Genomic DNA, 56492 nt, shown 5'->3' on the forward strand with positions numbered 1-56492 from the left:
CGCGCTGGCGGGCATCGTCGGCACGCTTTGCTTTCCGTGGCTGATCCTCGACAACCTGTTTGCCTTCCTTGGCTATTACGGCGCCTTCCTCTCGGCGATCGGCGGCATCATGGTGGCGGATTACTATGTGATCCGGCGTCGCCGCGTGAACGTGCCGGCTTTGTTCGACCCCGAGGGGCAGTATCGCTATGCCGGAGGCTTCAACCCCGCAGGTCTGCTCGCTTGGCTCGCGGCCGGAGGGATCGCGGCTTGGTGGTCGGCCTATGCCTTTGTGATCGGCTTCCCGCTGGGGCTCGTCCTCTACCTCGCGCTGACGCGGATGCTGGTCCTGTCGCGATACCCGCAGGCCGAGCTGGCTGGGCGGAATGACGAGCACTATCTGGCGGCCTCGGTCGGCTTGGACTGGGTGTATGTCGGGCAGGGCCGTTTCGCCCGCGTCCCCGTCGAGACCCCGATTGCGGGCGGGCCGCGCGAAGACCTCTAGCAGGCCGCTGAATTAGTCGGGGCGTGAGAACGTCCTTCCTGGCTCGGTGGGGATGCTGGCTGCGTGGTCGCTTTTCCCGTCGCCACATACCTGCCCAGAGCAGCTCCTCCTTTATGCCGCCAGCAAACGAGGCAATCGGGCGAGATTTCCAGCAGCCAAGGTCAGAATGAAGCGGGATCTCACGCGCTCGACGCCTCGATAGACAGTCTGGGCCATGCCACCAACGGTCTTGGCCCAGCCGAAAGGCTCCTCGATCCGCTTCCGAAGCTTGATCGACAGCGCGTAGCCCTTGTGTCGCGTGGTGCGTCCGTCGATCGCCGAATGCCGAGATTTTTGGGCGACGTGAGGCGTAACGCAGGCCTGACGTAGATCGGCCACGAAGCCCGCGACATCATAGGCCTTGTCGGTGCCCAGCGTCAGCTTCCGGGTCGAACCGGGAGAGTGACGATGCAGCATGTCGAGCGCGGCCTTGCGTTCGGCATGGCCATCGGCCTGGGTCAGGTCGCCCTGAACGATCAGCCCGTTCCGGTTCTCCATCAAGGCATGACCCATGAAGCAAAGCACGGCGCCAGGGCCGGCGGATTTCTTGTAGAGCCGTGCCTCCGCGTCGCTTGTCGAGGCGTGGGTCTTGTTCGAGCGCTTCTCGCCCTTGAAGTCGACCTCCGCATTACGGTTTCTGTGGTTGGGTTGGGGCATCGGGGTCGTCTCGGGCTTGGTCTCGGCGGTTTGCATATCGGGGGCGTTATCCTGGGCGGGGGGACCCCCGGGACCCTCATCCTCGGGCGGCGTGCTTTCCGCCTTCGGCTTGAAGCTCTTCATCGACGCCCAGGCCTTGATCAGCGTACCATCGACCGAAAAATGATCATCCGACAAGAGCGGCGCGACCTCGCGATGGGCCAGGATCGCCGACATCACCTTGCGCGACATCTCGGTCGTCAGCAGCCGGTCGCGGTTCTTGGTGAAAACCGTCGGCACCCAAACGGGATCATCGATGCCAAGGCCGACAAACCAGCGGAATAGCAGGTTATACTGCATCTGTTCCATCAACTGCCGCTTGGATCGGACCGAGAACAGGATCTGGAGCAGGCTGGCCCGGATCAACCGCTCCGGCGCGATCGAAGGGCGACCGAAATCGACATAGAGATGATCGAAATCCCCATCAAGGCTGGCCAGCGCGTCGGTCACGACCTGCCGGATCTTCCGCAGAGGATGCCGCGCGGGGATGCACTCCTCAAGGTCGACATAACTGAACAGCGACCCGCTCTTCTCGTCCGTTCCCCGCATGATCACCCCCGACAAAGTCCTGTCGGCGATGAATCACGTTCTGCAATCCGCGTCGAGGGCCGACTATTTCTAGGCTGCTAGGAGTGCAAACGGCCCCCGCCGGGAAAGGAGGGGGCCTGGACCTTGCTAGACGATGGCTTATTCGCCCCAGACCTCGGCCAGCAGATTGACCCAGTTCTCGCCCATGATCTTCTCGATGCGGCTTTCCGACCAGCCGCGCCGCAACATGGTCGCCGTCAGCGCCGAACTATGTCCGATCGTGTCGATACCGGCAGGATTCTGGATGGTGCCGAAATCGGTCAGGCGACGCGCATAACCCTTGTCGTGCGTGATCCAGTCGAAGAACGGCTTCTCATGGCCTTGGGTGAAATCGGTCCCATATCCGACCCGATCCTCGCCGCAGAGGTTGATGACATATTCCATCGCCTCGACATAATCGTCGACCGTCGCTTCGGTCCCACGGGCAAGGAAAGGGGTGAACATGGTGACGCCGACGAAACCGCCGTGATTAATGATGAAACGCAGTTCCTCATCGGTCTTGTTGCGCGGATGCGCCTTGAGGCCCGCAGGCAGGCAATGCGAGTAGGCCACCGGCTGGCGAGAGGCGAGGATGACATCGCGGCTGCTGTTGCCCCCGACATGGGACAGATCGCAAAGGATGCCCAGCCGGTTCATCTCGGCCACCACCTCGCGGCCGAAGTCCGAAAGGCCACCGTCGCGCCCCTCATAGCAGCCGGTCGCGACGAGGTTCTGGGTATTGTAGGCCATCTGGATAATGCCGACGCCGAGTTCCTTGAACAGCGACAGATAGCCGATCTGATCCTCCATCCCCGAGACGTTCTGCCAGCCAAGGATGATGCCGGTTTTTCCCTCGGCCTTGGCGCGGCCGATGTCGGCGGTGGTCTTGACCTGCATGATCAGGTCGGGATGATCGCGGAACCATGCTTTCCACTGCATGATGTTCTGCATGGTGGCGGTGAAACCTTCCCAGATGCAGCAGGTGCAATTGGCGGCGGTGATGCCACCCTTCTGCATGTCGCGAAAGATATCGGGGCCGAAATCGGACACGATCAGCCCGTCAATCACGGTCAGTCGGGCATGCAGGGACTGGGCCTCGGAAAGAGGCGCTTTCTGGTTCATCATGTTCTCCGTAGGTTTGGATCAGTTCTCGCTGACGATCGCGCCTGCCGAAGGCGCCCAGTGCAGCCAGACCCGCGCGCCGACCGGCAGCACATTGGGACCGCCTAGTCCGGGTGCCGTTGCGCGGGCGGTCAGCATCGGGCCTGCCTCGGTCTGGACCTGATATTCGACCGCCGCGCCGTGATAGGTCATGACCTCGACCCGACCGGGCAGGATGTTGGCCACCCCCTCTGGTGCCTCAGCAGCGATGCCCACGACCTCGGGACGCAACGCAAGGAAGGACTTGCCCATCTGCGCCTCTTGCCTGCCGAGGCGAAGGACCGGCCCCGCTTCCATCCGAAAGCCGTCCTGCGTCGCGGTCATACGTCCGGGCAGCAGGTTAGGGATGCCGAGGAAGCCTGCGGCAAAGGCCGAGCGCGGACGACCATAAACCTCGTCCGGCGGGCCGACCTGCTCGACCTTGCCGTTATACATCAGAACCATCCGGTCGGCGGTGCTCATCGCCTCGTCCTGATCGTGGGTGACGAAAACCGTGGTCAGGCCGAGGGATTGCTGAAGCTGGCGGATCTCGATCTTCATCTCGTGGCGCAGCGCGGCGTCAAGGTTCGAGAGCGGCTCGTCAAGCAGCAGCACATCAGGTTCGATCACCAGCGCACGGGCCAGCGCCACACGCTGTTGCTGGCCGCCCGACATCTGGCGCGGCAGGCGATCGGCCAGATGACCCAGCCGCACCCGCGCCAGCGCCTCGCGCACCTTGCGTTCAGTGTCGGCCTTGTTGAGACCGCGCATCTCAAGACCGAAGGCCACGTTCTGCGCTGCCGTCATATGTGGAAACAGGGCATAATTCTGGAACACGAAGCCCATATTGCGACGGTTCGGCGGCAGATGGGTCACGTCGCGCCCGCCGACCGTGATCTGGCCGCTGGTCGCGTCGACAAATCCGCCGATCATGCGCAGGGTCGTGGTCTTGCCACAGCCCGAGGGCCCCAGCAACGCGACCAGTTCGCCGTCGCCGATGCGCAGGCTCATGTTCTCGACCGCGACCGAATTGCCGTAATGCTTGGCGACATCCTGAAGAACGACTTCGGGCATGGTTTATCCTTTCAGAAAGCGCGACTGAGTTTGGCGTAACGGTCGGAGATCAGCAGAAGCAGGGTGATCAGGCCGATCTGGACCGTCGCCACCGCGCCGATGGTCGAGTCGAAGTTCCATTCGAGATAGTTGATCAGCGCGATCTGCAGTGTCGTGCTGTCGGGCCCGACCAGAAAGATCGACTTCTCAAGGTCGATGAACGAATTGACGAAGGCGAAAAGCGATCCCGCAATCACGCCCGAGCGGATCACCGGCAGCGTCACGCGGAAGAACACGGTCAGCGGGCCAGCGCCAAGGCTACGCGCGGCTTCCTCGACAGAGGGAGGCACACTGATCAGTGACGTCGTGACCAGCCGGATCATCCAAGGCAGCGCGATCAGGCTATGGGCGATGATCAACCCGATACTGGACCCGGCGATGCGCCAGCCAGTCAGGAACTCGACCTCGAGAAAAAAGACGAACAGCGCGCTGCCGCCGACGATTCCGGGCACGATCATCGGGGACATCAGAATGGTGTTGATCGTCTCCCGGCCCTTGAACCGTCCGCGGACCAACGCAAAACTGGCCGGCAGACCAAGACCCAATGCCACGCAGGTCGCGATCAAGCTGGTGCGCAGGCTGAGGAAGAAGCCGTTCCGGAAATCGGACATCTCCCATGCGCGGCGATACCAGTCGAGCGTATAGCCCTCAGGGGGAAAAGACAGGATCTTGTTCGAGAAGAAACTCATCCAGACGATAAAGACCAACGGCAATACGATGAAGCCGATGACGAGGATGCTGGTCCCGGTATAGGCCAAGCGAACGGATTTTTCCTGATTACTCATCATTCGCTCCATTTCCGGTATTTGCGCTGGACCAGCACCGATACGCCGACGGTCAGGATCAGGGTCACGGCCATCAGGATGAAGGCCAGCGCCGCACCGAAGGGCCAGTTCATCACCTTGGCGATCTGCTGGTAGACGGTCGGTGCCATCATGTGAAATGTCGGGCCGCCAATCAGTACCGGCGTCGCATAGGCGTTCATCGACAGGATGAAGCACAGGACCGAGCCGGAGAGGATGCCGGGCAATGCCAGCGGCAGCACGATCCGGCGCATGATGGTCAGGTGACTGGCTCCAAGGCTCTCGCCCGCGTCCTCAAGATTGCGGTCGATCGATTCAAAGACGCTGTTGAGTGTGATGATCATGAAGGGCAACAGGACCGAGATCAGCCCGATCACCACCCCTGCCGAGGAATACATCAGCCCCAGCTGCCCCTTGTGGCCGAACAGGCCCAGAAACGCGGCCAGAACCCCCTTGTCGTTCAGGATCAGCATCCAGGCCGAGGTGCGCACGGCATTGCCGATCAGCAGCGGGACAAGGATCACGATCATCAGCATTCGCTTGGCCAGATCGCCGACATGACGGGCAAGGAAATAGGCGACGGGCACGCCCGCCGCGAGGCAGATTGCCGTCGACAGGCCCGAGATCCAGACCGTGCGCCACAGCACGCCCTGATAGAAGCTATCGCTGAAGAATTTGAGGTAGTTCTCAGCCGTGACCGCGCTCATCATCAGCTCGGTCGGGTCGTAATGGTTCAGGCTGTTGCGCAGCATTAGCGCCAGCGGGGCAAGAAGCCCGATTGCCACGAAGATGATTGCGGGCGTGGCCAGCATTGGTGTTCCCGGCCGTCGCGGTGCTCCTTTCGGGGCTCCATTTGGCGGTCGGGAGACTGAGAAGGTTTCGGTCGTGCTCATGCGCCTGCTCCGCCTGCGGTCCGGGGATCAGCCAGCAAAGGACTTGTTCCACCATTCGAGCCATGTGGCAGTGTTCTCGGCCACATAGGCATAATCGAGAAAGCGCATCTTGCTGCGCTGCTCCGGGGTGAAATCGACCAATGCCCGGGTTTCGTCCGAGATTGAGGCCTTGGGATTTGCCGGGGCATAAAGGCTTGCTTCCGCCAGTCCCGCCATTGCGGTCGGGTCCAACATCGCATCCAGATAGCTATAGCCCGCATCGCGATTTGGACCGAACTCGGTCAGGCATGCGCCGAAGGTGACAGCGATTGCCCCTTCATCGGGATACTGGATGCCCAGAGACAAGCCGTCCTTGGCCCATTGCAGGCCGCGCGCCTTGTAGTTGATGGCAATGTCGACCTCGCCATTCGCCAGTCCCGCCTGCAATTGCTGGTGGGCTGCGTAGAGTTTGGGCTGGCTGTCACTGACAAGCTTTTCGAGCAAAGGCTTACCGTCTTCGACGCTGGTCATGTCACCCTTGGCGACAAGTCCCGCCATCATCATGTAATTGAAATACAGCTGGTTGGTCAGCCCGATGCGTCCGGCCCATTTCGGGTCCCACAACTCGGCATAGGATTTGGGCGGTTCGCTGACCTTATCCTTGTTATAGATGATGACCACGCCGCTATAGAGCCATGGCACGAAATAGGGTGCCTTCAGTTCTTCAACCACATCGGCGTAATTCGGGATCTTCGTCAGGTCGAGATCCGCGATGACCCCTTGCTGCTTCAACTCGAAGGCGTCCGAGCTGTTGACATGGATCAGGTCGGAGGATGCGCGACGGATGCGCTTCTCGCTCAGCAGCTTGGCCTTGCGCTCGGGCTCCATTCCCAGATCGCGGACGACGTTGAAGCCTTTGTCCTCAAGCAGCGGCTTCTCGACGAAGCGGACGGTTCGATCGTTCCAATCGCCGCCCCAGTTCGAGACGACGACAGTGTTCTGTGACGCATGAGACAGACGCGGCATCAGGGTCGGAAGCGCCGTTCCCGCCAGTGCCAGGGCGAGCATCCGGCGGCGCGTCGGGCCCGAGGATAGCGGAGATCCATTATTCATGGTGAAATCTTCCCTGTTTTCTTTGATTTCCTGTGGCTCCGGTGGCCCGAAACCATTCGAAGGCCCCAAAACGATGAGACCGTATTCATCGTTTGTACAATATTAATTTTTACTATATTAATTCCAAACAGCTATTAATCTTGGGCGGAAAAATGGGCTTGGAATTACGCCATCTGCGCGTTTTCGCAGCACTGGGAAAAGAGTTGCATTTCGGTCGAGCGGCCGACGCGCTACATCTCGCCCAACCCGCGCTTTCGAAAATTGTGCAACAGCTGGAAGCCGAAATCGGTACGCCGCTTCTGCTAAGGACCACTCGTCGGGTCGAACTGACCGAGGCCGGAAAGGCGTTTCTAGACGAGACCTCGACCATAGAGGCGCAAATTGAACAAGCGGTGGCTAGTGCGCGGAATGCCGCTCGCGGCATCCGAGGCGAGTTGAGAATCGCCTATACCGATTTCGCCATTAATGGTCGTCTCCCGCATTTCTTGCGTGACTTCGCCGCTGCCCACCCCCAGATTCGTTTGAATTTGATCTTCATGCCAACGACCAGCCAGCACATGGCGCTATTACAGCAGACGATCGATGTGGGGTTCATGATCGGAGAGTTCCGCCACAAGACCACAAGTTGTATTACATTTGACGAGGACGAATATGTTGCACTGCTTCCTGCCTCCCATCCGCTATGCAGGGAGACATCTCTGACGCTGGAGCAACTGGCGGATGAAAATTTTGTGCTGGGTACCGGCGAAAACTGGGCAGCATTTCGCACGAGATTGTTCGCCGAATGTCGCAGTCGTGGCTTTTTTCCCAACATCGTCCTTGAGGCATCCAACAGCGAAGGTATTTTTGGACTTGTTGTTGCCGGGGTCGGCGTAACGATCTATTCGAGCTGTGTTGGAAACCTTCCACGTCAGGGAGTCGAGGTCCGTCCCTTGCGAAATGTCAGCAGTAAGCTACCTGTTACTGCAGTCTGGGGGCGTAACCACAAATCACAGGTTCTAGATCGCTTCATAAACCTCCTTCGGCGATCTGCTTTGAATGAAACTAAGCAAAATACAGCCAACGGATAGCCTCGCGCACTAGCCGAGGGACTCGTCCAGCTCCACTCCTGCCTCGCGCTGCCTGTCGATCGAACAGGCAGAGACGAGTGCCGTGATGCAGAGTCTCCAAGGTTAACTCAGACTGAGCCATGCGCTGAAGCGCTCCGCCAGTTCTGCCTCGTGATCGACCCAGAACTCGTAGGATGATCCAAGCGCATTTGTCATGTTGTCGGGGTTCGTGGGCATATGCGAGGCCATCTCGGTCTTGCCGTCCTGATAGAGGCCGACGAGCCCGGCCGAGGATTTGCGAGCGGGTCCGTAGCTGATCCATTTCGCCTGATCCGCCAGCCGTTGCGTGTCGGTGGCGAATTTGATGAATTCCAGTGCATGTTCCTGCTTCCCGGCACCCTTCGGGATGACGAACAGGTTGTATTCATAGACCTGTCCATCCCAGACGATCTCGAAGGGCTTGCCCTCTGCGACGGCAGCGCCGAAGATCCGACCATTATAGGCCATGGTCATCGCGACCTCGCCATCGGCCAGAAGCTGCGGCGGCTGCGCGCCTGCTTCCCACCAGACGATGTCTTTCTTGATGCTGTCGAGTTTGGCAAAGGCGCGGTCGATGCCTTCCGGAGTTTCGAGCACGGTGTAGACTTGATCCGCCGGTACCCCGTCGCCCATCAAGGCCATTTCCAGAACAGCTTTGGGGACCTTCTTGATCCCGCGCCTGCCGGGGAATTTCTGGGTGTCGAAGAAATCGGCAATGGTGTGTGGCTTAGCGTCAAGGAACTTCGTCTTGTCATAGGCAAAGATCGTCGAGAACACGATCGAACCGACCGCGCAATCGCTGAGACCCTGAGGCAGGAAATCCTCGCTCGCCGGGGTCCCGTCGGGTGCATGCGGTAGGATCGCGGGATTGATCGGCTCCAGCAGGCCTTCGTCGCACAAGCGGATCGCGTCGGCATATTCGACATCGGCGACATTGGTGGTGACATTGCCCGCCTCGACCTGCGCCTTGATGGGGATCGCCGGGTTGTCACTGTCGAGCGCGACCACCTTGATACCTGTTCGGACAGTAAAGGGCTTGTGATAGGCCTCGACTTGGCTTTGCCCGTAGGTGCCGCCCCAAGACATGACCGTGATTTCGTCTGCGGCGGCGGTCGCGGCAAGCAGCGTCATTGCGGTGGTAATGGCGATCTCCTTCATCATTGCTCTCCTGTTGGATATTGTTTTCCAAGTCTCCAGCACCTGCTGTGATCTGAGCTTGGGGTTTGGCAGCCTGCTCTTGCGTCGAGACATCAGGTGGCGCGATGGGCGGCCGTCAAAGCGGCCGCGCATGGATGCGGATTCAGGCGGCCTTGGCCGCGCCCTTCACGATCAAATGCTCGGGACCATAGGGGAAGCCGGTGATATTGCGGTTTCCGGCCTCCTCGATCACGAGAATATCGTGCTCGCGATAGCCACCGGCGCCGGGCTGGCCTTCGGGGATGGTGATCATCGGCTCCATCGAGACGACCATGCCGGGCTCCAGTACGGTGTCGCAGTCCTCGCGCAGCTCCAGCCCGGCTTCACGGCCGTAATAGTGCGACAACACGCCGAAACTGTGGCCATAGCCGAAGCTGCGATATTGCAGCAGGTTCTGTGCCGCATACATCTCGTTCAGTTCGGCCGCGATCTCCGAGCATTTCGCACCCGGTACCAGCAATTCCTTGCCGCGGTCATGCACCCTGCAGTTAAATTCCCAAAGGCGGAGATGTTCGTCGCTAGCGTGCTCGGCAAAGAGCGTACGCTCCAACGCGACGTAATAGCCTGCGACCATCGGGAAACAGTTCAGCGACAGGATATCACCCGCCTCGATCCGCCGCGAGGTGACAGGGTTATGCGCGCCATCGGTGTTGATCCCTGACTGGAACCAGGTCCAGGTGTCCAGCAACTCGGCATCCGGCCAAGTTCCAGCGATCTCGCGAACCATGGTCGCGGTCGAATGCAGCGCAACTTCATGCTCGGGTACGCCGACGGCCAATGCCGCGACGCAAGCGGCACCGCCGACATCGGCGATCCGGGCCATTTCGTTGATATGGGCGATCTCCTCGGCCGACTTGATCATGCGCAGGCGCATGGCCGCAGCAGCGATATCCACGAACTCGACGCCCGGAAACTCGGATTTCAGCAGTGCCAGCAGGTCGATGTTGACGTGGTCGAATTCGATGCCGATCCGGCTTGCGCTGCCGATGATCTGGCGGATGGCGTGAAAGTAATTATCCTTCTGCCAGTCGGTATAGGTCAGGTTGTTGCCAAAGGTACGCCGCCAGGGCTGGCCACCATCAATCCCGGCGCTGATCGAGGTCGCATGGTCCTGATCGACAAGAAAACCGTAACGCCGCCCGAACTGGCAGAACATGAAATCGGCGTAATAGTTGATGTTGTGGTAGGACGTGAACAGCGCGGCATCGATATCGCTGGCGGCCATGTGCTTGCGGATCTCAACCAGCCTGCGCTGCATCTCGGAGGCCGAGAATGTGCCTTTGGCCTTCTCTCCGTTCCCGACAAAGCTCTGAAGTCTCTCACGTTCGGCCATCCGACCCTCCTTACGTTACATTTCGTTCAGGTTGAGGGTCGTGAGTTGCGAGCGTCAAAAGAGGTTTTATAATCGGTTGATAAGTTTTTCTCATGAGTGGGACGCATGATCCAACCGCCGCTGAACGCACTTCGCGCCTTTGAGGCCGTCGCCCGGACCGGTAGCTTTCGGACCGCCGCCGAAAGCCTGTTCGTCACCCAGCCGGCGGTCAGTCATCAGATAAAGCATCTCGAACAATGGCTTGGAGCACCTTTGTTCGAGCGTGGCGGAAGGGTGCCGACGCTGTTGCCGCGCGGCGCTGCCTTGGCCCGAGATTTGACAATGGCACTCGACGCCATCGATGCTGCATGCCGGAGGGCACGCCCTGCCAGCTCGGACGGAGCATTGGTGGTGGCGGCTATTCCATCCGTGGCGATCTGCTGGCTGATCCCGCGATTGCCGCGTTTTCGGGCACGGCACCCAGAAATTCAGCTGCGCGTGATCTATGCTCATCATGGGCACGACATCGACCTCATGACGACCGACCTCGCCTTCACCTTCTCCGGTTCGCGCCCCGTGAGCGACGGCATCGTGGCTGAGCCGTTCCTGTCGGGGCGTAGCGTTCCAGTGGCTAGTCCTGCGTTGGTCGGTTCTGCGCCCGCGCAACTGACATCACGATGGTTGCTCCAAGTCGGGCTTTTGCACGACAGTGACCTAGCAGGTTGGCAAACCTGGCTGAAACGGGCCGGTCAGACGGTGCCGGACCGGTTGCCTGGTGCGGTATTCGAGGATTTCAACCTGCTGCGCGCCGCCGCCCTGGCTGGACAGGGCGTCGCTCTATGCTCTTTGGCGATGATCCAGCCCGATCTGGCCGAGGGGCGATTAGTCCAGCTTTCCGAGATCTCGGTCCTCGAGGATTTCGGTTACTATCTGACGCAGTCCAGCCTGATCCCGATCGATGGCGCGCGGCGCAGGGCGCGCCAGGCCTTCCTGTCATGGATACGATCTGAACAGGGCGAGGGGTAGTTACGTCTAGAGGGCAAAATAAACTTCTTGCGGCATCTGGCTGGGCGAAGGGCAACCATGCTGTAGAATTGGTAGCCGATCCGTTTCCGCTTCGAGCTCGAAGCACCATGCAACAACGCGGCCTTCACATTCGGCTCGGTTGCACAATTTTTTCGCCTTGGCGAGTGCGGCTTAAACCGCCGCCTTGTATTCCGGTCTAGCCGGCAGAGATGTACCTAGCGCATCGAGTGTCGAGGCGGTGAGATGAAGGGGTAATAGCTGTCGCTGAACGACGGCTCCCGCGCTGGGACGCGCACGAATAGCTGCTATCTCAGATTGCTACGGATGAAGTGCCGCACGGCCGAAAGTCGGCTTAACCCCCGATCTGGGATGTGAGACCCAGCTTCCCGCTGCGCGCCGTCTGAGCGGTTGCTTCCACAATCATGCTGCGGCTGCTGTGCCGCAGCGCGGTGGGCAGCAAACCGCCCTTTCTGTTGATAGCGAGCCAAGATGCATTTCGAGAGGTGAAGGGGCGACAACTCGAAAATTCGCTTTGGGGCTGAGAAACGGCCGTCAGCCGAAAGCTACCGCCCGGAATGACTTTTGATTACATAAATCCGATTATCTGCGTACGACCTGTAGAACAAAAGTAGAATAGTCGCGAACTGGCAAAGTTGATTTGTCGCCTCCGCGCTGAGTGCTGACGCTGGTGTTGACCACGTGGCATGAGGGCTTCGACATGGGACTTGTTCTGATGAGCGAACGCGAGCTGCAACGGATCGAGGTGCTGGCGCAGGTTCTGGATGGCAGCCTGCGCACGGCGACGGCGGCGCGGCTTCTGGAGTTGAGCCAACGCCAGATCCAGCGTCTGATCGGCAAGGTTCGCGATGAAGGCGCCATGGCCGTGCGCCATAAGCTGCGCGGTCGGCCGTCGAACAACCGCACCAGCGATTTGAAGCGCGACTACATCCTGTCGCTGATCCGCAGTGACTATCCCGATTTCGGCCCGACGCTGGCGGCCGAGAAGTTGGCGGAGCGGCATGGCATCCGGATCTCCTCCGAGAGCCTGCGGCAATGGATGCTGGCGGCCGGTCTGTGGCAGAGTCGGGCGCAGCGGCGCCATCTGCACCAGCCGCGGCTGCGGCGCGAGGCATTGGGCGAGTTGATCCAGATCGACGGCTCGGAACATCGCTGGTTCGAAGATCGCGGTCCGGCCTGCACGCTGCTGGTGTTCATCGATGACGCCACCGGCCGGCTGATGCAGATGCGTTTCGTGGCCTCGGAAACGACCGAGGCTTATTTTGCGGCGCTGCGGGATTATCTGCAGAGGCATGGTCGGCCGGTCGCCTTCTACAGCGACAAGCATTCTGTCTTCCGGGTGAACCGGGCCGAAGCCAGATCCGGCCACGGCATGACGCAATTCGGCCGCGCGCTGTGCGAGTTGAACATCGAGATCATCTGCGCCAACAGCAGCCAGGCCACGGATGAGATTGAAAAGATCCTTTCTGCGGCTACATGCTATTTTCTCCCATGCAGGCGACCACGGGGCAAAGGGCGGGGTGTGAGGTTCAAGCCCCGTCGCGCGGCCAAATCATCGACGTTCCTCGTTTGTGGCGCCTGCACCGCGTTCCGGCCCCCGTTTTCGCCAGCCTTGGGTCATCCGCCGATAGCTGCTCTCGGCCTGGTCTGCGACAGCCCTATCTGCGCGTCTATGCTCTGGCAGGTTGTACGCGTAAGTGGCACCGCGCTGGCCTCGCCGTGCGGGAAGACCGGCTGCGAGTTCCAATGACCGCATTTTTCGAGTCATCAGCGCTGGCCGCACCCAAATGTAGTCCTCGCCTTTCGTCAGCATGTGCCAGATCAGGACGGTCAATTTCCGGGCCACAGCCACGGCCGCAATGTGGTTGCCACGGCGGGCGCAGATACGTTCATAGAATGCCCGCAAGGGACCCGGCACGCGAATGGCTTGCCATGCCGCTTCGACCAGAAGGTGACGGGCCCCTGATCTCCCGCGCTTGGTTATCCGGCCGTGATATGCCGGCCCGTCGCCAGACTGCCGAACACTCGGGTTCAGTCCAAAATAGGAGATCAGCTTGTCGGGATTGTCAAAGCGGTCGATCCGGCCAATGGCTGCCATTACGCCAACCGCCACAACCATATCGACGCCGGGTGCAGTCATCATCCTTTTGACCTGCGCATCCTCTAGGGCAGCGCGCGCAATGTCCCTCTCGACGCCTTTCAGCGCCTCGGTCAATCGGTCATATTCGTCGATGTGACGCGCGATGGCGTCGCGTTCGTCGTCCGGCAGATACTGCGCCTTGAGCCAGGCTCGACCCTTGATGCCGAAAATATCCACATGTGGGCAGCGCGGGACGAGATGCGCGTGCAGGACTGATTGCACGATCCCTTTCAGACGGACCCGGTGCTTGACGATCTGGGTCCGACGGGTGACCTGGCGTCGACGCGCCAGGGTCGCCTCATCCGGAACCCATACCTCCGGCAGGAAACCAGCGGCATAGAGCTGTGCCAATACGCGGGCATCGATTTTGTCGGTCTTTGTTTTCGCCTTGGCTATCAGATGGACCTGCAGCGGATTGGCAACGGCCACGCGCGCGACATGTGGCGTCAGGATTTCGACCACCGCCGTGGCATTCCCTGTCGCCTCGACAATCACGTGATCGGTCTTCTTCAACGTCGCCGCAAAAGCAGCCAGATGCTCACGTGTCATCCCGATCCGCCCCAGGTTCGTGACCGTCGCACCCTCCAGTGCAACAGCTTCTGCAACGACGCGATGGATGTCTAAGCCAATGATTCTCATGCATGCTCCTCCTTCCCGAAACACAACTGTCTCAGTCAACGGGAGCGGCGGGCACGCGGCACCTACAGATCCGCGCTCGCAGCGCATCCGGGCGGGCCGCAGGGGCGACCATTTAAAGGCTCGGGCTCGCAGCCCATGCTTGTTCGTCGGTCTGCCCGCACTCACGTGCTCCCGGCGCCCCAGAATCCGGATGGTCTCACCATAACGCCGATCCTGAAGAACCGGCAGAGGCTCGAAGCGCCGCTCCTATCATGCCGGATAAGGGCCGGGTTGAGCGCGCCAATCGAACGCTGCAAGACCGTCTGGTCAAGGAGTTGCGCCTCGCCGGCATCCGCGACATCGCCACAGCCAACCTATTCCTGCCGGGCTTCACCGCGGGCCACAACCTGCGCTTTGCCCGGGTCCCTGCCCGGCTTGATGACCTGCACCGGCCGTTGAACCTGGCGGCGTCACGACTGCAGGACATCCTGTGTATCCGCGACCAGCGCCAGGTCGGCACCAGCCTCCCCGTGCATTACGAGCGCCGGAAATACATTCTGGACGACAGCGCGTTGGCGCGCAGCGCGATCGGCAAATATGTCGAGACCTATGCCCATGCCGACCGGCGGCTGGAGATCCGCTGGAAAGGCGTCGCACTGCCCTACCGGGTCTTCGATCCCAGCCAGCAGCGCGTCACCCATGCCACCATCATCGAGAACAAACGGCTCAGCGAGACACTGGCCTGGATCATGGCCCAACAGCAGAATGATGCCCCGCCCGAGATCGGGCCGGGGCCGGCTCCTCGCCTGTCGCGACCGCCCTGCCCCGATGCGACATTTCTAAATGGCTGACAACACGACATTTTAACTTGGTGACAACACGACCTAAGGTTGATTTTCATTGACCAGATTCAGATCTTCGCGTTCAAGTTATGCAACATCTGGCGAATTACTCTCAGAGACGTGTCGGAATCCTGCGGCGTGACCTCATCGACCGTCACGGACACCCTGCGCACCGAGACGCGTGATCAATTTTTCCAGAAAGCGCTTTACCGCCTTTGCGTTTCGGCGCAGTTGAAAAAAAGATTGTCCCGCACGTCGCCGTTGGCATCAGTCGCACGCCCGAGCCAGTGCTTTTCAGCGTTGATCGTAACCACGACCTCATCAACGCGCCATTTGCCGTTCGGCCTTGACCGGTCGCGGCGGATGCAGGTGGCAAAATGCGCGCCCAAGCGATTGACCCAGAGCCGGAAGGCCTCTCGGCTGACAATGATACCGCGCTCGGCCGATAGATCCTCACCATTCCCCACACTCAGCGCGAGCCGAAGGTACTGCCAGAGAACGCAGGAGATGATCACATGCGGATGGCGAAAGCCTTTCGGGGGCGGCATTGAGCATGAAATCTTCATCCAGAAGCGCTATCCGAATGAGGCCCGTCCATCAATTTGGCCATGCCCGCCGGAAACAACGAGCTGGGTCGGGTCTCATCTCGCGGCGCGCGGCCTCCCCCTACCAGGACGTGAACCCACCATCCAGCACGAGGTTCGCTCCGGTCATGTAGCTCGATGCGTCCGAGCCGAGGAACTGCACGATCGGACCAAACTCGTCGATTTCGGCCTGCCGTCCCATCGGCACGCGCTCGAGGAAGGCTTCGATGAATTCCTTGTCGAAACTGCCAGTCTTGACCCCGCCGAAGGTGACGAGATTGACGCGCACGCCCTTCTTCGCCCAATAGGTCGCAAGGTAACGGGTCATGTTCAGAAGCCCCGACTTGGATGCCGCATAGGAGATCGCCTTGATGAACGGCTTGCCGTCGCGTTCCTCGCGATAGGCGTAAAGCGCCTGGTTCGGCGAAACCATGCCATACATCGAGCCGACCATGATGATCGAGCCCCTGCCCGCCTCGGCCATGCGCGAGCCGACGACCTGCGTGGTCAGCATGACCCCGGTCAGGTTCGTGTCGATGACCTCGTCCCAGTATTTCTGCGGGTAGACCTCGAAGGGGGCATTCTGGTCGGCGTCGCCATCCGGCTTGCTGTCGATGCCCGCATTGTTGACCAGGATATGCGGCACGCCCCAATCCGCGATCAACTGATCGGTCGCGGCCTCGAGCGCCTCCTTGTCGGTGACGCTGGCGACATAGACGCGGATGCGATCGGAAAGGCCGGGGAATTTCTCGGCGATCTGCTCGGCGCTGAAAGGGCGACGGCTGAAGATTGCGACACGGGCCCCGCCCTCGGCCAAGGTCTTGCAGAATTGCGTGCCGAGCTGGCCCAGACCGCCGGTCACGACGGCAATGCGGTCCTCGATCGAAAATGCCTTGGTCATCAGTTTGATCCTTTTTGAATGGTCGGAGTACCGGCGGGCATGGCCGGCTTGCGCCGGAGCGCACGGACAAGGGTGAATGCGATCATGAAACAGACCAGCGCGCCCAGACCCGCAGCCACCGGGCGCTGGAAGAAGCCCAGCAGGTTGCCGTGCGAGATCTGCATCGACATGATGAAGTTGCGTTCGAGCACGGGCCCCAGCACGAGCCCCAGGATGACGGGGGCGATGGGGAACTGGTTGCGCTCCATGACATAGCCGACAAGCCCGGCGACGATCATCGTCCCGACGCCGAACAGGCTGTTGTTGACCGCATAAGAGCCGACGAAGCAGCAGATCAGGATCATCGGAACGATCACCGATCGGGGCACGGACAAGACGCGCCTTGACGCCTTGATCGCGAGATATCCAAGCGGAAACAGCAGAAGGTTCGCCACGAAGAAGCTGAGGATGATCGAGGTCGGCATGACCGGGTTCTCGACGAAAAGACGCGGCCCGGGCGCGACGCCCTTCATGAACAGGACGCCGACCGCGATGGCGGTGACCGCGTCGCCGGGGATGCCGAAGACCAAAGCCGGGATCCAGGCGCTGGACAGGCCCGCATTGTTCGAGGATGTGGCCTCGATCAGCCCTTCGGGGTGGCCGGTGCCGAATTTCTCGGGCGTGCGGGAAAAGCGCCGGCTCATGCCATAGGCGATCCAGGCCGCCAGATCGCCACCCACCCCCGGCAGGGCCCCGATGGCCGAGCCAAGCGCGGTGCCGCGCAGGAGGCTCATGGGATAACGCCCGACCAGCGAGAAGATGCCGCGATACGGCCGGTAGACCTCGCCCTTGGGCGGGGCGGGCAGATCGAAGGCGCTGGCGGAAAAACCGCGCAGGATCTCGGACATGGCGAACATGCCGATCATCACCGGGATGAAGCTGACGCCTCCGGACAGTTCGACGCTGCCGAAGGTAAAGCGCGGCTGGCCGGTCGTCACGTCAAGCCCCACGGTCGAGACGAGCAGCCCGAGCAAAAGCGAGACGCCGCCCTTTGCGGGCTGCGGGCTGCTGACCAGCGCGCAGGTCAGAAGGCCGAGGCAGGCCAGCCAGAAGAATTCGAAGCTGGAAAAATTCAGCGCGACCCGGGCCAGAAGCGGCCCCGAGACCAGCAGCACGAGCGCACCGATCAACCCGCCCATCGCCGAGAAGAAGAAGCCCAGCGAGAGGGCTTCGCTGGCGCGACCCTGCCGCGTCATCGCATAGGCCTCGTCGGTATAGGCGGCCGAGGCGGGTGTGCCCGGAATACGCAGCAGAATGCCCGGAATATCGCCCGCCGTGATCGCCATCGCCGTCGAGGACACGATCAGCGCAATGGCCGGCAGCGGGTCCATGTAGAAGGTCAGCGGCACCAGGAGCGCCGTGGCCATGGTCGCGGTCAGCCCCGGCAAGGCGCCGATAAACAGCCCGTAAACGGCGCCGATCAGGATCGAGGCAAGAACCTTGAACTGCAGCACATTGGCGAGCGCCTGCGACAGAATGTCGAGATTCGTCACAGGATGCCCTCCAGCGGTCCGGCCGGCAGATCAACGAACATGATACGGGAGAAGACCAGGTAAAGCGCCAGCACGAAAGACGGCGCGATGACGGCCACCGTCAGCGGTCGCGCGCCCATCAGAACCATCAACCCCGCCATGAAAATGATGCCAAACAGCGCAAAGCCCATCGGTTCGAACAAAACGATTCCCGCGCAAAGCCCGCCCACGACCCAGATCGCCGAAAGCAGCTTGCGCGGCGCGACCCGCCAGTCGTCGAATTCGGCAAGCGGCTCGCTGTCGCGCAACCCCGATCGCGTCAGGACCGCCCCGAACAGCACGAAACCGCAGCCGCAGATCACCGGCATCAGGTCCGCGCCGAAGCGCACCCCGGGCACGTCGGGGATGCGCATGGCGGCAAGGATCACCGCCGCCCCGAGCAGGATAAGCCCGGGGCCGACAATTCTGTCGCTGAGTTTCATCGTCCCGCCTTACTTGGCCAGTCCGGCGGCGCTCATCGCCTCGCCCAGCCCGGTTGCGGCGGTCTCGACCGTGGCCTGGAAGGTGGGTCCGTCCTGATAGGCGACCGAGAAACCGCGCGAAGCCATGAGCGCCTGGAACTCCGCATCCTCGGTGATGTCCTTGAGCGCCGCGCTGACCTTCTCGACCACTTCCGGGGGCAGGTCCTTGGGACCGGCAAGCCCACGGAATGGCAGGGGCGACCAGCTTATGTTCAGCGCCTCGTCAGCGGTGGGCAGGTCGGGATAGAGGTTGCTGCGCTCGCCCGAGATCAGCGCAAGCGTCTTGGCTTCGCCGGCTTCGACCAGCGCGCGTGCCTCGGCAGGAGAGGTCGAAACCACCTGGATTGCGCCCGCGGCAAGCTGCTGCAGCGCCGGGGCCGAGCCGTCCGAGGCGACCCAATTGGCCTTGATCGGGTCGACGCCAACCTTGCCCAGCATGCCGACCCAGGCGAGGTGCGACAGGCCGCCACGATTCGCCCCGGATGCCGCGAGGCTTCCCGGATCGGCCTTGACTGCCTCGACGAGGCTGCCCAGGTCCGCATAGGGCGCATCGGCCCGCACGTTGACAGCGATCGGATCCGCATTGAACCGGCCAAGATAGGTGAAGCTTTCGGGCGTGACGCCCGGCAGACCCTGCGACTTGTACATCGCGCTTTCGATGGTGATGACGCCCAGCGTGTACCCGTCCGGCTTGGCCTCGACGATGGCGCTATGGCCCACCAATCCGCCCCCGCCCGTCCGGTTCACGACATTGAACGGCTGTCCGAGACGTTTTTCCAGTCCCTCGGCCACCGCCCGCGCGGTCGCATCCGTACCACCGCCCGCCGACCACGGCACGATGAGTGTCACGGCCTTTTCCGGCCAATCCGCCAATGCGGTGGTCGCCGTTAGTGCAAGCATCAATCCCGCCGCACCCAGCACGCGTCCGGCAAATGAAGCTGTCGTGAAAGCCATGGGTCTCTCCTCCCCCTCGCTGGTCCCGTGCCGCGCCAGCCTCCTCGCCGCGCGACACTTGACATATGACTTATGTCATAAGTAACCTAACCTTGCCGCGCGCCTTGCGTCAACAGCGCAGTTCGCGGGCGGCGACAGGGTTTTGGACAAGGAAATCACCGCAAATGAAGGCCTCGCCGCAGAGCGTACAACGGGATAGGCTCCATGCGACCGTTTCGGCGGCGCTCGAGTCGCGCATCCTTGGCGGAGAGCTGAAGATCGGGGACAAGCTGGATTCCGAAAGCGCCATTGCAAAGGAGTTCGGCGTCTCGACGCGGGCCGTGCGCGAGGCGATCCAGACGCTCGAAACCAAGGGGCTGGTCCAGCGCCGCCACGGCGACCGCACGACCGTCGTCCGCGAGGATGTTGGCGAATTTCTCGGCACGCTTGCCGTGAGCATTCGCCAGCAGTTGTTCAGCGACCCTGCCTATCTCGAAGAGCTGATGGCGGCGCGCCGGATGATCGAGACCGAGGTTCTGGAAATCCTCTGCGCGACTCCCGGGCCGGTGGCCGCTGCCGTGACGGACGCGCTGGACCGGATGCGTCTCGCGCGTGATGCCGGAGACTTTTCCGCGTTCGTGGATGCCGACGCCGCCTTCCACCTGGCGCTGGTCCATTCGGCAAGGAATCGCATCCTTTCCATCGTCTACGACAATTTTGCCAATCTGATCGGCGAAGTCATCCAGCTGACCAGCCGGGTGCCCACGAAATCGCTCGAGGCGGCCTATGACGAGCACGCCGAGATCTATGAATGTCTGCGCAGCGGCGACGAAATCGGGGCCAAGTCCCTGATGCGCGCGCAGATCGACAACAGCGCCCGCTATTTGCGGATCGCCATCGACAAGGCCCACGAGGAGGAGACGGGGAATGCCTGATTTCGACTATTCGGATACTGATTGGAACGCGATCGGGCGTCTGTCCAAATGGTATTCCGGCGATATCCACGACAGCATGGAGGCGCTTGGCCTTTGGGGTCATCTCGACGGCATTCGCTTGCTGGGCGCGCTGTCTGACGGCGAAGTCGTATGCGGGCCGGCCGTAACCGTGCTTTTTGGTCCCTCGGATCGCAAGGGCGAACCGCAGGATGTCTATCACAATGCCATCGACAATGCCCCGAAGGGCGGCATCCTCGTATGTGACGCATCCTGCGCGCCGGGTTCCTGCTCGGGCGAACTCATGAGCACCGGGGCCAAGACCCGCGGAGCAGCCGCGACGATCGTCAACGGGACCGTCCGCGATCTCGCGCAGGTGCGGCGACTGGACTATCCGCTCTTCGGCCTCGAACCCAGTCCCGTGGGCGTGACCGGCAAGAAGGAACCGATTGAGGCCCAGGTCCCGGTTACCATCGGCCGCGTCACGATCCGGCCTGGCGACGTGATCTTCGGCGATATCGACGGCGTGGTGTGCATCCCGAAGGAGCATCTTGCAGCGGTCGCCGACCAGGCGGACATGCTTGGCGAGCATGAGGCGGCGGCGCGCGACCGGATCCTTGCGGGCGAGAAGTTGCAATCTGTCTGGCCCGCCTGACGCGTTCAGGTCGAAGGCTCAAAGTGGTCTGCTACTGGCGCAAGTCTTGTCGTGCCTTTCATATTGCATGATCACATCATCGACCGTCCGCTCGGACGGTCAACCTGTGCCCGCAACCAAAACAGGTGGACGCGGGCATTTTTATAGGCAAGGACTGCCGCGCCAAATGCCGTGTTCCAAGCGCGAACATGCGGCCGCAAGCGGCCTGTTCGGCACCAGACCCAGTCGGATGCTTTCAGCCTTTGCGCCGAGAAGACGAACACGCGATCCTTCCGATCCGTCGTAACCGTCGCATCTGGAAGGAAGACTGTCCGGCTGCCCTCACGCGAAACGAGATCCTTCGGACCACCCGGCATATGGGCCGAGCGCTCTGGAAAAAATGGGGGGATTCCATGTTCGATCACACTACACGACACAAAGCTGGTTGAGGGCGGCGAGATCGATTCTACTGGGCGACTCCGCCCAAGGATACGCCCGATGCTTCACCGCACTATCGCCACCCTCGCTGAGATTTTGCGTCCGGAACTGGCCCTGAGCAAGAGCCGCGTCGAGACGCTCTGCATGATCGTTATCGGAATGATCAGCGCGCGCACCGCGTATCTCAGCCACCTCGCCTGAGAACGTCCTGGAGCGGCGCAGCCTGCCTCGACCTATCGGCGGTTGCAGCGGTTTTTCCAGCATGTCCGACTCGAGCAGGACTGGGCGCTGCCGTTGCTGGTCCGTCTTCTTGGCTCCAACGGCTCGTGGCATCTGGCACTTGACCGAACCCAATGGCAGGTCGGGCGGGTCGAGGTGAACTATCTCGTGCTTGCCGTCGTCACCCGCCGCTTTCGGGTGCCCCTGATCTGGGCCCTGCTCGAAGGACGCGTCTGCTCCGAGACAAACGCGCGCATCGCCCTGATCAAGCGCTATCTCGACCATTTCCCGGCCACAACCATCCGCATGCTGCCGGCCGACCGCGAGTTCACCGGAGCTGCATGGCTGAAATTTCTCAATGATCACAATATCCCCTTTGCCATTCGCCTGAAGGAGAGCCTGCGCGTCACCACCGAGGACGGGCACGACCTGACCCTGCGCGCACGCCTCCATCACGCCCGGCGCAGCCGCACCTTCCGCGCACGGATCGGTGCCAGCGAGAACGCCGCAGCAAGTGATGCGCCGCTCCTGCATTTCGCCGCAAAGCGGCTTGGTGACGAATGGCTCATCATCGCGACCAATGTTGCCCCGCGGGCCGCTCTGGAAGCCTACCGCAAGAGGTGGGCGATCGAATGCCTGTTCGGAGATACCAAGACCCGTGGCCTCAACCTCGAGGACACCCGCCTGCGAGAGCCTCGCAAGCTCGGCCTCCTGATGCCCTTGTTGCTCTCGCAATCGCATGGGCCGGGCGAACGGCTGCAGATCGCCTCGGGCGCGGGAGCCCGCCGCGGAAGGCCCATGGATATTACGCCAAAGCGTGGTTCCGCGTCGGTTTCGATCACATCCGACATCGTCTCCGGGCAGACCCGCTCGAGGCCATCCGGCCTTGGCTCAGGATTGCCTCAAATACAGAGAAAATGGCCGGAGTCGTGTAGTGTGATGTTCGATGTCGGGTTGAGGCAAAAATGACCTGCCTCAAGCTCTTCGGCAAACGGATCATGTCACGGGAACCCGCACGTCAGACCGCCGAAATCCAAATCTGCATCATGAACCGTTCCTCGGCCTTGGGAAGAGCCGTGGTCGAGGCTGTCGCCTGACCGCAGATCGGAAAGATCTCACTCAACCTTGCGACGGTTTGTGCAACATCGCCCTCGCGCCCGCCAAATTGCTGGAGTTGCGACCGCGCGGTGGCCTCATCACCGCCCGCTGGCGAGCCGGTAGCGTGATTCAGGACGAAGCGCATAGACCACGGCCACGCCATTCTCGCCGTTCCAGGTCCGCGCGTAAGCAGAAGACAGGGCCCTGCGGCGCGATCCGAAGAAAACGGCATTCGTTCTCGTCTGGCAGGACGGCATCGACACTGATATCGGCGCGGGAGATAGGGAGGCATCCGGCAGCAGTTCGTCGCATTGGCAGGCCTGTGGCGGCTCAGCCTGCTGATCGGGCTAACCCTCTGGGTCATGCTGGCCTAACTTGGGGGGCTGCGCGACCGCCGGCGGTCGTCGACGACAGTGGCCGATCCTGACGGCCCGGTGCGAGAACTTTGCGACGGAACCTTCGTATGTGGCCCCCTTGGTCGAACGGAAGATTCGGTGTCGATCTTAACGCTGAAAACAGCCGCGTGTCCCCGTGCCATCATTGGCCGGTTGATCGGTGAAATGGCGTCCGTGCCAGCTGAGGCTCAATGCTCGATCACCTTCACCGAGGCCTCGAATTCGTCGCTAGCCGCGATTCGGAGAGGGGCATGGTCACCAAGGCCTGGTTTTGTGACTCGCCAGGCGCCGTGGCAGAAGGACCAGGCCCATGCCGTCAACTCCCGTGCCCGACCGGTACTTGCCTTTACCCTTCCTCAAGGCGCCATTCAGTCAATTGCTTTCCTGTGTCAGGCCAGATTAGATCCGCCGCCTTTGCCGCCGACCGTCCAACCTCAAGCGATCTGGCCAAGGAAATTCTGCAAGCGCTCGTTCCTGGGGTTGTCAAAAAATGCGGCGGGTGCGTTTTCCTCGACGATGACGCCCTTGTCCATGAAGATGACGCGATCAGCGACCGCACGGGCGAAGTCCATTTCATGGGTGACGCACAGCATCGTCATCCCCTCGCGCGCGAGGTCGATCATGGTGTCGAGGACCTCCTTGACCATCTCGGGGTCCAGCGCCGAGGTCGGCTCGTCGAAAAGCATGATCCGAGGCTTCATGCAGAGTGCCCTTGCGATGGCCACGCGCTGCTGCTGACCGCCCGAGAGCTGGGCCGGGTATTTCTCGGCCTGTTCGGGAATCCGCACCCGCTCGAGGAACTTCCGGGCGGTCGCCTCGGCCTCGGCCCGCGGCGTCTTGCGGGTCTTCATTGGCGCGAGGATGCAATTCTCCAGCACCGTCATGTGCGGGAACAGGTTGAAATTCTGGAAGACCATGCCGACATCCTGCCGGACTTTCGCGACATTCTCGCCGCCTGCGGTCAGCTCGACCCCGTCCACCGTGATCGTGCCGGCCTGGATCGTCTCGAGCTGGTTGATGGTGCGGATCAGCGTCGATTTTCCGGAACCCGAGGGACCACAGATGACGATGCGCTCGCCACGTTCGACGGTCAGGTCGATATCGACCAGGGCGTGAAACGCGCCGTAATACTTGTTGACGCCGCGCATGATGATGGCGTGTTCAGACATGGTCCGGCTCCGGAAAAGGTGCCCGACCTCTTCGGGTCGGGCGGCAAAGGTCACTCGGCGGTCTTCACGAATTCGGGCAGAGGGCCGCCCAGCCATTTCTCATGCACCTTGTCGAGCATGCCGTCCGACTTGGCCTGAGCGACAAAGGCATTGATCTTTTCCAGAAGCGCATCGGAACCGGGGGCGACGGCGATGCCCTGCACCTGGCTCGACAGGTCGAACTTCTTGTCGAAGCGGTCGCCCGCGGCGGCATTGACCTGCGACATCACGACGTTCGACGCGCCGATCAGCTTGACCTGCCCCGACATCAGCGCCTGGACCGCGCTGGCATCATCGTCAAAGCGACGGATATCCGCATCCGCGGGCGCGACATTGGTCACACCGGTGTCCTGGGTGGAAGCCCGGGTCACCGCGATGCCCTGACCCGAAAGCGCCGCCGCGTCCGCAAGCGGGGTGGCCTTGTCGCCATAGACCGCGATGCTGATCCCGGCATAGGGCTTGGAGAAATTGACCTTTTCGGCGCGTTCCTTGGTGATGCCCAGCGAGGCGACGAGGACGTCGACCTGCCCCGACAGCAGATAGGGGATGCGGTTCGGACCCGTCACCGGAACGATCTCGGCCTTGACGCCCAGATATTCGCCAAGCGCTTTGGCCACATCCGCGTCGTAACCATCCGGCTTGCCTGCGGTGTCCAGGATGCCGAAGGGCGGGAAATCGACCAGCATCCCGATCTTGACCGTGTCCGCGGATTCGATCGCGGCAAGGTCGGTTGCCAGCACAGGGCCAGCCAGTCCGGCGGCAAGCGCGCTGGCGGCAAGGGTGGCAAACAGGCGGCGGTTCAGCTTCATTGGGTTTCCTCCTCTGTGGTCAGCGCGTAATTGCCCGGCGCATGCGGGTTTCCATCCGCCTGGCCAGCAGCGAGAGCGGCCAGCACAGCGCGAAATACAGGATTGCGACCGTGCCAAAGACGAGAAACGGCTTGAAGGTCGCGTTATTGACGATCTGTCCGGCCCGCGTCAGCTCGGTGAAGCCGATGATCGAGGCAAGCGACGTGCCCTTGATCAGCTGCACCAGAAACCCGACCGTCGGCGCCGTAGCCACCCGCATCGCCTGCGGCAGGATCACGTGCCGCATCCGGTCGGCATAGCCAAGGGACAGCGCCGTCGCCGCCTCGGTCTGGCCCGACGGCACGGCCTCGATCGAACCGCGCCAGATCTCGCCCAGATAGGCGCTGGCATGAAGCGTCAGCGCGACGGCGGCCGCCAGCAACGGATTGATCGGCAGGCCGACCACGGCAAGCCCGAAATAAACCAGAAACAGTTGCATCAGCAGCGGCGTGCCCTGAAACACCTGAATGAACCCCGCCGCGAATTGCCGAAGCGCCTTGCGCTGCGAGGTTCGCGCCAGTGCGATGGCCATACCCCCGAGCGCCCCTCCGGCAAAAGCGATCGCCGACAGGATCAGCGTCCAGCGTACCGCCATGACGATGAAGATGACATCTGCGGTTGAAAAGACGCGGATCATCTAGCGGCTCGCCGGATAAGAGAACGCGACGCGCCGGATCATTGCAAAGACCGCCGAAAAACCTGCGGCCAGCAGGAAATACATCACCGTCAGCACCAGATAGACCTCGAAGCTGGCGAAGGTCTTGGCGTTCAGGTCCGCTCCGGCCGAAGCAAGGTCATTGGCCGAGATCACCGAGACCACGCTGGATGTCAGCATCAGATAGATGAACTGGCTGGTCAGCGCCGGGTAGATATTGCGCATCGCGGGCTTCAGGACGACATGGCGCAGGATCTGGACCGGGCTGAGGGCCAGCGCCCGGCCAGCCTCGATCTGACCTTGCGGGATGGATTCGATGCCGGCGCGGATGATCTCGGTTCCGTAGGCTCCGACATTCACGACAAGCGCCACCAGCGCTGCAGTGTTGGGCGACATCGCGATACCGATCGCAGGCAGGCCAAAGAAGATGAAGAATATCTGGATCAGGAACGGCGTGTTTCGGATCACCTCGACATAGACATCGACCAGCCAGCGCAACGGCCGGATGCCCGAGGTCTTCGCCACCGCGCCCAATACGGATACGACGAGCCCAAGCACCATCGCCATCAGGGACAAGCGGACAGTCAACCACGCGCCGTGGAGCAGCATGTCAAGATTGTCGAATATGGGCTGGAAGTTGAAGTGATACATCTGCCCTCCCCTGCCGATGTCTCTTCCAATTTGGATCGATCTAAATGGCGAAAATCAGCCAAGTCAAACGATTCTGTTCCCGCTGCTTTCACGGACCTTAAGCTGTCCTGAAAGGATGCTGCGTTGGATCGAGGCCTTGGCATCGGTCATGCGCCTAACAAGAAGACGCGCCGCCAATTCTCCGATGCGTTGGGGCATCATCGCGACGCTGGTCAGCGAGGGATGCAGCAATTCGGCCAGCGGCAGGTCGTCCAGCCCGACGACCGCCATATCCCTTCCCGGAACCTTCCCGGCTTGGCGCAACCCTGCCATCAGACCGGCCGCCAGAACGTCATTGAAGCAAAGGACAGCCGTCGGACGAGCCGGCAACTCCAGGATCCGGGCTGCGGATCGCGCGGCGCCCTCCCAGCTCAGTTCCGCCTCGACGATCCCGCCATTTTCCGCGCCGGTCTCGATCAGCGATTGCGTCAAACCTTTCAAGCGCTCTTCGCGCGCCGACGTTTGCGCGGCCACCGAAAGAAAGGCGATGCGGCGATGGCCAAGTGAGACCAGGTGCCTCATCGCAAGCGCGACAGCGTCTATGTAATTGCCGCCGGCGAAATCCGTCTCCTCTACGCCGATCTCGCGCAGAGCTTGCACGACCGCCAGATCCCATTGCCGCAAGCGTCCCAGAAGTCGCGGATCGGTATCCTGCGCCGGACAAAGAATGACGCCGTCGACCCCATGGCCGCGAAAGCGATGCAGGATCTCGTCCTGTCGGGTCGGGTCGTCCTGGCTGTTCGCCAGAAGGACAACGCGCTCTCCCTCCCCCATCACCTGCTCGACGCCCGAAAGGAATTCGGTGAAGAACGAATTTACGAGGTTAGGCACCAGGACCCCGATGGTGCGACTGCTCTTGTCGCGCAATCGCGCTGCGCCGATGTCTCGCACGTAGTCCAGGCTGGCCATCACCTCTTCAACACGCAAGCGGGTGGCCTCGGCGACCAGAGGCGATCTGCGCACGACCAGTGAAACCGTGGCACGTGATACACCGGCCACACGGGCGACATCCCGCAGCGTGATTTTGCTTTGCATCCTTCCCCCGTATTTCTCCCAGACAAGGTAATTGATGGCCGTCGCGCGTTGAAGCAAGTGACTTGCTGCCCGTCAGGTCGATGTGATCCGCACCAAATCCCGCCGAGGCTCTGAATTGATGCGGTGGATGCTTCCACCCAACGGTATCGCCTATGCCATGAAGTTTTCATCGGAGCCGAAGGATGGCAGATCGATGACGACACCGTTCAGGATGCTGGTAAGCGACTTGGCGAAGGGCAGTTTTCAGGTCTGCGCGATCGGACGGGATGGGGCGTATGTGGTGCCGACGCTCGGCGCCCAAAATAACATTTCACTGACGCGATAGCCTAGTCGGTGCTTTCAAGCAGTTTCCCCGAATGATTGCTCGGCCGCTCGGCTCAAGTCTCGGGCCATTTGTGCCAAGATCTCTGCCCGGTGCTGCGGATCGGGGAGACGCAAAATATAGGAAGGGTGCCACGAGATCATAATGGGCCCGCCGTGAAACCCGATCTCGATCACACCGCGGCGGCCGCTGAGCGCTCCAACTTTGCCGGTCAGTGCAAACGCGGCCGAGGCGCCAAGTGCAAGGACCAATTTGGGGCGAACCAGCGCCAGCTCCCGCTGGAGCCACCAGCGACAGGCCTCTATCTCGGTGCGGTTTGGGTTCTGGTGCAGCCGCCGCTTGCCTCGTGGCTCAAACTTGAAATGCTTCACCGCATTGGTCAGCCATAATCTGGCCGGATCGATGGCCGCCTTGGTGAGTTCGGCGCGCAGCAACTGCCCCGCAGGACCGACAAAAGGACGGCCGGCAAGATCCTCAACGTCACCCGGCTGCTCGCCCACTATCATCAGGGCGGCATCCCCAGCGCCCTCCCCCCAGACTGTCTGAGTTGCCTTTTCGCAAAGCCCGCAGAGGCGACATTGCGCAGCCGCGACTCCGGCATCGGCAAGCGTCCGGGGAAGCTCCTCTGCACTTGGCATTCCGGAACGGTAGCGCTCGGAAACGCGCTCGGCCCCCGGACGGGGGGCCGAGGCGCCTGCGGAATGCATCTGTCTGACACGCCCTTCTGCCTTGGCCAGCATGTCGGGAATCAGTCGCGTTTCGGGCAGATTCTTCCAGTATTTCCGGGGCATCTCTGATCGCATGGCGCCAAGCTTGATCCGCGCCGGATTGAAGATGTTCTCGAAATAAATGCCCCAAAGCGCCTCCGAGGCGTCTGGCGGCAGGTCGGGTGGTGCGCTACCCTCTCGATAGGTCAGCTCTCCGCCCTCGCAATGCGCAGAGAGTCCGGGAGTTGCGATCATCCAGTCCGTGTCAGAGAAGCGACTCTGAAAGAAAGGCACAGCAGGTTCGAGAATGTTGTGCTGCGGTTCGAACCAAGCGGCGAAACGCCGTCGCCTAGCCTGCCGTGGTAACTCGCGAAAGCGCAGGAAGGCATGCATTTTATGAATGTCCCGCCGAACAGATTTTTCCATAAGCCGCAAGGTTTGCCCCAAGGGATCGGCCGGCGAAAGCGGGTCGCCGACGCACCTGTCGAGCCGCCAGAGCGCTTCGTAAAGGCGGGCAAAGCGCTCCGGCGCGGAATGCCATATTACCGTCTGCGCAAGGTCAAGGAAGGCGGCGGGAACGCGGGGCACATGACTGCCTGCCTCTTTCGGAAGTTCCGCGCCGGCGAAAAGCCCGCCATCGCCCGACCAGTCGATCAGCGCGGGTGGGACAGCGTGGCCAACTGCACGCCGCGCCGTCTCACGCCAAACGGCGAAGGGAGCGCGCGTCGGCATCGTAACGGAATAATTCATATCAGTTGAAGCTGGCAAGGCGGCGGAGCGAAGCGTGCACGCAATTCTGCCGCGTCCGTGAGCCCACCGGGACTCCAATCTGGCATGGTGACGAAAGCGCGCGCCTTTTTCATCATTGCGCCGATGCGGACCAGATCCTGAAAGCGCAGCGCCGCATTTTTACGTGCGGTGAGGATGCGGTCGACCGTTCGGGTGCCGAAGCCTGGAACGCGTAGCAGCATCTCGCGCGGGGCCTGATTCACGTCCACCGGAAAAATGCCCCGATTTTGCAACGCCCATGCGAGCTTCGGGTCTATGGCAAGGTCCAGATAGCCATTCTCAGCCGAGCTGGTCAGATCCCGCACCGAAAACCCGTAGAAGCGCATCAGCCAGTCGGCCTGATAAAGTCGATGCTCACGAAGCAAGGGCGGCTCGACCAGCGGCAGGGCAGCGGAGGAATCGGGGATCGGGCTGAAGGCTGAGTAGTACACGCGGCGAAGCCTGTAGCCGGTATAAAGCCTGCTCGCAGTGCCGAGGATTGCCGCGTCATCAGCCCCATCAGCACCCACGATCATTTGCGTACTTTGTCCGGCGGGCGCGAATGGCTGGGACTTGCGGCCCGTATGGGTAGCCTCGCCCGCCGCTTCATGCTCAAGCCGCACCTGTGCCATCGCGCCCCGTATGGTTTCAGGACGTTTCTCAGGCGCAAATTTCCTGATGCTAGAATCCTTCGGCAGCTCGACATTGATCGAGAGCCGGTCGGCCATAAGCCCAGCCTCACGGATCAATTCGGGCGCAGCATCGGGGATGGTCTTTAAGTGAATATATCCCTTGAAGCCATGCTCGTGCCTGAGCGAGCGCGCAATCCGGACCATATCCGCCATCGTATCGTCGGGAGAGCGGATGATCCCCGAGGAAAGAAATAGCCCCTCGATATAATTGCGACGATAGAACTCAAGCGTTAATGTCACGACCTCCGCGACCGAGAAACGCGCGCGCTCGACATTCGAGCTGACACGGTTCACGCAATAGGCGCAGTCGAATATGCAGAAGTTCGTCATAAGTATTTTAAGAAGTGAGATGCAGCGCCCGTCCGGCGCATAGGCGTGGCAGATCCCGGCGCCCGCGCTCAGTCCTCCTTTCGCCTCTTCCCGGGACTTCATTCCGCTCGAAGCGCAAGAAGCGTCATATTTTGCCGCATCCGCGAGGATCGCCAACTTGTGCTCAAGGGTCATGCCTGCCATGGCAGCACGCTATATGTTCATGTTTTGTTCGTCAACGATCTGGGTCATCATTCGCGCAGTTGTGATCCGATTGGTCGAGCCGATCATCCGGAAATGCGCTGAGGCAAGCGCGGCGAGGCTTGACCTCCAAGCCGCCACTTTCCTCTGATAGATGTAGGGCCAGGATGGCAGCACAGTTTGGGATTGGGTGGTCATGCCCTCCTAGCACGTTGCTGAAAAATGCTGGGCTCAACGGGGGCGTCAGAACATGATTCAAGGTCCCGGATTGCGAGAGGGAAAGAGCATGCGTTGTTGATTTCCACCCAGAACTGACCCGGGTTTTCCATCGAGAATTGACCCACCTTGAGATTATGTTGGGCGGGTCATGACCGGGTCAAGACATCGGTGTCCTCCCTCTTCTTGCGTGTTGCGGCAGCCGAGCTTGCCTTGAAGCGGAAGCTGACATTGCCGGTTTCCAGAATGTGGCAGCGATGGGTGAGCCGATCGAGCAAAGCGGTGGTCATCTTGGCATCGCCAAAGACCGTCGCCCATTCGCTGAAGCTGAGATTGGTGGTGATGATGACGCTGGTGCGCTCGTAGAGCTTGCTCAGGAGGTGGAAGAGCAGCGCGCCTCCTGATGCGCTGAACGGCAGGTATCCCAGTTCGTCCAGGATCACGAGATCCAGCCGCATCAGGGTTTCAGCCAGTTGGCCAGTCCTGCCTCTCGCCTTTTCCTGCTCGAGCGTGTTGACCAGTTCTATCGTCGAGAAGAACCGGACCTTACGGCGATGATGCTCGATGGCCTGGATGCCAATGGCGGTCGCGACATGGGTCTTTCCGGTGCCCGGCCCGCCAATCAGCACGATGTTCTCGGCACCGCCCATGAACTCGCAGCGGTGCAGCTGGCGCACTGTCGCCTCATTCACCTCGCTGGCCGAGAAGTCGAAGCCAGACAGGTCCTTGTAGGCCGGAAAGCGGGCGATCTTCATGTGATAGGCGATGGAGCGAACTTCTCGCTCGGCCATTTCGGCCTTCAGCAGCTGTGTCAGGATCGGCATGGCGCTTTCGAAGGCCGGTGCGCCTTGCTCTATGAGATCGGTGACGGCTTGGGACATGCCATGCATCTTGAGGCTGCGCAGCATGATCACGATGGCGCCGCTGGCAGGATCATGACGCATGGCGGCCTCCGGTCATGTGGGCGCGCAGTCCATCATAGCGTTCGACATTGGCCTTTGGCTCTCGACGCAGGTGCAGCGCCTGGGGCGTGTCGACGGGTGGGCTGTCGGTCTTGCCGTCGATCAGGCGGTGCAGGATGTTCAGCACATGGGTCTTGGTTGCCGCGCCCTCGGACAGCGCCAGTTCGACCGCGGTCAGCACCGCTTGTTCGTCATGCTGCAGAACCAGGGCGAGAATATCGACCATCTCGCGATCACCGCCAATCCGCCGCAGTATCTGCTCCTGCAGGCGCTTGAAGGCGGGCGGCAATTCCGCGAATGGTGCCCCGTTGCGCAAAGCGCCGGGTTTGCGCTGGATGACAGCCAGATAATGCCGCCAGTCGTAGATCGTGCGCGGCGGCAGGTGGTGCGAGCGCTCGATAACCCGTTCATGCTCGCACAGGATCTGCCCTTCGGCGGCAATGACCAGGCGCTCGGGATAGATCCGCAGGCTCACCGGGCGATTGGCGAAGGACGCCGGAACGCTGTAGCGATTGCGCTCGAAGCTGATCAGGCAGGTGGGCGAGACGCGTTTGCTCTGCTCGACAAAGCCGTCGAATGCGGGTGGCAGGGCCATCAGCGCCGCCTGCTCCTCGGCCCAGGCATCGGCGATGCTGCCAGCACGGGTTCCAAGCGGGATCTCGCGCCACAGTTCCATGCAGCGCTGCTCGAGCCAGGCGTTCAGAGTTGCTAGGTCCGGAAAGTTCGGCATTGGCTGCCACAGCCGCGGGCGCGCATCCTGGACGCTCTTCTCGACCTGTCCTTTCTCCCAGCCCGACGCCGGATTACAGAATTCCGGCTCGAAGACATAGTGATTGGCCATGGCGAGGAAGCGCATATTGACCTGACGTTCCTTACCGCGGCCAACGCGATCCACGGCGGTCCGCATATTGTCATAGATGCCGCGTTCCGGAATGCCGCCGAAGACGCGGAAACCGTGCCAATGGGCATCAAACAGCATCTCGTGGGTTTGCAGCAGATAGGCGCGAACCAGAAAGGCCCGGCTGTGGGACAGCTTAATATGGGCGACCTGCAGCTTGGTGCGTTCTCCGACCAGAACCGCGTAATCCTCGCTCCAATCGAACTGGAAGGCTTCGCCTGGGCGGAAGGCCAGCGGCACGAAAGTGCCGCGTCCCGTGGTCTGTTGTTCACGCTGCCGGTCGGCTCGCCAGTCCCGGGCAAAGGCGGCGACACGATTGTAGGAACCGGTGTAGCCGAGCGCGACCAGGTCGGCGTGGAGTTGCTTCAAGGTCCTGCGCTGCGTGCGCGACTTGGTCGTCTCGGTCTTCAGCCAGGCCGCGAGCTTCTCGGCGAACGGATCGAGCTTGCTCGGGCGCTCGGGCACCGAGAACTTCGGCTCGATCGTGCCGGCGTTCAGATACTTCTTGATGGTGTTCCGAGATAGCCCAATCCGGCGGGCTATCTCGCGGATCGGCAGCTTCTCACGCAGCGCCATCCGCCGGATGACATTCAAAAGTCCCATGTGGATCACTCCGTTACCCCCGCCGCTCATCGCGTTGGGGAAGGGTCACATGGGTCAAATCTCAATGGAAATTACGTGCCAACCCGGGTCAGTTTTGGGTGGAAATCAACACGTGGTGGGTGCTGTCACCGATCTGACCATTCTGCAGCCTCACTCAGCGGGGTGTTCTATATGATCGCATTCGAGGATGCCGAGGGCGAGGCGCTGTCAGGCGACCAGAGCTGCACGTTGGACCTGCCGGCGGACCTGTTCTGGTCAGTGACACTCTGCGAGGCCGAGAACGCTTCGGGTCTCGACATCGGCCAGCCCTTCCCGTCGCTGGGCAAGTTGAACGGGCCTTGTTGTGCTGATCGAACGCCTTCATGAGGGTTCCCTTTCCCCGCCCGCTTTATGCGACAGTTTCGATCACGGCCCATCCGAAGGCTGAGGAGCGGTTCATGATGGCAATGCGGATCTGGATTTCGGCAGCCTGACGGTTTGGGTCTCGTGACATGATGCGATCGCCGAAGAGCTTGAGGCGGTTCATTTGGGCCTCGACGCGACTTCGGGCGGGGTAGCCGACCCATTTCTTCCAGATCGACCGTCCCAGGCAGTGTGTCGCCTTGAGGATGTCATTCGCGAGAGCGCAGCCGGGCAATCCGGTTTCCAGGCGCGGGCATTGCGACGGATCGGAATGAGAGGTGGTCGCACGAACTCGGACCAGGAGCTAAGCTTGAGCGCCTGAGGAAGAACCGACCCGATATGACCAAACGCAAGCGCTATTCTGCAGAGTTCAAAGCGAAGGTGGCTCTGGAAGCCATCCGCGAGGAGCTGACGACGGCTGAACTGGCCAAGAAATACGATATCGATCCGCCGATGATTTCGGGGTGGAAGAGAACCGCGATCGAGAACATAGCCGCGGAATTCGGCGGTGCCTCGCCCGCCGCGCCGCAGATCTCTGCGGGTGAGGTCGAGAAGCTGCATGCCAAGATCGGCCAGCTCGTCATCGAGCGGGATTTTTTGTCGGCAGCCTCCAGTCTCATTCTCGGCACTGGAGGCAAAAAGCGGTGAAACAGGATCATCCCGATCTCAGCGTCCGACGGCAGTGCAGTCTGCTGTCTCTGGCGCGCTCCGGCCTTTATTACCAGCCGCGCGGCGAAAGCGCCGAGAACCTGAAGTTCATGGAGATCTTCGACCGGCAGTTTCTCGAGACGCCGTGGTATGGCTCGCGCCAGATGGCCCGACACATGCAGCGCGAGGGGCATCGCTGCGGACGGCACCGGGTCCGTCGGCTGATGAGGCTCATGCGCCTGGTGCCGATCTATCAGGAGCCCAAGACCAGCAAGAAGCACCCGGCGCACAAGATTTATCCATATCTTCTGAGGGGCTTGGCCATCACCCGCCCCAATCAGGTCTGGTGCACGGACATCAGCTACATCCCGATGCGCCGTGGGTTCCTGTATCTGGTCGCGATTATGGATTGGCACAGCCGCAAGGTGCTGAGCTGGCGGCTGTCGAATTCCATGGATGCGGGTTTTTGCGTCGAGGCTCTGAAGGAGGCGCTGGCCAGATATGGCAAGCCCGAGATCTTCAATTCCGATCAGGGCTCGCAATTCACCAGCACCGAGTTCACCGAGGTGCTGTTGGACGCCAAGGTGCAGATCTCGATGGATGGACGCGGTCGCTGGATCGACAACCGGATGATCGAAAGGCTGTGGCGGTCGCTCAAATACGAATGCGTCTACCTGAATGCCTTCGAGACCGGCTCGGAGGCCCGCAAGGGGATCGGCGCCTGGATCAGCTATTACAATGAGAAACGTCCGCACTCATCGCATGGGTTGCTGACGCCATCCGAAGCTTATGATACCCCAAACCAGAACCTGAAAGCCGCCGCCTGACATGAAACCCATGCTGAAGCTTAGCTGAGCGGCAAACTGGTCCAGATTTCAGGACCACCTCTATGATCGGCTCGGCGCCGTGTTCGAGGGTCGGCGCATGGCAGCGGCGCCTGTCATGGGCGCCGTCGGCAGTGACCGTCCCGACGGTTTCACCAGCGGGGATCTGGGACAGCAGCTCGGGCGGGATGGGGCTGTCACCATGCCTGCTCGACGTAAATTCGACCCCGCCTATGTCGCCGGTGGAGGTGTCCTTCGCCAGATGCACCTTATGCCATTCCCGCTTGCGTGTCGCACCGTGCTTGCGGGCCAGCCATTAACCGTCGCCCCGCAAACGGATGCCGGTGCTATCAATCAGGTGGTTCAGCGGCTTTCCGGATCGCCGATACGGGATCTGCACCTTGATCCGAGCCCGACGGCGGCACAGTGTCGAACAGTCGGGCACCGACCAGTCGAGTCCCGCCATTTCGATCAGGCTCGCCACCAAGCCGACAGTCTGACGGAGCGGCAGGCCGAACAGGATTTTCAATGTGACAGGTCTGGATCGCGCTGTCGGAGAACGTCCCGGGATGGCCGCGCTTTCCACGTCTTTCCGCCTGCCAGGTCATCTCCGGATCGAACCAGACCTACAGCGAGCCGCGTCTCCGCAATGAGGCGTTAAAGTCCGACCAGTCTGTCGTGTCTCGTCAGACTTGGGCATCCCAACCGTCTAGCCCTCAGGATTCCAGAACTTTCTCACTTTCGCCGATATGTGCAACAAGCCCGACTTTCACGATACAGGGTTGGACGAATCGTGAAATCTGATATATCAGATTTCACGACACGCCATTCGGAGAAACCTGTGCCCGTCGCTGAAACGATACTCGCGCCCCTTGATCCGCAGGCATTTTCCGGGCTGCGCGAACATGTGCATCGGGCCTTGCGGCAAGCCATCCTCGCTGGCGGCTACGAGGCGGGCGCGCGCCTCAACGAACGCAGCATCGCCGAGCAGCTTGGCGTCAGCACGACACCGGTAAAGGAGGCGCTGCGACTCCTGGAAGCCGACGGCCTGGTCCGCACCAGACCCCGCAGCGGAGTCATCGTCAATTTCGACTTCGCCTGCGCCGAGGAGATGATCCTTGCCCGGGCGGCCATTGAATCGACAATCGCGCGACTGGCGGCGCAGCGCATCGCCGCCTCCGAAAAGCCCGGTCTGGGGGCCATTCTCGACGAAATGCGCCGGGCCACGCACGGCGGCGAAGCCGAGGAGGTGATACGCCTGAACGAAGTCTTTCACGACCATATCCGTTCGGTCGCGCGGGCAAATTACCTGCGGCTTCTGAACGACCGGCAGGATGTCTATGATTCCGACGCCCGCCGCATCATCCATTCAGACCCCGCCGAGCGCGAGCGCGCCCTGGCCGAGCACGAGGCCATCGGCCAGGCGATCATCGCCCGCGATGCCGAGGCCGCCGAGGTCGCGATGAAGGCCCATGTCCTGCGCGCCGGGGAAACCTATCTCGATCTCGTTTTCCGCAAATACAAGGACTGACAAAGTGACCGACATGCAATCGATCCGCCAGAGTTTGACCGGCATTTCCGGCGTCCCGGTCACCCCCTACGATGCGAACGGTGCGATCAACGAGCCGCTGCTGGCCAAGCTGATCGCGCGGCTCGCCCATGCGGGCATCCACAACCTGATGGCGGCGGGCAATACCGGCGAGTTCTTTTCGCTGACCCCGGACGAGATCCGCCGCGTCCATGCCGTGACCGCCGAGGCGGCGGATGGCCGGTCGCTGGTCAGCGCCGCGGTCGGCCGTTCGCTGACCGAGGCCAAGGCCCTGGCGCGCGACGCCATCGGGGCGGGCTGCGACGCGATCATGAGCCATCACCCAATGGACCCTTTCGCCGGGCCCGAGGCCCAGGTGGATTACTTCCTTGACCTGGCCGATGCCTCGACGGTTCCGGTGATCGCCTATGTCCGCACCGACACCTTCCCCATCGACCAGTTCCGCCGTCTGGGCGGGCATGACAATGTCGCGGGCGTCAAGTTCGCCTCGCCCAACCTGATGCTGATCGCCGACGTGATCCGCCAGACCAAGGACCTGCCCGCGATCTGGGTCTGCGGCCTTGCCGAAGCCTGGGCCCCAGCCTTCTACGCCATCGGCGCGCAGGGCTTCACCTCGGGCTTCGTGAACGTCTTTCCCGAGATTTCGCTTGCCGTCCATGCCGCGCTGGTCAGGGGCGGCTTCGTGCAGGCGCGCGAGATGATCGACCGTTTTGCCGGGTTCGAGGAATTGCGCACCCATCATCGCAATGGCGCAAACGTCACCGTGGTCAAGGAAGCGCTGTCGATCCTTGGCTATCACGTCGGCGCGGTTCGCCTGCCGGGCGTCCCTGCCCTCTCGCCCGCCGAGCGCGCCGAGCTCGAGGCGATCATCGGCGCACAGAAGACGGCGAAGGTGGCCTGACCTGCGCCTGCCCTGCCTGCATGACCGAGGGCAGGGCAGGCTGGGAGGTAATCTGACCTGTTCCCAGGCGGTCAAGATGGGCCATCCATCGCCACCCCACAAGACTCATCCCCGGCCGTAGAGCGGCATGGTGGTGGGCATGATCGTCGAGAACGGGACCATCACCTCGGCGGGCAGTTCGGCCAGTCCCACGATATGGCGGGCGAGCATCGCGACATCCATGCGCGGCTCGATCGCCGTCGTGCCATTGGCCTGCGGCACGCCCTGGCTCATGCGGTCGGTCCGCGCCGTCGCTGCATTGCCGATATCGACCTGGCAGACCGAGATGCCGAAATCCCGGCAATCGAGGATCAGGCTTTTCGTCAGCCCGGTGATGCCATGTTTAGAGGCGGTATAGGCCACGCTATGCGGCCGCGGGCCATAGGCCGAGACCGAGCCGTTATTGATGATCCGCCCGCCCTGCGGCGCCTGCGCCTTCATCGCGGCCACCGCCTCGCGGGCGCAGAATAGCGGCCCGGTCAGGTTGACGGCGATGACCTCGGCCAGCGCCTCGGAGGCCAGGGTCTCGAAGGGCAAGGCGGGGGTATTGGTGCCGGCATTGTTGAAGAGCAGGTCGATCCGACCGAACTCGGCCTTGGCGGCGGCAAAGAGCGCCGCGACGGAGGCGGCATCGGACACGTCGGTCGGCACCGGCAACCCCCGCCCGGCAAGGCGCGCGGTTTCCTCAAGCCCCTCGGCGCGGCGACCGGCCAGGACGATGTCCCAGCCGCGCCCCGCCAGTTCGACGGCAACGGCCCGCCCGATGCCGCTGCCGGCACCGGTGATGATGGCTACAGCCATGATGTTTCCTTTCAGTTGACCGGGGTCAGCAGGGGTTTTCCGGCGAAATGCGCGGCGAGATTGTCGAGGACGAGCTGGGACATCTTGTCCCGCGTTTCGATGGTGCCGCTGGCATGGTGGGGGTACAGCACCACATTCGGCAGCTTGGCAAAGCGCGGGTCCGGATTGGGTTCATTCAGGAACACGTCCAGCCCCGCCGAGCCGAGCCGCCCGCTTTCCAGCGCATCGAGCAAAGCCGCCTCATCGACGACCGAGCCGCGCGAGATATTGATGAAGCTGCCCTCCGGCCCGAGCGCGTCCAGCGCCTCTGCGGACACCAGATGCGCGGTTTCCGGCCCGCCCGAGGCGGCGGCGATCAGCACATCCGACCAGCCCGCCATATCGACGACATTGTCGAAATAGCGATAGGCGATCCCAGCTTTCGGCTTGCGTCCGAAATATCCGATCTCCATCCCCAGCGCCTCGCAGCGCTTCGCGATGGCGGCGCCGATCCGGCCAAGGCCGACGATGCCGACCCTGCGCCCCGAGGTGGTGCGGGTCAGCGGCAGCATCCCCTTGCGGCCCCAATCGCCCGAGCGCACCCAGGCATCGCCTGCCACCAGGTTGCGCCGCACTGCCAGCATCAGGAGAATCGCGATATCGGCCACGTCATCGGTCAGCACGTCGGGCGTATTGGTGAAGCGAATGCCGCGTCGGGTCATGGCGTCCACGTCCAGAGTCTCGTAGCCGACCGAGGAGCAGGCCGCGATCTGCAGCTTGGGCAGGCGCGACAGGAAGGCATCGTCGGCGGGAAAATGGCCATTGCTGACCATGCCGACGCAGGATTTCCCGGCCTCGTCGATCAGCGCCTCGCGGGCGTCCTCGTCGGTCAGCTTGTAGAGCGGGAAGACATTGTAGGTTTCTTCAAGGATCGCCAGTTTCTCGGGGCGGATCGGGGTGCAGACAAGCACATCTTGCTTCATGCGGGGACGAGTCCTTCTGACTTGCGGGCTTCGCGGCGGGCGGCCTGGACCTCGGGATCGGGGTCGAGCGAGGCGGCGAGCAGCGACTTGGTATAGGGCATGCGGGGGGCGTCGAAGATCTGGCCGGTCGCGCCCTCCTCGACGATCTCGCCGGATTTCATCACGATGACGCGGTCGGCGAAATCGCGCACCACCGGCAGGTCATGGGCGATGAACAGGTAGCTCAGGCCGAGATCGCGGCGCAGCCCATCGAGCAGCTCGATCACCTGCGCCTGGATCGACACGTCGAGCGCCGAGACCGCCTCATCGCAGATGATGAGCTTGGGCTCGAGGGCCAGCGCGCGGGCGATGGCGATGCGCTGGCGCTGCCCGCCCGAGAATTGGTGCGGGTAGCGCTTGGCCATCTCGGGCTGCAGACCCACCTGGACCAGAAGCTCGGCGACGCGGTCCTTCCAGCGCGCCTTGGGCAGGATCGAGGGATGCACGATCCAGGCTTCCGAGATGATCTGATGGACCGTCATGCGCGGGTTCAGCGATTGCGTCGGGTCCTGGAACACCATCTGGATGTCGCGGCGGATCGCGAACAATTCCTTCGGCGTCATCTGCAGGAGGTCGCGCCCCTTCCAGATCACCTTGCCGCCGCTCGGCTCGTCGAGGCGCAGGATGGCGCGCGCCATGGTCGACTTGCCCGAGCCGGATTCGCCGACGATCGCCACCGTTTCGCCCGGCATGATGGCGAAGCTCGCGCCCTTCAGCGCATGGAAGCCGCCATAATGCTGCTGCAGGCGCTCAACGCGAAGCAGCGGTTCGCCCAAGCGGTCCTCTTCATCGCGGGTTTCGCCCTTGCCGGGGGCGGCGTCGATCAGGCGGCGGGTATAGGGATGCTTGGGGTCGCGATAGATCTCGGCGGCATTGCCGCTTTCCACGATCTCGCCCTTGTTCATCACGACGACGCGGTCGGCGATCTCGGCCACGACACCAAGGTCATGGGTGATGAGCAGAAGCCCCATCCCGGTCTCGCGCTGCAGCTCTTCGAGCAGCGCCAGCACCTGCGCCTGCACCGTCACGTCGAGCGCGGTGGTGGGTTCATCCGCGATCAGGATGTCGGGCTTGAGCGCAAGTGCCATGGCGATCATCAGGCGCTGGCGCTGCCCGCCGGAAAACTCGTGCGGGTATTTGCCCATCGCCGCTTCGGGGTTCGGGATGCCGACCCGGCCCAGCAGCTCCAGCGTGCGCGCTCGCGCCTTTTCGGCGGGCACGTCATGGACGCGCATCATCTCGCAGATCTGCCAGCCGACGGTATAGACCGGGTTCAGGTGGCTCAGCGGGTCCTGGAAGATCATCGCGATGCGCTTGCCATTGAACTGGCGGCGCTGCTCGTCGCTCATCTTCAGAAGGTCGCGGCCCTCGAAGAACACCTCGCCCGAGGTGATCTCGCCCGGCGGCATGTCGATCAGGTTCATGATCGTCGAGGCCGAGACCGACTTGCCCGAACCGGATTCGCCGAGGATGGCAAGAGTCTCGCCGCGGTCGAGATGCCAGCTCACGTTCCGGACGGCGCTGACGGTCCCGGCGGCGGTGTGGAAATCGACCGAGAGGTTCCTGACCTCAAGCAGGTGTTCAGCCATTCTTGCGGCCTCCCATTTCAAGGCGCCAGCGCTGCACCGGATCAAGCGCGATCCGCATCCAGGCCGACAGAAGGTTCAAGGAAAGCGTCGTCAGGATGATCGCGAGGCCCGGCCAGAAGGACAGCCACCAGGCATTGGTAAGGTAGGGCCGGCCCTGGCTGACCATCAGGCCCCAGGTGATCTCGGGCGGCTGGATGCCGATGCCGAGGAACGAGAGCGAGCTTTCCGCCAGCATCACGAAGGCGAAGTCGAGCGTCGCGATGGTGATCAGCGTCGGCATCACCACCGGCAGGATATGGCGGAAGACGATGCGCATATCCGAGGTCCCCATGACGCGGGCGGCCGAGATGAACATGCGCTCGCGCACTTCCAGCACCTCGGCGCGGGTGGTGCGCAGGTAGATCGGGATGCGGGTGATGGCGAGGACCAGCACGATATTGGCGACCGAGGGTTCCAACATGTAAAGCACGATCACCGCGAGCAGGAGCGAGGGGAAGGACATGATGACGTCGCCCAGCCGCATGATCGCGCCGCTCCAGCGCGAGCGCGAATAGCCTGCGACCAGCCCCAGCGCCGAGCCGATGATCATCGAGCAGATCACCGCGCCCGCGGCCACGGCCATGGTGTTCCTTGCCGCTACGATGATGCGCGGCAGAAGCGGCCGGCCCAGCTGGTCCGCGCCGAGGATATACATGAAGCCCCGCGACAGGTCGAAGGGCGGCGCATTGCGACCGCGCAGGTTCTGCCGCGTGGCCTCGTTTTCCAGAAAGATCGGCCCGAAAATCGCGCAGAGCACGACGATCAGCAGGAAAAGCGCGGCGAAGAAGGCGAACTTGTCTGCCCAGAGCAGGCGCAGGAAGGTCCCGACGCGGCCGCGTTCCTTTACCGTGGTGGAGTTGGTTTGGCTCATGGTCATGGACTCAATACCGGATGCGAGGATCAAGCATCGCATAGGCGAGGTCGATCAAGAGATTCATGATGAAGATGGCCACCGCCGACACCATGATCGCGGCCAGGATCACCGCGAAATCGCGTTGCAGGATTGCGTCGATCATCAGCTTGCCGATGCCCGGGAAGCCGAAGATGGTCTCGACCACCACCGCGCCGTTCAGGATGCCCGCCGCCTGGTCGCCGATCACGGTGATGACCGGCAGCATCGCGTTGCGCAGCCCGTGGACAAAGATGATCGGGCGCGGCGGCACACCCTTGGCCTTGGCGGTCTTCACATAGGCCGAAGAAAGCGCCGTGATCATCGAGCCGCGCACCACCTGCAGGATCAGGCCGAAAGGGCGGATGAACAGGACCGAGATCGGCAGCACCCAGTGCCAGACCGTCCCCGTCCCCGAGGTTGGCAGCCAGCGCAGCTGCACCGCAAAGATCACGATGCCGACGATGGCGATCCAGAAATCCGGCGCCGACGCCCCGATCAGCGAAAAGAAGCTGGTGATCCGGTCGAAGATGCCGCCGACCCTGAAGGCGGCCAGCGAGCCGATGACGATGGCCGCGACGGTGACCAGCGTCATGGTCACGACGGCCAGAGTCAGGGTCCAGCGGAAACCCTCCAGCACGACATCCATCGCCGGGCGGGCCTGACGAATGGACTCGCCAAAGTCGAAATGCAGCAGATCCCAGACATAGCGCCCGAATTGAACGATGAGCGGATCGTTCAGCCCGTGCAGTTCGCGGAACCTGTCGCGCATCTCCTGAGTAGCGTCGATGGGCAGGTAGAGATCGGTGGGGTCGCCCGTCAGGCGCGACAGGAAGAAGACAAGGATGACAAGGCCCACGAGCGAGATCGCACTCGCCACGGCCCGCTTGCCAATGAAGCTTTTCATGTTGGGTTCCTCGACCGGGGGCCATGCGGCCAGTCGTAAAGGAAAGGGGACGGTTCGCACCGTCCCCGCAGTCACGTCACTTGAAACCGATCTCGGACAGGCGCAGCTCGCTGTTGGTCGAGATCGTCGGGGTGAAGTCCAGACGCGGGTTCACGCGGCTGAAGCCGACCATGTGGAACATCTCGACATCGCCGATCAGGTTCTCATGAATGTCCTTCATCACGTCCGACCACAGCGCCGCGCGATCATCGCCACTGGCCTCGGTCGCTTTCGAGATCTCGGCGTCAAGCTCGGGATAGACCAGACCCGATTGCAGCCCTTCGCTGCCATATTTGAAATACATCGAGAAGACCGGGTCGCCCTTGGCATTGTCATGCTGGGCGGCGACCAGTTGCGGGCCGCGACCCTCGGCAAAGGGTCGGTTGTAATAGGTGTTGTATTCCGCAACTTCCTTCATCTCGAGCTTGGTGTTCAGGCCCACATCGTTCAGCATCTGCGACATGGCCTCGAGGATCTCGGTGATGTTGGGGAACATGCCCAGACGACCGACAATCAGGATTTCCTGATCGACGGGGATGCCCTCGGCCCTGGCTTCGGCCAGCAATTCCTTGGCGCGCTCCGGGTCGAAGGGATAGGGCGTCAGGTCCTTGTTGTAGCCCAGCGTGGTCGGCGGCACGACCGCGGTAGCCTTTTGCGCATCATTGGCGACCAGGGTGCCAATGAAGGCGTCGCGGTCGATGGCAAGGTTCATCGCTTCGCGCACACGGCGATCGCTTAGCGGCGCGGTCGCGTGGTCCACGCGCAGGTAGGTGGTTTCCGAGTTCGGGTAGGCGAAATCGGTTTCCGGGTTGGTCGCGTCCAGTTCGCTGATCACCGGGGCGATATCGGCTTCGCCCACCTCGACCATGGCGGCGCGCACGGCGCTGTCGTCGCGGAAGACATAGGTGGCCTTGGTCACAACAGGCTGCTCGCCCCAGTAATCGTCGCGACGCGTCAGCACGATATTCTGGCCGATATTGCGCTCGGTCATCTCATAGGGGCCGGTGCCCACCGGTTGCTGGACCATCTCCAGCGGGGTCTCTTCCGGAACGATGGTCAGCGAGGACATCAAGAGCGGCAGGATCGGCTGTGCCGGGTCGGTGGTGATGTCGATGGTATGGTCATCGACCTTGGTGGCCGTAATGCTGAAGCCCCCGAAATATTTGCCACCGATCTCGCAGGTCATCTTGTCGCTGATCGTCCGCTCAAGCGAATGGATCACGTCCTGCGCCGAGAAATCCGTCCCATCCGAGAATTTCACCCCCTGGCGCAGCTTGAAGCGCCAGGTGCCGGGCTGCGTCTCCGCCCAGCTTTCGGCCAGAAGCGGGTTCAGGGTGGCGGTGGCGGGCTCATAGACCGTCAATGTCTCGCTGACATTGCCCAGCAATACCCGGCCGATATTCGATTGTGAGGACATGCAGGGGTCGATCAGCTCCAGCTCTTCGCTAAGGACGATCGTCACATCGGTCTTGTCCTGTGCAGCGGCAGCGCCCGCCGCAATGGTGCTGGCCAGAAGGCCGGCGATCAGGGTCGTTTTCATGGATACTCCTCCCATGGAACTCGTTTTTCGGGGCCGGCGCCCTCCTCGGCGCCTTGGAATCAACCCTCATTAATTGATATATTAGTTCAGCTACAATCTTTGAGAACCCTGTTTCTTGCCTCCTTTCGAGAAAGCGCCAAGCAGCACGGCAAGGACGATGGCGCCCGCGCCGATCCAGGTTGCGGGTCCCGAAACCTCGCCGAAGAAGATGAATGCCATGACCGCGATCACCGGCAGGCGCAGGAAATCCAGCGGTGCAAGGAAAGACGCATCGGCCATCGAAAGCGCGCGCGTCACCAGCGCCTGACTGGCGGCCCCCAGCGCACCCTGAACCGCCATGAGGGCCAGCGCGCGCGGACTGGGTGTCTGCCATACGCTCAACGCGAGGATCAGCGCCAGCGGGACCATCGCGATCAGGTTCCAGGCCACCAGCCGGTCTGGCCGGTCGCGGCCGGACATGCCCTTGAGAATAAGCTGGATGGTCGCGGTCAGCACCGCCCCGACCAGCGCGAAAAGCAGCGCGACATCGTAACCTGCCGCCCCCGGGCGCAGGATGATCAGCATTCCCGCAAATCCGGTCACGACCGAGGCTACGCGCACCACACTCAGCCCCTCGCCCAGGAACAGGCAGGCGCCGAGCATCAGGAAAAGCGGAGCGGTGAAGCTGATTGCGGTGACGTCGGACAAAGGTGCGTTGGCGAAGGCCACGAAAAGCGCCAACAGAGAGGCGAGCTTCAGCGCCGCGCGCAGGATATGCATCCCGCGATAGGGCGAAGCTAGCAGATCACCCCGACGCAAGATCCAGGGCAGCAGAAAACCCAAACCGAAGGCCGCGCGAAAGAAAGCGATGACGAAAGGATGCACCTCTCCTGCCAGCAGGCGGACAATGACCCCGTCACAGGCATTCAGCACGGTTGCCGCAAACATCATCCCCGCGGCGGCCCAAAGCACGCGACGCCCGCCGGGAATGGGCAGGCTGTCGCTGGGTATCATGCTTCGAACCCCGCTAGCTTATATGACATATCCAGACTACCACCCAATGTTGTTACAAATTTGCATGATGGGTTTCGCAAGATCAAACCAAAATCTACCATACTGGTGTGACGACTGACCGAAACGGCCCCAGTTCAACCCGGCTCGGTGATCGCATCCGGCAGCGCGAGGCCCAGCGTTCCGGCCCTTGCCGCAATGCTGGACCATGTGGCTTCGGCAACCGGAACCCCCTCGGCCTGCGCCTGCCGGCGATGACGCGAGGCGGAATCACCCGGAACACGGACCATCCCTCGCGTTGCGGGACCGGGCGGGTTCGAGCGGCAGGCGTCGGCCAGCCAGTCCGATTGTTCGAGAAATGCGTCGATCCCAACGAAAGCTTCGGGGTCGATCACCTGCAGGAAGACGCTTTGTGCCAGCGGGCCGGGTGGCGTATTCGCGCGACCCTTGCCAGACAATCCCTGCCCCAGCAACTCAACCATCAGGCCAAGCCCGTAACCCTTGTGCCCTTTCAGCGCCCCGCCCAGAGGCAGCAGCGAGCCGCCGCGCTCGGTCACCTCGCGCGGATCGTCGGTCGGCTCGCCAGTGGCGGTCAGCGCCCATGCCTCGGGGAAGCGCTCGCCGCGCCTGGCCAGCGTCTGGGTCATCGTGGTGGTGGTGATCGAGGACGAGACATCGACCAGCACCGGATCGCCCGAGGTCGGAAAGCCCGCCCCGATCGGGTTCGGCGTCAGAAGCGGCTTGGTGCCGCCGAAGGGCGCGACCCGCGAGGCCGCCGGGTTCGAGCAGGAAATCTGCACGATCAGCCCGCGATCCGTCAGCGCGCGCATATAGGCCGAAAGCGCGCAGGTGTGATGGGCGTTGCGGATCGCGGCGGTGATGGTTCCGTGATCGGCGACGCGCGCGGCCGCCTGCTCGAGCGCGCGGGTCAGCAGCCAGGCACCCGGCAGCAGACGACCATCCCAGACAAAGCTTGCGCCTTTGTCGCGGATGACCTCATAGCTGCCCGCGCCGTTGAGCGAACCATCGGCCAGCGCATCCAGATACCAGGGCAGCAGGCCGACGCCATGGGTCTCGTGGCCGATCATGTCGCCCTCGACCAGCACGCGGGCGGTGACCTCGGCTTTGTCGGCCTCCATTCCGGCGGCGGAAAGCAGGGCTTGCGCGAAGTCACTCAGCGCCTGTTGTGGGATCCGGGGCATGCGTCCTCCTTGGTGCGTCTGGGGCGGAGTCCCGCCCCCGTTTTTGTCAGCGACCGTTTGCCTTGCGCCATTCGGCGAAAAGCTCGAGGTTTTTTTCGTCCGTCGCCGGGTAAAGCCCGATGATCGTGGCTCCGCCCTTGACGCGCTCAGTCACGAAATCCTCGTAAGCCGTCATCTCGACTGCCTCGTCTGCGATCTCGTCTGCGATCTCGGCGGGGATGATGATGACGCTGTCATCGTCGCCGACCACGATATCGCCGGGGAAAACCGCGACATCGCCGCAGCCGATCGGCACGTTGATGTCGATGGCCTCATGCAGGGTCAGGTTGGTCGGGGACGAGGCCCGGTGATGATAGGCCGGGATGTCCAGCGCGCCGATCGATATCGAGTCGCGGAAACCTCCATCGGTCACCACGCCAGCGCCGCCGCGCACCATGAGCCGCGTGATCAGGATATCGCCCGCCGAGGCCGCGCGGGCATCCTTGCGGCTGTCCATGACCATGACATGGCCCTCGGGGCATTGCTCAATGGCCGCGCGCTGCGGGTGGGCGGGGTTGCGAAAGACCGTCATGGGGTTGCGATCTTCGCGCGCGGGCATGTAGCGCAGGGTGAAGGCCGGGCCGACCATGTTGCGGCCCTTGCGCTCAACCGGGCGCACGTCCTGAATGGTCTGGTTGCGCAACCCGCGCTTGTAAAGCGCCGAGCAGAGCGTCGCGACCGAGACGCCCATCAGTTTTTCACGGGTCGAGGGGTTCAAGTTCAGCCTCCGAAAGTGGTCGTTTCAACAGTCCAGTCGCGGGCCTTGCCGGTCAGCGAGCAGCCAAGACCCGGGCGCGCAGGCACGATCATGCGGCCGTCGCGGATTTCGAGTTCCTCGTTGAAGAGCGGCGCGAGCCAGTCGAAATGCTCGACCCAGGGCTCATGCGGATAGGCAGCGGCCAGGTGCAGGTGGATCTCCATCGCGAAATGAGGCGCGAGGCGCATCCGCTTGACCTCGGCCTGTGCGCAGATCTTCAGGAATTGCGTGATGCCGCCGACGCGCGGCGCGTCGGGCTGGATGAAATCGACCGCATCGGCGCGGATTAGGGCCATATGCTCATCGGCGGATGCCAGCATCTCGCCGGTGGCAATCGGAGTCGCGAGTTCACGGGCCAGAAGCGCATGGCCCTCGGCATCATAGGCATCCAGCGGTTCCTCGATCCATTCGAGGTTCAGGGGTTCCACCAGACGCCCGAACCGCAGCGCGGTCACGCGGTCCCATTGCTGGTTGGCATCGACCATCAGCGGCACGCGGCCATTCAGATGCGCGGTCACGGCGTCCAGACGGCGCAGATCCTCCATCGGGTCGGGCTGGCCGACCTTGATCTTGATCCCGCCTATGCCCGATTCCAGCGACTTGTCGATTGCGGCTTTCACCTCATCGATGGAGGAAGACAGGAAGCCGCCCGAGGTATTATAGCAGGCGACACTATCGCGATGCGCGCCCAGCAGTTTTGCCAGCGGCAGGCCCGCGCGCTTGGCTTTCAGATCCCAGAGGCAGATATCCATCGCGGCAATCGCCTGCGTCGCGACGCCCGACCGCCCGACCGAGGCCCCGGCCCAGCACAGCTTGTCCCAAAGCCGCGCGATATCGTTCGGGTCTTCACCCAGCAAATTGTCCGCGATCTCGCAGGCATGGGCGTAAAGTGCCGGTCCGCCCGCGCGTTTCGAATAGCTGAAGCCAAGGCCGGACTGGCCGGATTCGGTCTCGATCTCGCAGAAGAGGAAGGCGACCTGCGTCAGCGGCTTCTGCCGCCCGGTCAGCACCTTGGCGTCGCTGATCGGGCGGGCCAGCGGCAGGTAGGCCAGCGAGAGCTTGACCGTCTTGATCGCGTCCTGCGTCGCGGGACCGGCGGCGAAGCCCGCCTTGGGCGGCTGCGCCGGGATCAGGCGTTGAGAGATATCCAGCATGACATGCACCTCAGTTGATGGCGGGTTCGGGCGTCTTGCCGCCATATTCGGTTTTCAGGAAATCGAAGTCGCAGCCCTTGTCGGCCTGCTCGATATGCTTGCTGAACATCAGCCCGTAGCCGCGCTGGTAGCGGGGCTCGGGGGCCTGCCACGCGGCGCGGCGCGCCTCCAGCTCGGCCTCATCCACCAGCATATTCAGGGACCGCGCGGGAATATCCAACTCGACCATGTCGCCGGTTTTCAAGAGCGCCAGCGGCCCGCCCACGAAGGCTTCGGGCGAGACATGCAGCACGCAAGCGCCAAAGCTGGTTCCCGACATTCGCGCATCCGAGATCCGCACCATGTCACGCAGGCCCAGCTTCAAGAGCGCCTTGGGCATCGGGATCATGCCCCATTCCGGCATCCCCGGCCCGCCTTGCGGCCCCGCATTGCGCAGGACCAGTACGGTTTCAGGTGTCAGCGGGTAATCGGGATCGTCGATGATCGCCTTCATCTCGGCATAGCTGTCGGCGACCAGCGCCGGGCCGGTATGGCGATGGAATTTCGGATCACAAGCGGCGGGCTTGATCACCGCGCCATCGGGGCAAAGGTTCCCCTTCAGCACTGCCAGTGATCCTTCATGATAGACGGGATTGGACAGCGGACGGATGACGTCATCGTTCCAGATCTTCACGTCCTCCAGCCCGTCAGTCAGCGGTCTTCCGGTGACGGTGATGGCCGAACTGTCGAGCTTATCACCGAGCTGCTTCATCAGCGCGCGCAGGCCCCCGGCATAGTAGAAATCCTCCATCAGATAGGTCGTGCCCGAGGGGCGGATATTGGCGATGACAGGCGTGGTGCGGCCGATCCGGTCCAGATCGTCCAGCTCCAGCGGCACACCGGCGCGGCGCGCCATGGCGATCAGGTGGATGATCGCATTGGTCGAACAGCCCGTGGCCATGGCGACTGTCACGGCATTGTTGACCGCCGCCGGGGTCACGATCTGATCGGGGGTCAGGTCCTCCCAGATCATCTCGACGATGCGCCGCCCACACGAGGCCGACATGCGCTGGTGGTTCGCGTCCGCCGCCGGGATCGAAGACGCCCCCGGCAGGGTCAGCCCCATTGCATCGGCGATCGCGGTCATGGTCGAGGCCGTGCCCATGGTCATGCAATGGCCGTAGGAACGGGCGATGCCGCCCTCGATGCCCTGCCATTCTTCCTTGGAAATCGTGCCCGCGCGGCGCTCATCCCAATATTTGAACCCGTCCGTGCCGGAACCCAGGTACTTGCCCGCGTAATTGCCGCGCAGCATCGGACCCGCGGGCAAATAGATGAACGGAACGCCCATGCTGAGCGCGCCCATGACCAGGCCCGGCGTGGTCTTGTCGCAGCCGCCCATCAGCACCGCGCCGTCGACCGGGTGGGAACGCAGCAACTCCTCGACCTCCATCGCCAGCATGTTGCGGTAGAGCATGGTGGTCGGCTTGACGAAATTCTCGGACAGCGACAGCGCCGGAAGCTCCATCGGGAAGCCGCCCGCCTGCAGGATGCCGCGCTTGACCCAGTCGACGCGGTCCTTGAAATGCATGTGGCAGGGCTGGGCGTCGGACCAGGTATTGATGATCGCGACGATGGGCTTTCCCTCCCAGTCCTCGGCGGCATAGCCCATCTGCATGGTCCGCGAGCGATGCCCGAAGGACCGCTGGTCGTCCGGCACCATCCAGCGCGCCGAGCGCAGATCCATGTATTCTTTCTTCTTCTGCATCCTTATCCTCCCTCGTCCGCTCGGATGCATGGGCGTTCGGGTCATGCTGCCACGTAACGCTTGAGCGGAATGTTGATGTGATATATTAGTTGGATAAGAATATCAATTACGAATCTCGCAGTTGCTTGATCCGTGAAACCATGCAGGAAACAGGACATGACGAAGACGCTTCTCTCGGCATTCAGCGCGGCGGAAACCGGGACAGCGGCAGGCGGCACGGTGCAGCGGGTCTATGGTGACCTGCGGCAGCGAATCATCGCCTTCGAGCTGCCCCCTGACATGACGCTGGACCGCCACGAGCTGACCGAACATTACGGCGTCAGCCTGACCCCCCTGCGCGAGGCGCTGCAAAAGCTGCATCTCGAAGGGTTGGTCCGGGTCTATCCACAATCAAGGACTGTCGTGACGCGGATCGACATTCCCCAGATCTACGAGGCGCATTTCCTGCGCACGGCGCTGGAATGCGAAGTCGCGCGCAATCTGGCGCTGAAACCTGATCCCGATCTCATCACCCGCGCGCGCTCGATCATCCGCATGCAGGAGGTCGTGGCGCAGGATCCGGGCCAGGTCACGATGTTTCAGGAACTGGACGAGGTGTTTCACAACACGATGTTCGCGGCGCTTGGTCGCGGGGCGCTGCATCAGTTGATCCGCGAACGTTCCGGGCATCTTGAGCGAGCGCGGCGCTTGCACAATGCGCAAGGGCGCGTCGCCTCGATCATATCGGGGCATCTTGCCGTGGTCGATGAGATCGAAAAGGGCGACCCCGATGCGGCCGTCAGCGCCATGCGCCGGCATCTGGGCGGCACGATCTCGCAGGTCGAGAAGTTGCGCAGCCGGCATCCGGACTATTTTTCATAGGAAGATTGCCCGCCTCAGGCCGTCGTCCTGACCATGCCCGGCAGCAATCCATAGGCCGAAAGGATCGCGGCGATCTGTCGATCCTGTTCCCGATCCGGCAACAGCGCCGGCTGACGGCTGGCCCCGACAGAGGCATCCATGAGAAACAGCGCCCGCTTGACCAGCGCGGGCGCATAGCCCAGCCCGTAAAGCTCCTTGCGGAAATTGCCGAAGATCTGTTGCTGCCGCGCCGCCTCGGCCTCGTCCCCGGCGTTATGGGCACGGAACAACGCGGCCAGAACCTCGGGCATGACATTGCCAAGCCCCGATATGCAACCCGCCGCGCCATTCATCAACGCCCAATGGACAAGGTGATCCGGCCCGGAATAGACGGCGAAATCCGCGGCCTCGCGGCTGACGGCCAGATATTCCTCGAGCGTGTCCTGGCCACCGCCCGAATCCTTGATCCCGGCGATATTGCCATGCGCGGCCAGCGCGCGCGCCGTCTCGGGGGCGATATGGTTCTGGGTCCGCGCGGGGATGTCGTAAAGATAGACCGGGGTCCCGACGGCATCCGCGACGGCGGTGAAATGCCGGATCAGACCGTCCTGCGTGCAGGCGATGAAGAAGGGCGTGATGACCGCGATGCCATCGACGCCGATGCGGTCGAATTCGCGGGCAAGCATCACGGTCTCGAAGGTCGCGGGCATGCCGGCATTGACGATGACCTTCGCCTGCCCTGCGACCTCGTCGACCACGGCTTCGGTCAGGGCGACCTTTTCCTCGAAGGTCAGGGCGGTGAAATCGCCATTGGTCCCGGCGCACATGATATTGTTGCCGGCCCGGATCTGGCGGCGCACTTGCGCGCGGGTGGCGTCGAAATTGATCGTCTCGTCATCGTTGAAACAGGTGACGAGGGCGACGAAGGCTTCCTTGGTCATGCGGGCTCCGGCGGCGGGAAAATCCGGCCCCCGACAAGCGGGGACCGGCAGGGAGGGATCACTTGAAGCCGATATCGGAAAGCTGCAGCTGCCCGTTGGTGGCAATGGTCGGCTTGAAGTCCAGACGCTTGCCGACGCGGCTGTAGCTGACCATGTGGAAAAGCGGGATATCGGCCACGATATCGTCATGCACATAGGCGACGAGTCCCGACCAGAGCTTGGCGCGTTCCTCGCCGGTCGCGGCCGAGGCGCGCTTGATCAGGTCATCGACCTTGGGATCGGCAATGCCCGACTGGCGGCCGTCGCTGGCATATTTGAAATACATCGTGAAGATCGGGTCGCCCTTGTTGTTGTCATGCATGGCGGCCAGCATGTAGGCGCCCTGATCGGTCGGATAGGGCTTCGAATAGAATTTCTCGTGCTCGGCCACCTCGACGAATTCCAGCTTCACGTTGAAGCCGACATCGGTCAGCATCTGCTGCACCGCCTCCATCACCTCGGTGACCTTGGGGAAGTTCGCGGTGCGGGCGATCAGGCGGATCTCGGTATCGACCGGGACGCCATCGGCCTTGGCTTCGGCGAGCAGCTTCTTTGCCCCTTCGAGATCAAAGGCTGGCAGCTTCACGTCCGGGTTCCAACCGGCGGTGGTCGGCGGGAACAAAGCCACGGCGAGTTCCGTGCCTTCGGGCAGCAACGTGCCGATGAAGGCCTGACGGTCGATCGCCATGTTCAGCGCCTTGCGCACGCGGATGTCGCTGACCGGGGCCACCGCATTGTCGAGGCGGATATAGACGGTTTCCGAATCCAGATAGGTGAAGTCGGTCTCGGGATTGGTGGCATCCTCGCGGGCGATCGAAGGCGCAAGATCGGCCTCGCCGGTCTCGACCATGGCGGCGCGGACGGCGGGATCGGTCCGGAAGAGATAGGTCGCCGAGGTCACCATGGGCGTCTCGCCCCAGTAATCGTCGCGCCGCGTCAGCACGATCTGCTGGCCGGGCTTCCATTCCGTCACCTTGTAGGGGCCGGTGCCGACCGGGTCGCGCACGAATTCCATCGGCGTCTCCTCGGGCACGATGGTGATGAGCGACAGCAGCAGCGGCAGGATCGGCTGGACCGGATCGGCGGCAAAATCGACCGTCTGGTCGTCCACCACCTCGGCCGTGACGGTCATGCCGCCGAAATAGCGCTGCGACTCGCAGGTCAGCTTGTCGCTCATGGCGCGGTCGAAGGAATGTTTCACATCCTTGGCGTCAAAGCCCGACCCGTCCGAGAACTTGACCCCGCCCCGCAGCTTGAAGCGCCATGACCCGTCCGGCTTCTGTTCCCAGCTTTCGGCAAGGCGCGGCATCAGCCCCTTGCCATTGCGGGTGTCATATTCGGTCAGCGTCTCGTTGACATTCTCGAGGATCACCCGCCCGATATTCGAGCGCGTCGCCATGCAGGGCTCAAGCAGGTCCAGCTCTTCGCTCAGCACGATCTTGATATCGGAATCCGCCGCCAGCGCGGATGTCGCGCCAAATGCCATGCCCGCCGCAAGCACAACCGCGCCCAGGCGCAAAACCTTCGTCATCATCCAGCCCTCCCCGCAAGTGACGAAACCATCGCGCCCCTCCCGGCCGCGAGAATTGCCGGCCGGGCACCCGATCGCGTGCTGAAAGCGCGCGGCCCTTGCCCTTCCGGCAGAAAACAGGATGGGAGCAGGACATTTAGTTGTCAATATAATCTTGGTTCCAGTTCCGATCTGGCGAAGTATCTGCTTATTTATCAGTTATTATTCCAATACTTATTGCATTTTTTTCACTTCAGTCCCCGCTCAAACGTCTTCCAACCAACTTGACAACTGTGAACGGAAATGCTGTCACTTCTTCAGGAATGTCGACAGGTAGCAAGAAGGAAAGCCCATGTCACCCGACGAGATCGCCGCCAGCATGACGGGCCAGATCAGACAGGTTTCCACAACCCGCGCCGAAGCCTTCCTGCCCTCGCCCGTGGTCCAGAACCACGCGGCCTTCCTGCACCTGTTCAAAGACGGAACCCTGCTTTGCGCATGGTTTGCCGGCTCGCTGGAGGGCAAATCGGATATTTCCATCCATGCCTCGATCCTCGCGCCCGGCGCGCAGGTCTGGGGCGCGCCGCAAAAGCTCAGCCACGATCCCGACCATTCCGAGCAGAACCCGGTGATCTTTGCCGCTCCCGGTGGCGGGCTTTTCCTGTTCCACACCTCGCAGCCCGCCGGAAATCAGGATCAATGCCGCATCCGCATGGCAGCCCTGTCGCGCAACCTCGCGGACAACCGCCTGACCTTGGGCGAGGCGCGCTATCTCGATGAATTGCCGCGCGGCTGTTTCGTGCGCGGCCCGGTGATTTTGCGCGACGACGGGGCGTGGCTTCTGCCGCTGTTTCTCTGCGTGCCGCAGCCGGGCATGCGCTGGATCGGCAGCCATGACCTTGCCGCCGTCGCTGTCTCGACCAATCAAGGCGCAAGCTGGCAGATCGAATCCGTGCCGGACTCGCTCGGTTCAGTGCATATGAGCCCGGTGGCCCTGCCGGACGGGACCCGCGCCGCATTCTATCGCCGCAGGCAGGCCGATGCGGTCCATCGCAGCGTCTCGACTGATGGCGGCTATCACTGGTCCGCGCCGGAGCCGACCGATTTGCCAAACAACAACTCCTCGATTGCCGCCACCCGGATTGCGGATGGCCGTGTCGCGGTGATCTGCAATCTCGCTTCGGCGGCGGATTCCGCTGCGCGCCGCCAGTCGCTTTACGATGAGCTGGACGCGCCGGATGACCGCCCCGATGCGCAAGGCGGCTGTCAGCCGGTCTGGGGCGTGCCGCGCGCGCCTTTGGCGGTGTGCCTTTCGGCGGATGGCGGGCAGACCTTCCCGCAGCGCATCATTATCGAGGACGGTCCCGGCACCTGTCTTTCGAACAACTCGACCGATGGGCATAATCGGGAACTGTCCTATCCGTGGATTTTGGAAGGCCCGGATGGCAGCCTGCATATCGCCTATACCTATCACCGCCGCGCCATCAAATATGTCCGGCTCGCGCCGGGCTGGGCGAGCCAACCGAATGACGAGAATGACATGAGCGAAATCATCGGCATCACCATGGGCGACCCCGCCGGGGTCGGACCCGAGATCAGCGTCAAGGCCCTCGCGGAAATGTCGCCTGAGGACCGCGCCCGCACCCGCATCTATGGCAACCGCGCGACGCTCGAGGCAGCGAAAGCCGCGATCGGCGCGCTGGTGGACCTTGAGGGCGCGGTGGTCGACCTGCCCGTCGAGGGCGCGCCTTTGCCGTGGGGCAAGCTGTCCCCGGTCGCGGGCGATGCGGCCTTCCGCTTCATCGAGGCCGCGGTGCGCGACGCCGAAGGGGGCCGTATCGGCTGCATCGTCACCGCACCGATCAACAAGGAGGCGCTGAACCTTGCCGGGCATCACTATGACGGCCATACCGGGATGCTGCGCGCGCTGACCAGTTCCAAGGCGGCCTACATGCTGCTCGCCTCCGAACGGCTGAAGGTCATCCATGTCTCGACCCATGTGTCCCTTCAAGACGCAATCCGCCGCGCGACGACCGAGCGTGTTCTGGCCACGATCCGCGCGGGCCATGCCCATCTGCGGCGCATCGGCTATGACGCGCCGCGCATCGCCGTGGCCGGGATCAACCCGCATTGCGGCGAGAACGGGCTGTTCGGTTCGGAAGATGACGCCCAGCTCGCCCCCGCCGTCGCGCAGGCCCGCGCCGAGGGGATCGACGTTCAGGGCCCAATCTCGGCCGATACGGTGTTCCACCGCGCCTATTCCGGGGCTTTCGACCTGGTCGTCGCGCAATATCACGACCAGGGGCACATCCCGATCAAGCTGGTGGCCTTCGACACGGCGGTGAATGTCTCGGTCGAACTGCCGATCGACCGCACCTCGGTCGATCACGGCACCGCCTTCGACATCGCGGGCAAGGGGATCGCCGATCACAGCAACATGAATTCTGCCATTGCCTATGCCCGCAAGCTGGTCGCCGGAAAAAGGACCATGTCATGACGCTTTCGCGCAATATCACCCTGCATCTGCCCAAGCGTCTGGAAATCGGCGCGGGCGCGATTTCGCGGGTGCAGGCATGGGCCGGCGATGCGGCCCATATTCTGGTCATCGCCTCGCCCCATACCTCGGGCTTCGTGGAACGGCTGGCCCTTTCGGGCAAGGTCAGCATTTTCAACGCCGTGCCGGGCGAGCCGGATATCGCCTGCCTTGACGCGGCCCTTGCCGCCGCGCGTGCGGCCCGGCCCGATCTGGTCGTGGGT

At 62.4% G+C, this 56492-nt stretch carries 50 protein-coding genes and 6 pseudogenes (2 of these 56 cut by a window edge); 18 read left to right on the top strand and 38 right to left on the bottom strand.

Annotated elements, in window-relative coordinates; all coding sequences use genetic code 11:
* Positions 1–484: the final stretch of an NCS1 family transporter gene (locus tag RGQ15_RS19390; RefSeq protein WP_311162449.1), read on the top strand. 1019 nt of this gene lie to the left of the window's left edge; the window shows 484 of its 1503 coding nt (coding positions 1020–1503); the start codon falls outside the window, past its left edge; the stop codon is at positions 482–484.
* A 111-nt stretch (positions 485–595) separates the two neighbouring features.
* Here the strand turns inward: RGQ15_RS19390 and RGQ15_RS19395 are convergent, their stop codons facing one another.
* From RGQ15_RS19395 to RGQ15_RS19420, 6 genes are all read right to left on the bottom strand, one after another.
* Positions 596–1768, bottom strand: a complete 1173-nt coding sequence (locus RGQ15_RS19395; protein ID WP_311162451.1) for an IS5 family transposase — start codon at positions 1766–1768, stop codon at positions 596–598.
* A 138-nt stretch (positions 1769–1906) separates the two neighbouring features.
* Complete coding sequence (locus RGQ15_RS19400; protein ID WP_311162452.1) at positions 1907–2908, bottom strand: dipeptidase; 1002 nt, start codon at positions 2906–2908, stop codon at positions 1907–1909.
* A gap of 21 nt (positions 2909–2929) precedes the next feature.
* Positions 2930–4000, bottom strand: coding sequence for an ABC transporter ATP-binding protein (locus tag RGQ15_RS19405; protein ID WP_311162453.1), 1071 nt, complete (start codon positions 3998–4000; stop codon positions 2930–2932).
* Between the two features lie 11 nt (positions 4001–4011).
* Positions 4012–4824, bottom strand: coding sequence for an ABC transporter permease (locus RGQ15_RS19410; RefSeq protein ID WP_311162455.1), 813 nt, complete (start codon positions 4822–4824; stop codon positions 4012–4014).
* Positions 4824–5654 (bottom strand): ABC transporter permease, encoded by an 831-nt coding sequence (locus RGQ15_RS19415; protein WP_311162456.1) that lies wholly within the window; start codon positions 5652–5654, stop codon positions 4824–4826. Before RGQ15_RS19415 ends, RGQ15_RS19410 begins: the two co-directional genes overlap by 1 nt.
* 108 nt (positions 5655–5762) lie before the next feature.
* Positions 5763–6827 (bottom strand): ABC transporter substrate-binding protein, encoded by a 1065-nt coding sequence (locus tag RGQ15_RS19420; RefSeq protein ID WP_311162457.1) that lies wholly within the window; start codon positions 6825–6827, stop codon positions 5763–5765.
* A gap of 152 nt (positions 6828–6979) precedes the next feature.
* On the opposite strand from RGQ15_RS19420, the gene RGQ15_RS19425 reads away from it, so the two are divergent.
* Positions 6980–7897, top strand: coding sequence for a LysR family transcriptional regulator (locus RGQ15_RS19425; RefSeq protein ID WP_311162458.1), 918 nt, complete (start codon positions 6980–6982; stop codon positions 7895–7897).
* Positions 7898–7999: 102 nt separating this feature from the next.
* On the opposite strand, the gene RGQ15_RS19430 is transcribed toward RGQ15_RS19425, so the two are convergent.
* Positions 8000–9076 carry an ABC transporter substrate-binding protein gene (locus RGQ15_RS19430; RefSeq protein WP_311162460.1) on the bottom strand — a complete coding sequence of 359 codons (1077 nt, stop codon included), beginning with the start codon at positions 9074–9076 and terminating at the stop codon, positions 8000–8002.
* A 139-nt stretch (positions 9077–9215) separates the two neighbouring features.
* Positions 9216–10445, bottom strand: coding sequence for an aminopeptidase P family protein (locus RGQ15_RS19435; RefSeq protein WP_311162461.1), 1230 nt, complete (start codon positions 10443–10445; stop codon positions 9216–9218).
* Positions 10446–10550: 105 nt separating this feature from the next.
* On the opposite strand from RGQ15_RS19435, the gene RGQ15_RS19440 reads away from it, so the two are divergent.
* Entirely contained in the window at positions 10551–11450 is a 900-nt protein-coding gene (locus tag RGQ15_RS19440; protein ID WP_311162462.1) for a LysR family transcriptional regulator, read from the top strand.
* 718 nt (positions 11451–12168) lie between these two features.
* Positions 12169–12930, top strand: a pseudogene (locus tag RGQ15_RS19445) (ISNCY family transposase); the annotation flags it as partial.
* A 90-nt stretch (positions 12931–13020) separates the two neighbouring features.
* Here RGQ15_RS19445 and RGQ15_RS19450 read toward each other — a convergent pair.
* Positions 13021–14247 (bottom strand): IS110 family RNA-guided transposase, encoded by a 1227-nt coding sequence (locus tag RGQ15_RS19450; RefSeq protein ID WP_311161741.1) that lies wholly within the window; start codon positions 14245–14247, stop codon positions 13021–13023.
* Positions 14248–14498: 251 nt separating this feature from the next.
* On the opposite strand from RGQ15_RS19450, the gene RGQ15_RS19455 reads away from it, so the two are divergent.
* Complete coding sequence (locus tag RGQ15_RS19455; protein WP_409201358.1) at positions 14499–15077, top strand: hypothetical protein; 579 nt, start codon at positions 14499–14501, stop codon at positions 15075–15077.
* Positions 15078–15239: 162 nt separating this feature from the next.
* Here RGQ15_RS19455 and RGQ15_RS19460 read toward each other — a convergent pair.
* From RGQ15_RS19460 to RGQ15_RS19480, 5 genes and pseudogenes are all read right to left on the bottom strand, one after another.
* Positions 15240–15634, bottom strand: a pseudogene (locus RGQ15_RS19460) (DDE-type integrase/transposase/recombinase); the annotation flags it as partial.
* A gap of 100 nt (positions 15635–15734) precedes the next feature.
* A complete protein-coding gene (locus tag RGQ15_RS19465; protein ID WP_311162464.1) occupies positions 15735–16553 on the bottom strand; it encodes an SDR family oxidoreductase in 819 nt (272 codons plus the stop codon).
* Positions 16553–18085: a tripartite tricarboxylate transporter permease gene (locus tag RGQ15_RS19470; RefSeq protein ID WP_311162466.1), complete on the bottom strand. Its 1533-nt coding sequence runs from the start codon at positions 18083–18085 to the stop codon at positions 16553–16555. Before RGQ15_RS19470 ends, RGQ15_RS19465 begins: the two co-directional genes overlap by 1 nt.
* Positions 18082–18546, bottom strand: coding sequence for a tripartite tricarboxylate transporter TctB family protein (locus tag RGQ15_RS19475; RefSeq protein ID WP_311162468.1), 465 nt, complete (start codon positions 18544–18546; stop codon positions 18082–18084). Before RGQ15_RS19475 ends, RGQ15_RS19470 begins: the two co-directional genes overlap by 4 nt.
* 9 nt (positions 18547–18555) lie before the next feature.
* Positions 18556–19539 carry a tripartite tricarboxylate transporter substrate binding protein gene (locus RGQ15_RS19480; protein WP_311162469.1) on the bottom strand — a complete coding sequence of 328 codons (984 nt, stop codon included), beginning with the start codon at positions 19537–19539 and terminating at the stop codon, positions 18556–18558.
* Positions 19540–19703: 164 nt separating this feature from the next.
* Between RGQ15_RS19480 and RGQ15_RS19485 the strand changes: the two genes are divergently transcribed.
* The 6 genes and pseudogenes from RGQ15_RS19485 to RGQ15_RS19510 all read left to right on the top strand — a co-directional run.
* On the top strand, positions 19704–20453 hold the full coding sequence (locus RGQ15_RS19485) for a FadR/GntR family transcriptional regulator (RefSeq protein WP_311162470.1): 750 nt from the start codon (positions 19704–19706) through the stop codon (positions 20451–20453).
* Positions 20446–21105 (top strand): RraA family protein, encoded by a 660-nt coding sequence (locus RGQ15_RS19490; protein WP_311162472.1) that lies wholly within the window; start codon positions 20446–20448, stop codon positions 21103–21105. The genes RGQ15_RS19485 and RGQ15_RS19490 overlap by 8 nt, the downstream gene beginning before the upstream one ends.
* A gap of 263 nt (positions 21106–21368) precedes the next feature.
* Positions 21369–21508, top strand: a pseudogene (locus tag RGQ15_RS19495) (IS5/IS1182 family transposase); the annotation flags it as partial.
* A gap of 74 nt (positions 21509–21582) precedes the next feature.
* Positions 21583–21723, top strand: a complete 141-nt coding sequence (locus tag RGQ15_RS19500; RefSeq protein WP_311162473.1) for a hypothetical protein — start codon at positions 21583–21585, stop codon at positions 21721–21723.
* Between the two features lie 216 nt (positions 21724–21939).
* Entirely contained in the window at positions 21940–22710 is a 771-nt protein-coding gene (locus RGQ15_RS19505) for a transposase (protein ID WP_311162634.1), read from the top strand.
* Positions 22683–22838, top strand: a pseudogene (locus tag RGQ15_RS19510) (IS5/IS1182 family transposase); the annotation flags it as partial. The gene RGQ15_RS19505 and the pseudogene RGQ15_RS19510, both read left to right, overlap by 28 nt.
* Positions 22839–23668: 830 nt before the next feature.
* Here RGQ15_RS19510 and RGQ15_RS19515 read toward each other — a convergent pair.
* From RGQ15_RS19515 to istA, 9 genes are all read right to left on the bottom strand, one after another.
* A complete protein-coding gene (locus tag RGQ15_RS19515) occupies positions 23669–24403 on the bottom strand; it encodes an amino acid ABC transporter ATP-binding protein (protein WP_311162474.1) in 735 nt (244 codons plus the stop codon).
* Positions 24404–24453: 50 nt separating this feature from the next.
* Complete coding sequence (locus RGQ15_RS19520) at positions 24454–25251, bottom strand: transporter substrate-binding domain-containing protein (RefSeq protein WP_311162476.1); 798 nt, start codon at positions 25249–25251, stop codon at positions 24454–24456.
* A gap of 19 nt (positions 25252–25270) precedes the next feature.
* Positions 25271–25927, bottom strand: coding sequence for an amino acid ABC transporter permease (locus RGQ15_RS19525; RefSeq protein ID WP_311162477.1), 657 nt, complete (start codon positions 25925–25927; stop codon positions 25271–25273).
* Positions 25928–26596 (bottom strand): amino acid ABC transporter permease, encoded by a 669-nt coding sequence (locus RGQ15_RS19530; protein ID WP_311162478.1) that lies wholly within the window; start codon positions 26594–26596, stop codon positions 25928–25930. It lies immediately after the preceding gene.
* Between the two features lie 63 nt (positions 26597–26659).
* The gene (locus tag RGQ15_RS19535) at positions 26660–27670 is read right to left on the bottom strand and encodes a LacI family DNA-binding transcriptional regulator (protein WP_311162479.1); all 1011 of its coding nucleotides are present in this window, start codon (positions 27668–27670) and stop codon (positions 26660–26662) included.
* Between the two features lie 339 nt (positions 27671–28009).
* Positions 28010–29431 (bottom strand): UdgX family uracil-DNA binding protein, encoded by a 1422-nt coding sequence (locus tag RGQ15_RS19540; protein ID WP_311162480.1) that lies wholly within the window; start codon positions 29429–29431, stop codon positions 28010–28012.
* A gap of 14 nt (positions 29432–29445) precedes the next feature.
* Positions 29446–30672, bottom strand: a complete 1227-nt coding sequence (locus tag RGQ15_RS19545; RefSeq protein WP_311162481.1) for a putative DNA modification/repair radical SAM protein — start codon at positions 30670–30672, stop codon at positions 29446–29448.
* 362 nt (positions 30673–31034) lie between these two features.
* Positions 31035–31829 carry an IS21-like element helper ATPase IstB gene (gene istB / locus RGQ15_RS19550; protein ID WP_311162482.1) on the bottom strand — a complete coding sequence of 265 codons (795 nt, stop codon included), beginning with the start codon at positions 31827–31829 and terminating at the stop codon, positions 31035–31037.
* Positions 31819–33348, bottom strand: coding sequence for an IS21 family transposase (gene istA / locus RGQ15_RS19555; protein ID WP_311162483.1), 1530 nt, complete (start codon positions 33346–33348; stop codon positions 31819–31821). Before istA ends, istB begins: the two co-directional genes overlap by 11 nt.
* A gap of 171 nt (positions 33349–33519) precedes the next feature.
* On the opposite strand from istA, the gene RGQ15_RS19560 reads away from it, so the two are divergent.
* Complete coding sequence (locus RGQ15_RS19560; protein WP_311162484.1) at positions 33520–33714, top strand: hypothetical protein; 195 nt, start codon at positions 33520–33522, stop codon at positions 33712–33714.
* A gap of 22 nt (positions 33715–33736) precedes the next feature.
* Here the strand turns inward: RGQ15_RS19560 and RGQ15_RS19565 are convergent.
* Positions 33737–34026, bottom strand: a pseudogene (locus RGQ15_RS19565) (IS5/IS1182 family transposase); the annotation flags it as partial.
* Positions 34027–34089: 63 nt separating this feature from the next.
* Here RGQ15_RS19565 and RGQ15_RS19570 point away from each other — a divergent pair.
* Positions 34090–35225, top strand: a protein-coding gene (locus RGQ15_RS19570) for an IS3 family transposase (protein WP_311162485.1) whose coding sequence is annotated in 2 segments (ribosomal slippage) — positions 34090–34354 and positions 34354–35225 — 1137 coding nt in all. Because the reading frame shifts where the segments join, the coding sequence is not laid out codon by codon here.
* Positions 35226–35280: 55 nt separating this feature from the next.
* On the opposite strand, the pseudogene RGQ15_RS19575 reads toward RGQ15_RS19570, so the two are convergent.
* Positions 35281–35872, bottom strand: a pseudogene (locus tag RGQ15_RS19575) (IS5 family transposase); the annotation flags it as partial.
* 191 nt (positions 35873–36063) lie between these two features.
* On the opposite strand from RGQ15_RS19575, the gene RGQ15_RS19580 reads away from it, so the two are divergent.
* Complete coding sequence (locus RGQ15_RS19580) at positions 36064–36753, top strand: GntR family transcriptional regulator (protein WP_311162486.1); 690 nt, start codon at positions 36064–36066, stop codon at positions 36751–36753.
* Positions 36754–36766: 13 nt separating this feature from the next.
* Positions 36767–37672 (top strand): dihydrodipicolinate synthase family protein, encoded by a 906-nt coding sequence (locus tag RGQ15_RS19585; protein ID WP_311162636.1) that lies wholly within the window; start codon positions 36767–36769, stop codon positions 37670–37672.
* Between the two features lie 105 nt (positions 37673–37777).
* Here the strand turns inward: RGQ15_RS19585 and RGQ15_RS19590 are convergent, their stop codons facing one another.
* The 11 genes from RGQ15_RS19590 to araD form a co-directional block, all read right to left on the bottom strand.
* Positions 37778–38512: an SDR family oxidoreductase gene (locus RGQ15_RS19590; protein WP_311162488.1), complete on the bottom strand. Its 735-nt coding sequence runs from the start codon at positions 38510–38512 to the stop codon at positions 37778–37780.
* Between the two features lie 11 nt (positions 38513–38523).
* Positions 38524–39474 carry a 2-hydroxyacid dehydrogenase gene (locus tag RGQ15_RS19595; protein WP_311162490.1) on the bottom strand — a complete coding sequence of 317 codons (951 nt, stop codon included), beginning with the start codon at positions 39472–39474 and terminating at the stop codon, positions 38524–38526.
* On the bottom strand, positions 39471–41102 hold the full coding sequence (locus tag RGQ15_RS19600; RefSeq protein WP_311162492.1) for an ABC transporter ATP-binding protein: 1632 nt from the start codon (positions 41100–41102) through the stop codon (positions 39471–39473). Before RGQ15_RS19600 ends, RGQ15_RS19595 begins: the two co-directional genes overlap by 4 nt.
* Entirely contained in the window at positions 41095–42012 is a 918-nt protein-coding gene (locus RGQ15_RS19605; protein ID WP_311162493.1) for an ABC transporter permease, read from the bottom strand. The genes RGQ15_RS19600 and RGQ15_RS19605 overlap by 8 nt, the downstream gene beginning before the upstream one ends.
* Before the next feature lie 10 nt (positions 42013–42022).
* Positions 42023–42937 (bottom strand): ABC transporter permease, encoded by a 915-nt coding sequence (locus RGQ15_RS19610; RefSeq protein WP_311162495.1) that lies wholly within the window; start codon positions 42935–42937, stop codon positions 42023–42025.
* 76 nt (positions 42938–43013) lie between these two features.
* Positions 43014–44516 carry an ABC transporter substrate-binding protein gene (locus tag RGQ15_RS19615; protein WP_311162496.1) on the bottom strand — a complete coding sequence of 501 codons (1503 nt, stop codon included), beginning with the start codon at positions 44514–44516 and terminating at the stop codon, positions 43014–43016.
* 90 nt (positions 44517–44606) lie between these two features.
* Positions 44607–45509 carry a DMT family transporter gene (locus tag RGQ15_RS19620; RefSeq protein ID WP_311162497.1) on the bottom strand — a complete coding sequence of 301 codons (903 nt, stop codon included), beginning with the start codon at positions 45507–45509 and terminating at the stop codon, positions 44607–44609.
* Positions 45510–45643: 134 nt separating this feature from the next.
* Complete coding sequence (locus tag RGQ15_RS19625) at positions 45644–46708, bottom strand: Ldh family oxidoreductase (RefSeq protein WP_311162499.1); 1065 nt, start codon at positions 46706–46708, stop codon at positions 45644–45646.
* Between the two features lie 46 nt (positions 46709–46754).
* Positions 46755–47465 carry a ribonuclease activity regulator RraA gene (locus RGQ15_RS19630; RefSeq protein ID WP_311162500.1) on the bottom strand — a complete coding sequence of 237 codons (711 nt, stop codon included), beginning with the start codon at positions 47463–47465 and terminating at the stop codon, positions 46755–46757.
* A 2-nt stretch (positions 47466–47467) separates the two neighbouring features.
* A complete protein-coding gene (locus RGQ15_RS19635) occupies positions 47468–48658 on the bottom strand; it encodes an L-talarate/galactarate dehydratase (protein WP_311162501.1) in 1191 nt (396 codons plus the stop codon).
* A gap of 10 nt (positions 48659–48668) precedes the next feature.
* A complete protein-coding gene (gene araD, locus RGQ15_RS19640; RefSeq protein WP_311162502.1) occupies positions 48669–50405 on the bottom strand; it encodes an L-arabinonate dehydratase in 1737 nt (578 codons plus the stop codon).
* Positions 50406–50561: 156 nt separating this feature from the next.
* On the opposite strand from araD, the gene RGQ15_RS19645 reads away from it, so the two are divergent.
* Positions 50562–51266, top strand: a complete 705-nt coding sequence (locus RGQ15_RS19645; RefSeq protein ID WP_311162503.1) for a GntR family transcriptional regulator — start codon at positions 50562–50564, stop codon at positions 51264–51266.
* Between the two features lie 14 nt (positions 51267–51280).
* On the opposite strand, the gene RGQ15_RS19650 is transcribed toward RGQ15_RS19645, so the two are convergent.
* Together RGQ15_RS19650 and RGQ15_RS19655 are read right to left on the bottom strand one after the other, a co-directional pair.
* Positions 51281–52186, bottom strand: a complete 906-nt coding sequence (locus RGQ15_RS19650) for a dihydrodipicolinate synthase family protein (RefSeq protein ID WP_311162504.1) — start codon at positions 52184–52186, stop codon at positions 51281–51283.
* A gap of 58 nt (positions 52187–52244) precedes the next feature.
* On the bottom strand, positions 52245–53759 hold the full coding sequence (locus RGQ15_RS19655) for an ABC transporter substrate-binding protein (protein ID WP_311162505.1): 1515 nt from the start codon (positions 53757–53759) through the stop codon (positions 52245–52247).
* A 328-nt stretch (positions 53760–54087) separates the two neighbouring features.
* Between RGQ15_RS19655 and pdxA the strand changes: the two genes are divergently transcribed.
* The gene (pdxA, locus tag RGQ15_RS19660) at positions 54088–56232 is read left to right on the top strand and encodes a 4-hydroxythreonine-4-phosphate dehydrogenase PdxA (RefSeq protein WP_311162506.1); all 2145 of its coding nucleotides are present in this window, start codon (positions 54088–54090) and stop codon (positions 56230–56232) included.
* Positions 56229–56492 carry the beginning of an iron-containing alcohol dehydrogenase gene (locus RGQ15_RS19665; RefSeq protein ID WP_311162507.1) on the top strand. The gene runs 843 nt beyond the window's last position, so 264 of the gene's 1107 nt are visible here — the first part of the coding sequence; its start codon is at positions 56229–56231; its stop codon lies beyond the right edge, outside the window. Before pdxA ends, RGQ15_RS19665 begins: the two co-directional genes overlap by 4 nt.

It is taken from the genome of Paracoccus sp. MBLB3053 (assembly GCF_031822435.1).
Classification (GTDB): Bacteria; Pseudomonadota; Alphaproteobacteria; order Rhodobacterales; family Rhodobacteraceae; genus Paracoccus; species Paracoccus aurantius.

Excerpts from the sequence above, each read along its gene's own strand:
- RGQ15_RS19620 (WP_311162497.1), bottom strand. The coding sequence starts at position 45,509 with ATGATACCCAGCGACAGCCTGCCCATTCCCGGCGGGCGTCGCGTGCTT.
- RGQ15_RS19435 (WP_311162461.1), bottom strand. The coding sequence starts at position 10,445 with ATGGCCGAACGTGAGAGACTTCAGAGCTTTGTCGGGAACGGAGAGAAG.
- pdxA (WP_311162506.1), top strand. The coding sequence starts at position 54,088 with ATGTCACCCGACGAGATCGCCGCCAGCATGACGGGCCAGATCAGACAG.
- istB (WP_311162482.1), bottom strand. The coding sequence starts at position 31,829 with ATGCGTCATGATCCTGCCAGCGGCGCCATCGTGATCATGCTGCGCAGC.
- RGQ15_RS19420 (WP_311162457.1), bottom strand. The coding sequence starts at position 6,827 with ATGAATAATGGATCTCCGCTATCCTCGGGCCCGACGCGCCGCCGGATG.
- RGQ15_RS19605 (WP_311162493.1), bottom strand. The coding sequence starts at position 42,012 with ATGAGCCAAACCAACTCCACCACGGTAAAGGAACGCGGCCGCGTCGGG.
- RGQ15_RS19400 (WP_311162452.1), bottom strand. The coding sequence starts at position 2,908 with ATGAACCAGAAAGCGCCTCTTTCCGAGGCCCAGTCCCTGCATGCCCGA.
- RGQ15_RS19525 (WP_311162477.1), bottom strand. The coding sequence starts at position 25,927 with ATGATCCGCGTCTTTTCAACCGCAGATGTCATCTTCATCGTCATGGCG.
- RGQ15_RS19465 (WP_311162464.1), bottom strand. The coding sequence starts at position 16,553 with ATGACCAAGGCATTTTCGATCGAGGACCGCATTGCCGTCGTGACCGGC.
- RGQ15_RS19415 (WP_311162456.1), bottom strand. The coding sequence starts at position 5,654 with ATGCTGGCCACGCCCGCAATCATCTTCGTGGCAATCGGGCTTCTTGCC.
- RGQ15_RS19500 (WP_311162473.1), top strand. The coding sequence starts at position 21,583 with ATGCTTCACCGCACTATCGCCACCCTCGCTGAGATTTTGCGTCCGGAA.
- RGQ15_RS19485 (WP_311162470.1), top strand. The coding sequence starts at position 19,704 with ATGAAGGCCTCGCCGCAGAGCGTACAACGGGATAGGCTCCATGCGACC.
- RGQ15_RS19490 (WP_311162472.1), top strand. The coding sequence starts at position 20,446 with ATGCCTGATTTCGACTATTCGGATACTGATTGGAACGCGATCGGGCGT.
- RGQ15_RS19545 (WP_311162481.1), bottom strand. The coding sequence starts at position 30,672 with ATGGCAGGCATGACCCTTGAGCACAAGTTGGCGATCCTCGCGGATGCG.
- RGQ15_RS19635 (WP_311162501.1), bottom strand. The coding sequence starts at position 48,658 with ATGCTGGATATCTCTCAACGCCTGATCCCGGCGCAGCCGCCCAAGGCG.
- RGQ15_RS19410 (WP_311162455.1), bottom strand. The coding sequence starts at position 4,824 with ATGAGTAATCAGGAAAAATCCGTTCGCTTGGCCTATACCGGGACCAGC.
- istA (WP_311162483.1), bottom strand. The coding sequence starts at position 33,348 with ATGGGACTTTTGAATGTCATCCGGCGGATGGCGCTGCGTGAGAAGCTG.
- RGQ15_RS19650 (WP_311162504.1), bottom strand. The coding sequence starts at position 52,186 with ATGACCAAGGAAGCCTTCGTCGCCCTCGTCACCTGTTTCAACGATGAC.
- RGQ15_RS19600 (WP_311162492.1), bottom strand. The coding sequence starts at position 41,102 with ATGGCTGAACACCTGCTTGAGGTCAGGAACCTCTCGGTCGATTTCCAC.
- RGQ15_RS19475 (WP_311162468.1), bottom strand. The coding sequence starts at position 18,546 with ATGAAACTCAGCGACAGAATTGTCGGCCCCGGGCTTATCCTGCTCGGG.
- RGQ15_RS19625 (WP_311162499.1), bottom strand. The coding sequence starts at position 46,708 with ATGCCCCGGATCCCACAACAGGCGCTGAGTGACTTCGCGCAAGCCCTG.
- RGQ15_RS19430 (WP_311162460.1), bottom strand. The coding sequence starts at position 9,076 with ATGATGAAGGAGATCGCCATTACCACCGCAATGACGCTGCTTGCCGCG.
- RGQ15_RS19540 (WP_311162480.1), bottom strand. The coding sequence starts at position 29,431 with ATGCCGACGCGCGCTCCCTTCGCCGTTTGGCGTGAGACGGCGCGGCGT.
- RGQ15_RS19425 (WP_311162458.1), top strand. The coding sequence starts at position 6,980 with ATGGGCTTGGAATTACGCCATCTGCGCGTTTTCGCAGCACTGGGAAAA.
- RGQ15_RS19585 (WP_311162636.1), top strand. The coding sequence starts at position 36,767 with ATGCAATCGATCCGCCAGAGTTTGACCGGCATTTCCGGCGTCCCGGTC.
- RGQ15_RS19535 (WP_311162479.1), bottom strand. The coding sequence starts at position 27,670 with ATGCAAAGCAAAATCACGCTGCGGGATGTCGCCCGTGTGGCCGGTGTA.
- RGQ15_RS19515 (WP_311162474.1), bottom strand. The coding sequence starts at position 24,403 with ATGTCTGAACACGCCATCATCATGCGCGGCGTCAACAAGTATTACGGC.
- RGQ15_RS19440 (WP_311162462.1), top strand. The coding sequence starts at position 10,551 with ATGATCCAACCGCCGCTGAACGCACTTCGCGCCTTTGAGGCCGTCGCC.
- RGQ15_RS19405 (WP_311162453.1), bottom strand. The coding sequence starts at position 4,000 with ATGCCCGAAGTCGTTCTTCAGGATGTCGCCAAGCATTACGGCAATTCG.
- RGQ15_RS19615 (WP_311162496.1), bottom strand. The coding sequence starts at position 44,516 with ATGAAAACGACCCTGATCGCCGGCCTTCTGGCCAGCACCATTGCGGCG.
- RGQ15_RS19480 (WP_311162469.1), bottom strand. The coding sequence starts at position 19,539 with ATGGCTTTCACGACAGCTTCATTTGCCGGACGCGTGCTGGGTGCGGCG.
- RGQ15_RS19455 (WP_409201358.1), top strand. The coding sequence starts at position 14,499 with ATGCCGGATAAGGGCCGGGTTGAGCGCGCCAATCGAACGCTGCAAGAC.
- RGQ15_RS19595 (WP_311162490.1), bottom strand. The coding sequence starts at position 39,474 with ATGAAGCAAGATGTGCTTGTCTGCACCCCGATCCGCCCCGAGAAACTG.
- araD (WP_311162502.1), bottom strand. The coding sequence starts at position 50,405 with ATGCAGAAGAAGAAAGAATACATGGATCTGCGCTCGGCGCGCTGGATG.
- RGQ15_RS19530 (WP_311162478.1), bottom strand. The coding sequence starts at position 26,596 with ATGTATCACTTCAACTTCCAGCCCATATTCGACAATCTTGACATGCTG.
- RGQ15_RS19520 (WP_311162476.1), bottom strand. The coding sequence starts at position 25,251 with ATGAAGCTGAACCGCCGCCTGTTTGCCACCCTTGCCGCCAGCGCGCTT.
- RGQ15_RS19450 (WP_311161741.1), bottom strand. The coding sequence starts at position 14,247 with ATGAGAATCATTGGCTTAGACATCCATCGCGTCGTTGCAGAAGCTGTT.
- RGQ15_RS19560 (WP_311162484.1), top strand. The coding sequence starts at position 33,520 with ATGATCGCATTCGAGGATGCCGAGGGCGAGGCGCTGTCAGGCGACCAG.
- RGQ15_RS19645 (WP_311162503.1), top strand. The coding sequence starts at position 50,562 with ATGACGAAGACGCTTCTCTCGGCATTCAGCGCGGCGGAAACCGGGACA.
- RGQ15_RS19610 (WP_311162495.1), bottom strand. The coding sequence starts at position 42,937 with ATGAAAAGCTTCATTGGCAAGCGGGCCGTGGCGAGTGCGATCTCGCTC.
- RGQ15_RS19590 (WP_311162488.1), bottom strand. The coding sequence starts at position 38,512 with ATGGCTGTAGCCATCATCACCGGTGCCGGCAGCGGCATCGGGCGGGCC.
- RGQ15_RS19655 (WP_311162505.1), bottom strand. The coding sequence starts at position 53,759 with ATGATGACGAAGGTTTTGCGCCTGGGCGCGGTTGTGCTTGCGGCGGGC.
- RGQ15_RS19395 (WP_311162451.1), bottom strand. The coding sequence starts at position 1,768 with ATGCGGGGAACGGACGAGAAGAGCGGGTCGCTGTTCAGTTATGTCGAC.